Below are 57,671 nucleotides of genomic sequence, written 5' to 3'. Positions count from 1 at the left end.
TAGCTCAAAATAAAGTGGTTATTTGGGATAAGTTGGTCCATTAAGCTGATTGAGGGAAGGATAAATAATGACATTAGAAATCCGTAATTTACATGCAGTTATTAAAGCGACTGATCAAGAAATTTTGAGTGGTATCGATTTAACCATTCCAAATGGTGAAATCCATGCGATCATGGGTCCCAATGGTACTGGGAAATCAACGTTAGCACAGACAATTATGGGATATCCTGCCTATCAGATTACAGCCGGAACAATCCGGTTTGATGGTCAAGATGTATTACAACGCAGCGTCGATCAGCGAGCTAAGTTGGGATTGTTTTTAGGAATGCAATATCCTGCTGAGATTAGTGGAGTGAATAATGCTGACTTTCTACGTGCCGCAATGCACGCAACTACACCAGACAATCCAATTAGTGTGTTGGAGTTTATGCAACAATTAGAAAATAACATGAATTATCTAGAAATGGATGATGAAATTGCAGAGCGGTATTTGAATGTTGGCTTTTCCGGTGGCGAAAAAAAACGAAATGAAATTTTACAAATGATGATGCTTCAACCGAAACTAGCTATTTTAGATGAAATTGATTCGGGTCTAGATATCGATGCTCTAAAGGTGGTGGCAAAAGGAATTAATCACTTACGTTCAGAAAAGTTTAGCTCATTGTTAATTACACATTATGAACGCTTGTTAGAATATGTAGTACCTGACGTGGTGCATATTATGGTAGCTGGTAAAATAGTTAAATCGGGTGGTCCGCAATTAGCGCAACAATTAGAACAGACTGGCTATCATAAATTTGAAGTTACAAGGGAATTTAGCTAATGGATATGGAGCAAATCGCTAAACAAATAATTACTTTTTCGCGAGATAATAATGAGCCAACCTGGTTAACCACGAAAAAAAGCCTGGCTTGGTCCCAGGTAAAAAATAAACTTAATGAAAATGAATTGACTATGCTGACAAAAACTTGGATTGAATCGGTTAAATTAAAAGCAAATGTGGCAAAACAGGTACAACCAAAGTTTGATTTATCAAAGATTGTCAAATTAGATTTAGGTGTGGCGCTCCAAATTTACCCAGAATTGTTGCAGGAAAATTTAATGGAAAAGGCGTTGGCTTGGCAAGCTGATTCGTTGTCAGCACTCCACTTAGCGTTGTTAACTAGTGGTCAGTTTGTCTATGTTCCATCAGGCTTTCGCGCTGTACGCCCATTAATGATTAATGACAAGAACGCAGCAAACAATTATCATATTTTGATTATCGTGGGAGCCGGTGCACAAGTTGATTTAGTTGAACAAATTAATGTAGCGGCCCAAACGGGGGCTTATTTGGGGACTGAAATTTTATTAGGCAGTGGTGCGCAAGTTAATTATTATCAAGTTGATCAATCTAAGAGCATACAACATTATCAAGCTGTGCATGCGTATCAGGCTCAAAATAGCAATTTAAAAATGTACTTAACCTTGTTCAATCGAGGAAACCAGAACTATGACGTTAACATTGATCTAGACGGTGATCATTCGCAAGCGACTGTTAAAATGGTAGCGATTGCTGATCAAGAACAAGCCCAAAAAGTTACCACACGAATCAACAATTACGGACAAAAAACGAATGGTGTGATTGAACAAAATGGAGTTGCCAAGGATAAAAGTAAGATTGATTTTCATGCGGTCGGCAAAATCTTTCATGGGGCGCACGGAGCCCAATCGAATCAACATAGCAGGTTGCTGACTTTGTCAAAACAAAGCCATGGGCAAGTTGATCCCGTTCTCTTGATTGAAGAAAACGATGTTGAAGCAGGGCATGCAGCTAGTATTGGTAAAATTGACGAGGATCAATTGTATTACTTACAAACACGTGGTATTGATCGCAAACAGGCGTATTACTTACTAACGAAGGGCTTTTTATTACCGGTATTAAATGAAATTCCAAACGAAACGTTAAAAAATAAGGCGGTTGCTCAGTTACAACAACGACTTCAATAGGTGGTGATTACATGAATGCATATCGCGAAGATTTTCCGTTTTTTAAAGCACATCCAGATATAGTCTATTTTGATAATGCGGCGACAACACAAAAACCGGCGACGGTGATTCAAGCATTGATTGATTATTACAGTAATGATAATGCTAGTGTGCATCGGAGTACATATACATTAGCACAACAAGCAACCGATCAATATGAACAAGTCCGAACTAAAGTTGCTAATTTTATTGGGGCAAGGGATGCTAACCAGATTTTATTCACTAAAGGAACGACGGAAGGATTAAATTGGATTGCACAAGGAGTTTGCCGGCATTTTTTACAGCCGGGGGATGAAATTGTTTTGTCGGTGATGGAACATCACAGTAATCTGGTAGTATGGCAACAGCTTGCAAATACTCTAGATCTGAAACTAAGATATATTAAATTAACTGACCAACAAACCCTGGATTTAGCAGATGCGCAGCAGAAAATAACAACCAAAACAAAGGTGTTAGCCATTACTGGTGTATCAAATGTTTTGGGAAGTTCAAATCCAATTTGCAAGTTAAGCAAACTGATTCATGCGGTCAATGGGTTATTGATCGTTGATGGCGCTCAAATGGTACCAACAATGCCTGTTGACGTGTCGCAGTTACAAATAGATTGTTTGGCGTTTTCGGGGCATAAATTGTTTGGGCCAACGGGGATTGGTGTCTTATATGCCACACCAGCATTGTTAGATGTATTGCCACCAGCAGAGTTTGGCGGTGAGATGATCGATCAAGTTTCACTCACGACCACAAGTTTCCAACCAGCACCGTACAAATTTGAGGCTGGTACGCAAAATGTTGCTGGAGTTATTGGGTTAGGAGCTGCAATTGATTATATTCAAACGATTGGAATGGACAAAATCCATGCAGAAGAACAAATGCTGGGACAGTATCTCGCTGAACAATTAAGTAATATTACTAATGTTAGCATTTATGGTCCAGCTGATCGGGATAGTGGCATAGTAGCTTTCAATGTGGATCAGCTACATGCTCATGATGTTGCGACATTTTTAGATAGTAATCAAATCTGTGTGCGGGCAGGAACACACTGTGCGCAGCCACTTGTAAATATGCTTGAGGTAAATGCCACCTTACGAGCAAGTTTAGCATTTTATAATTCCTTTGAAGAATGTGATCAACTGGTGACGGCCATCAAAGCGGCAAAGGAGTTTTTTTCTTATGCCTGACTTAAGACACCTTTATCAAACAATAATGTTGGAAAATGCGCAACATCCACAGCATAGTGGTATTTTAACTGGTGCGAAAGTAAAAAAAATTACAGTGCACAACCCGACGTGTGGTGATGAATTAGTTTTAAGTGGTGTAATTGAACATTCTAGACTTATTTCAATTGCTCAACATAGTGAAGGTTGTATCATTTCAAGGGCTTCGGCCAGCATAATGACTGAGTTGGTACTTGAAAACTCACTTGATCAGATTCAAGTGTTAGCAGCCATGTTTGTTAGTTTAATCAATGGACATAATCTTGCTAACCAAGAGTTATTACAGCAGGCCATGATTTTTAGCGGAGTTGGTCAGTTTCCAATGCGGACTAAGTGTGCGTTACTACCATGGCAGGCGTTAGTTGAACTAGTTGAAGGTGACAAACAATGACTAATAAAAACGTTTTAGATGATTTGCAACAAGAAGATTACCAGTATGGCTTTCAGGATCAATTGGACCCCTTATTTACTACTGGCACTGGTCTAAATGAGAATGTGATTCGTGAGATATCCAAGCAAAAAGATGAGCCTGATTGGATGCTTGAAATCAGGCTGACAGCTTATCATCAGTTTTTGGCGATGAAGATGCCAACGTTTGGTCCCAACTTGAGTGAATTAAATTTAGAACAAATTAATTACTTTCAGCGCTCGACCAATGCGGTTGCCCGAAAATGGTCAGATGTACCAGATCAAATTAAGACAACGTTTGAAAAAATTGGAGTGCCACAGGCAGAACGTGAATATTTGGCTGGCGCCTCCGCTCAATATGAATCTGAAGCGGTTTACGCAAATTTGAAGCAAGATTTAAAACAACGCGGCATCATTTTTATGGATACAGACAGTGCTTTGCGTGAGTATCCTGAACTGGTTCATGAATATTTTGCGCAGCTAGTACCGTCAGATAATAATATTTTTGCGGCGCTGAATACAGCGGTTTGGTCTGGTGGCACATTTATTTATGTACCTAAAGGTGTTCACGCAGATGTGCCGATTCAAAGCTTTTTTCGGATCAATGCAGGTAATACAGGGCAGTTTGAAAGAACTCTGATTATTGTAGATGAAGGTGGTAGCGTGAACTATGTAGAAGGATGTACTGCGCCCACCTATTCTGACGATAGTTTGCACGCTGCAGTGGTTGAAGTATTTGTTAAGCGTGACGCTTTTTGTCGTTATACTACTATTCAAAACTGGTCTGATAATGTTTATAGCTTAGAAACTAAGCGCGCCTCTGCGGCGGAAAAAGCTGTGATGGAATGGGTTGACGGAAATTTAGGATCCAAGGTAACGATGAAGTATCCTAGTATTTATTTAACCGGAGCATATGCTAAAGGGACGATGTTATCAATTGCATTTGCTAATGGTCAGGTAGATCAAGATACTGGCGCCCAAATGATTCATCAAGCACCGCATACCAGTTCGACTATTATTTCTAAGTCGATTTGTCGGGCGGGTGGTATTTGTGATTATCGTGGTAAGGTAGCAATGAATGCTGATAGTCATGGCTCTAGTTCACATGTAGAATGTGACACGATTATTATGGATGATCAGTCAACAAGTGATACTATTCCATATAATCAAGTGGAGGTTGGTGACGTCACTTTGGAACATGAAGCTAAAGTATCGAAGGTCTCGGAAGAAGAACTATATTATTTGATGAGCCGAGGTTTATCTGAAAGTGAAGCAACTAAGATGATTGTGATGGGATTCATTGAACCATTTACGCAACAACTACCAATGGAATATGCAGTGGAATTAAATCGGTTGATTGATTTTCAGATGGAGGGATCGATCGGTTAGAGCGTGATCACGGTGGTTGGCCATTATTCTCAGATACTACAGAAGAAGAGTGCAACAAAAAAGTACCAGGATGATTTCAACAAAATCATCCTGGCACTTTTTTGTTGTGTGCTTTTTTTATGAGGAAGTGAATATTTACTTAATTAAAGAGAAATGTATCTTCCAAACTTAATATTGTTGTTTATATTGGTATGTGTGGCTTCAGAGAAAACAACTACGTTTCCTAAATGAAAATTCCACGAGGCAAAACAGAAGATTTATTAGTAAAAAAGTTGTCATTCAAATAACAAAAACCGTAATTAGACCAAAAAATAGTTAAAATACGAACTTTTTGTGATAGACAATAAATATAGTTCGTGATAAACTAACTTCAAGTTTTAATTATATCCTAAGGGGATGAGTAAAATTGTGGCATCTTTAGTTGTTGAAGGATCGTTGATCAAGGTGAACCTGATTTCAATAGTGTTAAAACAACTGCTTTGAAACAAGATCATTTGCTAGTTTTAGCTTCAGACGAATACTTGTTACCAGGTTTTATTGATCTTCATATTCACGCGCCACAATGGCCGCAAGCAGGATTGGCGTTGGACCGGCCACTAAATGAGTGGTTGGATCAGTATACTTTTCCGTTGGAGGCTCGTTATCAAGATACCGAATTTGCACAACAGGTCTATGAACGGTTGGTACCAGAGCTACTTGCTAATGGCACGACGACAGCATTGTATTTTGGAACCATTCATAATACAGCAAATTTAATTTTAGCTAAGGCTGCGATTAAGTTTGGCCAACGTGCGTTGATTGGTAAAGTGGCGATGGACAATCCTAACCAAACACCAGAATATTACCGCGATGATAGTGCAAAAGTGGCATTGCAGCAAACCGAGCAGTTCATTCAACAAGTTGAAGCGCTACATGTTGATATTGGTGGCAATGTCACACCTGTAATTACACCGAGATTTATACCTAGCTGCACAGATGAAACACTACTTGGTTTGGGACAGTTAGCACAGCGTTATGATTTACCCATTCAATCACATTGCAGTGAAAGTAATTGGGAACATCAGTTTGTGATTGACCGCTTTGGGTTGCATGATGCTCAAGTGTTAGATAAATTCGGGTTGTTAACAAACAGATCAGTTATGGCCCATGCCACACAGTTAGATACACAGGATGCAGCCTTATTTCGAAGCCGCGGTACGGCGATTGCGCATTGCCCAATATCAAACGCTTATTTTGGTAATGGAGTTTTGCCTGTCAATAGGTTACTCAATCAGCATAATAAAGTCGGGTTAGGTAGTGATATTTCTGGCGGATATTCACCAAGCTTATACGAAAATTGCCGTCAGGCGGTTCAATCGGCAAGAATACTGGAAGATGGTGTTGACACTAAATTAAGTCCAGAAAAACGTGGTGTTATCAATAGCCGAATTTCGATGAAAACGGCCTTTTACTTGGCTACCACAGGTGGTGCGGATAGTTTAAACATTCCTGCTGGAAAAATTGAAGTGGGTAAGATGGCTGATTTACAAATTGTTCAAGATCAAAACAACTGTTTTTCAGTTGACCCAGCGGATGTTTTAGAACGGTTAATGTATCAAACAAATCGAAATAATATCAAAAAAGTTTTTGTTGGCGGCCAATTAGTACATCAAAATTAAAGGAGATCACACATGCAAGCACAAAATGACGGATTGTTGATTGGACCAGATGATAAGGTTGATAATGCTGAGGCTGGGGTGTTAGGCTTACAACATGTCTTAGCAATGGATGTCTATGTTCCACCCGTGATTTTAGCTGGAATGCTGTCAATGGGCGCAGCAGATACATCCGGCTTATTACAATCAACTTTCTTAGCAGCTGGGATTGGAACGATTTTACAAACGTGGCTTTTTATGAAAATGCCCGTTTCTCAAGGACCATCTTTTGTTCCACTGAGCGCCGCGGCTGGCGTTGTTCTTGCTGGTGGTGGTGTCGCTAGTGGAATGGGAACGTTGTTAGGAGCACTGATTGTAGGAGCCATTTTATTAATATTATTAGGTCTTAGCGGTGTGTTTCAAAAAATTATTTCAACGTTGGTGCCAGCAGTAGTCGGTGGAACGATTATTACCTGTGTGGGATTATCATTAATTCCGTCCGCCCTGAACGATAACATTTTTGAGGCTAGTGGCAACATTAATCAAAATATTGAATTAGCTGCAATTACCGCCGTCACGTTATTAATTGCTGTGGCAATTAGCATTAGATTTCCGAAAGCACAAAGAATCTTCAAGACTGGTTCAATAGTGCTGGCACTATTAGTTGGAACCGGGGTATCAGCAATGATGGGACGGTTTGATTGGCAGACGGTAGCATCTTCACCATGGTTTAGCTTACCAAGTCGGACTATTTTCCATTATGGGGTTCATTTTTCCTTTACTGCCATTATTACTTTTATTATTATTTATGCAATCCTAACAACCGAGACGACTGGAACCTGGTTTGCAATGGGGGCTGTTACTAATCATACAATTACCAAGCGTCAGTGGAATCAAGGCATTATTGGTGAGGGCTTGAGTTGTTTGGTGGCAGCATTAGCAGGGACAACGCCTGTAACGGGATATTCAACTAATGCAGGGATTATTTCTATTACTGGAATTGCAAGTAAGCGAGTCTTCATCGCCGCTGGTGGTTGGTTTATTTTACTAGGATTTTTTAGTAAGCTATCCGCATTTTTATCAGCTATCCCAGCGCCCGTCATTGGTGGTGTTTTTGCTATTATCTGCGTCACAATCATGTTAAACGGACTCAATGTTATTCGTCGCATTGAGACGGGTGAAAGTGATTTATACATTATTGGATTACCCATCATTTTAACAATTGCACTTGTTTTATTACCAAGTAAAGTGCTAAATGAAACACCACAGATGGTGCAATATTTACTTGCGTCACCAATTGCAATTGCCGCAATTACTGCAATTGTTTTGAATTTAATTATGCCAAAACGAAAAAAATTTGAGTCAATTAGTTAACGTATAATCGTAGATCTGCTGTCCGACATTGTGATGGTAGGTCTATTTTTTTTGTAAAAGTATAAATATTTATAATTCTACTGATATTTAAACGTAGGTTTTCACACTCTTATTTGAATTTTATTCACACTTATAGAATTTCCGTATAATCTAAAAAAGGTGCGACCAGATTCTAAAACTGAATCCGATCACACCTTATTCATGTTATATTAAAATTTTTGAGTGTAACTGGTCACACTCTTATTTTTAGTACCAACCAGTAGCATTTGAATGTGCCAATGCAGCTGACCATGAACCGTAACGACTTGCTACGTATGAATCTGCAACCCGTTCTTGGTTAGCAGCTGAGTAGTCACCATTTAGGTAGCTTGAGCTCAATTGATACTTACCAATGTATTGGCCATTAGTTGCTGTATATGAACCACCTGATTCACGAGCAGCGATTGCAGCTTTAGCAGCGGCTTCTGAGCCAGATGCTGAGCTTGTGTAGCTGCTTGATGAAGTAGTAGTTGAACTTTGGCTAGCTGAAGTTGCACTTGCTGTGCTAGTAGAAGTAGCACTTGATGATGCTGTACTTGTTGAGCTAGCAGCAGGAGTTGTTTGAACTTCCTGTTGTGTTGCTTGACGAACTTCACCGTCATCTTTAATGATTAATTTTTGACCAACATAGATCAAGTTTTTATCAGCAATGCTGTTTTTGCTTGCTAATGTATCAACCATGCTGAGGTCATTTGAGTATTTGTAAGAAATTTCTGAAAGAGTGTCGCCTGATTGAACTGTGTAAATTTCATCGGCGCTAGCGTTTGTAGCAACTGCAACAGTACCTAATGCAACGGCACCGGCAACAGCGGCAGAGAACTTAACAACGTTTTTGTTTAACTTCATAAATTAAAAAACCATCCTTTTTGTGTGTGAGTTATTTCGCATCAACGATTACACATACTACAGTATAAAGATTACAAACAGATAACACGGACTTTTCTTTTTACGCGCTTTTTGTGTTGTTTGTAATAAAAAAGGGGTTTTATGAAACAAAGTAGGTTAATAACTCCGGTAAATCAACAATTACAAATAAAAAAAGCTAATAATGAAGTGAAGCGTTCATCATTAGCATGTTGTTGATGCAACTGAACCAGTAAAAAGAACGGGTTCCATAGTTAATCATATCGTACATCAACTAAAAAACAAACTGATATAAGGTAAAATTAAGAATTTTTTTGGGCTGCTACCAGGGGAACCCAATGTTGATATTTTGCATATTAAGTTGGTTCTGCTTGCGTAGTTGTTTTCGTTGACTAACCCGATCATTATAGCCAAAACAAATCGCGCTTTGCTCAGAATTATTGGGAATAACTTCATTGAATTTAATGTTGCTGTTTGGGTCATCAATTACAAATGTCATGAAGCAGGTGGATCCCAAGAAGCGTTCGCCAGTAGTCAAATGTTCACCAGTGACTTTGGCAAACACTTCGATTGAACGCGAACCAAAACCAGTAACGTAAGCTTCCAGACACATGGAATCTTGTGATTTGAATGGGGCTACAAAAGCGACATGATCAATGGTGGCCGTTACTACGGTTTGCCGAGTAACGCGCATGGCTGCAATCGAGGCTTCTCGGTCCACTAGATCCAAAAGTCGACCACCAAACAAAGTTCCATGTTCATTTAAATCAGAGGGAAAAATACGATGGCAAGCAACGGCTAAGGTATCATTGCAATTTATTGTTGGCATTTTGACAGTTTCCTTTCTTTACAGAATTGATAATGGTTGTTTTGTGGTTGGTGCTGGAAATAATAAATTAATCTGCTCCAGTTCATCAGCAGATAAAGTGATTTCTCCGGCTGCAACATTTTCATTTGCATGTTGTGGGTTACTAGTTTTCGGGATAGCAATAATATTTGGTTGCTGAATAGTCCAGCCTAATATTAGTTGCATTACAGACACATGGTGATTATTGGCGATAGCAATCAAATCACGATTATGACTTAACGAGCGTCCCAGTTTATCGCCATGGGCAACTGGTGAATAGGCCATAGTGGGTAGTTGGTGTTGGTTCATCCAATTCAATAAATCAAATTCAATGCCTCGATGATTTAAATTATACATTACTTGGTTAGTTGCGGCATTTTTGCCACCATTAAGTTGCATTAACTCACGCATATCAATTGTGTCAAAATTAGAAACACCCCAGCGTCTAATTTTTCCAGTTTGCTGGAGGCGTTCTAATTCATTGATAGTTTCTGCCAATGGTGTTGTACCACGCCAATGATATAAATATAGATCAATGTAGTCAGTGTCAAGACGGTGCAAGCTTTGGTTGAGACTGTGTTCCATTCTGGTGTTGGTCGCATTTTGTGGCAAAACTTTGTCAACAATCAGTAAGTCAGAACGATTAAATCCTTGAATGGCATCGTGAACTAGCAATTCAGATTTGCCGTTGCCATACATTTCTGCAGTATCAATTAATTTAACCCCAGCTTGTAATGATGTTTGAATGGACTTAACTTCTTGATCATGCAGTGCTGGTGTTTCGCCCATGTTCCAGGTACCAATTCCAATTGCTGGAACAGTTTGGTTAGCGATGAGTACATTTTTCATTTGAGTATTTCCTTTCATACTAAGACTATGGATTGCGATATCTAGGTGTTATTGAATCGTACTTAAATTATGCGCCAGTTTTAGATCATTAGAAGGTTAGCATAGAAATAAATTTGGTTAGAGTCAAATGAATGTCGAAAATAATAGCTTATTAGAAGTATATTTCTAATTAGCTATTATTTTCATTCGATTAGAAGTATAATCCTAATTGAATGAAATGTTTTGAGTTATAGAATTGTGTTTGAAAGAAATGAGGAACTGATTATGTTTACACGGCAATTATATTTAAATCGATTAAAAAAATATCAAGACACCGAGTTTATCAAGGTAATTACTGGAGTACGGAGATCAGGGAAAACCTTTATTTTACAGATGTTTCGTGACTATTTACAATCTAACGGTATTGAAAAAAAACAGATTGTTTTTATCAATTTTGAATCGATGAAATATCAGCATTTGTTAACTAAAAATGCATTATATCAATTTGTCACTGAGCAAGCTTTGGCAGATAAAAAAATGTATCTTTTTTTTGATGAAGTTCAACGAGTTGCTGAATGGCAGGATGCAATCAATAGTTTCAGAGTTGATCTGAACGCCGATATTTATGTATCGGGGTCTAATGCGTCTTTACTATCCGGAGAATTAAGTACATTACTTACTGGACGCATGGTTGAAATTCCTGTTTATCCGTTGTCATTTAAGGAATTTATTCAATTTAAAGAATATCAAGGGAGTCCAGAAAAAATATTTAACGAATACGTTGCCGAGGGTGGGTTTCCTGCGGTAGTTTTAGTTGACGATCCAGAGGTTAAAGCAAGCGTGTTAGATGGAATTTACAGTTCAATTATTTTACGAGACGTTAGTGAGCGAGCAAATATTCGCAATGACAGCATGTTAACGCGGATTACTTCATATTTATTAAGTGAAATTGGGAATCCGATCTCTGCAAATAAAATTGCCGGTGTGCTTAAAAATGAAGAGTTTACAACTGCTAACAATCAATCAGTGGCAAAATATATTACATTATTACATGAGGCATTCATTTTTTATCAGGCTAAGCGCTATGATTTACGTGGAAAAAACTATCTACGATCAACTGCTAAATATTATGCAGTAGATACTGGTTTACGGAATACAACCTTGAATAAAAGCTATCATGATAATTTTGGTCATCAAATTGAGAATATTGTTTTTATTGAACTTTTACGGCGAGGCTATCGAGTGGATATTGGTAAGTATGCTGATCGAGAAATTGACTTTATTGCTAAGAAGGGTAATGAGACTGAATACTATCAGGTAATGATGCAGTTACCCGAAAATAATAATCGCGAAATCGGTAATTTAAAATATATTAATGATAATTACAAAAAAACGGTAATCACGGCTAATCGGATGAATGTGGGGAATATTGATGGAATAGTGGTTGAACATATTGTGGATTGGTTGTTGAATTAAAGAGCGCAAACAGCTATGTTTAAAAGTCGAAGTGTAACATGATAATGTGCGAGAGTTAAAAAATACTAAGACTAAAGGAATAAAAAATTACCCAACGGGTGATCTTATGCCTTTAGTCTTAGTATTTTTTTAACTCTGTCTTTCTGTGATTATTTTATTTTTGCTGTTAGACATGTTCAAACGGGTCAGTCTTATACTACTCACTTCAAACCATAAGCCTTATTTTTTGATTTTTTGTTTTTTCATTTGATAGTAAAAGACGGGAATACCAATAATTACAAAGATAAATGACAGTAACACACCTTGTAGGTCAGACATGATTTCACTAACAATGACAAATAATGATCCTAAGATTGCAATAATTGGTGTTAATGGATATAGCGGAATTGAGAATACTCGCTTGGCATTTGGATTACGTTTTCGGAGAATTGTAGGTCCAAAGAAAGCCATTACGTAAAAGCAATATACTGTAAAAATACATAATTCGGACAGCCGATCAGCGTCAAAAAACACAATCATCACACCGGCAATGACGAGGGTTACAACAGTACACCAAATCGGTGTGCGGGTTGTTGGGCTTAAGTAGGCGAGCACTCGTTGAAAGGGCAGCTCCTTGTCCTTAGCCATCGCGTACATGATTCGGGGGAATGTCATAATTTTACCGTTCATGCACCCCACGATTGAAATGATAATTCCAATACTAAGAATTTTACCCCCGATTGGGCCGAAGTCTTTATTAGCCATGTATGGGATTGCACCAGTTCCTAAGTCATGGATTTTTTGTGCTGAGAGACTACGGAAAACGCCAAATGTAACGAGTAAATAAATTACAAGGACTAATAGAATACCAAAAACAATTGCTTGAGGTAGTCTTTTACTTGGATTTTTGATTTCACCACCTAAATTGGCAACTAAAATCCACCCATCAAATGCAAATAAAGTTGCTAGAATCGCCACACCGAATCCACCGGTGCTTTGATGAACTTGCTCAATTGAGTGGCCGAACGCAGATTGATCACCGAAAAATAACCCAAAAATAACTAGAGCTGCCACTGGTAACAATTTACAGATAGTGGTAATCACGGCAAAACCAGCACCATACCGATTGGAAAATAGGTTTAAAATGCCAACCGCAATGACTGCAATAAGAGCAATCGGAATTGTCCAAGCATGTGGGATATGGAAAAAGTCAACAAGGAGCAATGACAGATAGGCACCTAAGGATGCAATCATAGCTGGACCATAAATGATGATTTGCATCCAACCTGATAAAAATCCCCACAGCTTACCATATAATTTTTCCATGTAGACATATAAACCACCAGTTTCAGGCATTTGCGAAGCAATTTCAGCAATAGTCAAGCCTGCTGTTAAGGTGATAATCCCACCAGCGAGCCACGCAAGGAGTGCGCCTGTAGTAGAACCGGCATCGTCTAAAACGGCTGATTGGCGGACAAAAATTCCGACACCGATAATGGTCCCGACGACCAGTGATAGGGCCGACCATAACCCAAGTGAACGGTTTAACTGGACGTCATTTTGTTCATCTTTCATAATTCAATACTCTTCCCATCTTAGCGAATTTTAATAATGATAATTTTACCGATAATCGCGATAAAATGCAATTTTTTACTTATATAACTGTGATTAGCCACGAACTAAAAATTAAATTTGACAAATTAATCAGAACGTTTTATGATATTACCATTCAATTATTAAAATACGATGAAAAGATGAGTACAAGTAAAAGCCTGTTTAGAGAGTTTCTGGGTGGTGAAAAGAAATCTGGCGGTTACTTGGAAGATGGTCTTGAAGTGAGGGTTACCGAGCAATCGCAAGGTGATCATGGGTGCGCCCATTATCGCGCTAGGGTATGTTTGTACCTAGTGAGGGGATGTGTGTAAGTGCATCCTAAAATAAGGTGGTAACACGATTAACTTCGTCCTTACTTTCGCAGTTTTGCGAAGGTGAGGACTTTTTTTATACCATTATTCATTAATTTATCGAGTGGGAGAGCATAATATGACAACAGAAACAAAAATTGGACCATTTAAATATGACATTGTGGGGAGCTTCTTGCGAACACCAGAATTAAAAGCGGCAATCGCTAAGCATCGTGCCGGTGAACTAAGTGATGATCAGTTTAATGCAGTTCAGCACGCAGAAATTAAAAAATTAGTGGAGCTTGAAGCACAACACGGATTAAAAGCAGTTACTGATGGTGAGTTTAGTCGTAGTTGGTGGCATTTAGACTTTTTATGGGGACTAACAGGAGTCAAAAAATATGACTACCGTGAAAGCTATAAATTCCACGGTGCCAAGACAAGAACCGATAATGCTGAACTAGACGGTAAGGTTGCTTACAATCCGGACCATCCATTTTTTGCAGCATTTGAGTATCTTAATTCAGTCACGCCGGCGGGGGTGGTTCCTAAGCAAACGATTCCATCACCAACGATGTTGTTTCGTGATAATCGTTCTGACAACTGGCCTAATTTCTATGATCAGCGTGAAGATTATTTACATGATTTAGCAACGGCGTACAATAAAACCATTTTAAGGTTCTATGAACTAGGTGCTCGTTACGTTCAAATTGATGATACAACCTGGGCATTTTTAATCAGTAAATTAAATGAGACTAAGGATCAACCAGCAGAACATGCAAAGTATGAGGAGTTGGCTCAAGAAGCGGTTGAAGTAATTAACGAATTATTAGAAGACTTACCGGCTGACTTGACTGTGACGACACATGTTTGTCGAGGAAACTTTAAATCAACTTTCTTATTCTCCGGCGGGTATGAAGCAGTTGCAAAATATTTAGGTCAATTGAATTACGATGGTTTCTTCTTAGAATATGACAATGATCGCGCTGGTGACTTTGAACCATTGCAAACAATTTTCAATGGTCGTAGTGATAAAACAATTGTATTGGGATTGATAACGTCCAAAGATGGTCAATTGGAAGATGAAGATGCTGTGATTAAACGAGTTAATGAAGCAACTCAATATGTGCCATTAGAAAACTTGGCTTTGTCAACTCAATGCGGATTTGCGTCAACTGAAGAAGGCAATGTACTTACACCTGAGCAACAGTGGGCTAAAATTGATTTAGTCCGGACGATTGCACAACGGATTTGGCACTAGAATTAAAAGTGATGGAGTGGTTTTATGCAACGGCAAAAAGTTTATTATTTACATTTGAATAAAATCACTACTGCTTGTTTTTTGGTGGGAGATGGCATTGGTGATATCGTCATGTGGTTTTAGTTTTTGTAATTAGATCGTTGGATGTTAATTGCTGAAACGTGTTAATTCAGTCATCTTTCTAGAGCTAAGCCAATTAAGCACCATTCGCGCAGACTGCGAACAATGCTTAATTATCTTAGCTTACGAAAGCTAACCGACTGAATTAACACTCTAAATAAAGGAGAAATTCATATGACTGAAAGTACACAAACATTTACAAAACGGACTACATCACCATTTCGCTTCGACGTTGTTGGGAGCTTTTTACGACCAGCTGAGTTAAAAGAAGCGCGGGCTAAATTTGAGAAAAATGAAATTACTGCATCTGAATTGAAAGCTGTTGAAGATAAAGCAATTATTGAATTGATTAAACAAGAAGAAAAGGCAGGTATTAAGTCGATTACTGATGGAGAATTTCGTCGTAGTTGGTGGCATTTGGACTTCTTTTGGGGCTTGCAAGGAGTTACCAAGTTAGCTGCAGGACAAGGTTATGTTTTTAACGATGAAGTCACTCGTGCCGAAACTTCAGGGTTAACAGGTAAAATTAGTGGTGAAAATCATCCATTTGTGGAGCACTTCAAGTTCTTACGAGATCATTTAAGTGATGCTACCACCGCTAAACAAACAATTCCGGCTCCTGCTCAATTCTTAGCCGAACTGCAGCGACCAGAAAATATTGAACAGACGCGTAAGTTTTATGCAACGGATGATGAATTAATTACAGCGATTGCTCAAGCGTATAAGACGGTAACACAAGATTTTTATGAGGCCGGCTTGCGAGTATTACAATTGGACGATTGTACCTGGGGGATGCTTGCAGGGTTCAACGCTGGAGCAAAAGATAAAGTTGGCATCAGTGCAGCTGAAATCGAAGCTTCAAAGGAACAGTATGTTCAAGTAAATAATGAGTTCTTAGCCGGTTTACCAGAAGACTTAATTGTGAACACACATGATTGCCGGGGAAACTATCATTCAACTTGGGCATCAGCAGGTGGATATGACGTGGTGGCGGATCCATTGTTTACACGTGAAAATGTACATGCTTACTTCTTGGAATATGATACTGACCGTTCTGGAGGCTTTGAACCACTTGCTAAGGTACGTGATAATCAATTAGTCGTACTGGGGTTAGTTACATCTAAAAATGGTACTTTGGAGGACAAGCAAACGATCATTGATCGAATTCATGAAGCAGCTAAGTACGTGCCTTTAGATCGACTTTGCTTGAGTACACAATGTGGATTTGCGTCAACTGAAGAAGGAAACGTGTTGACCGAAGCGCAACAGTGGGCCAAAATTCAATTAGTTAAAGAAATTGCCCAAGAAGTTTGGGGCGACTAGGTTTTAAGCAAATTAAAAGATTGGTAATTGCAATATTACCAACCTTTTAATTTTGCCTTGATAAATATATTTTTAGGTGCTATTTTTTAAATCTTCATGCAATCTTCACCTTTTTATCATAAAATAATAATGACATTAAAATTTGATTAAGATGGGTTAGGTGAAGAACATGAAACATGGTTGGCAGCATCACTGGAAATTAATTGGAATTTTGCTTGTTAGTCTATTATTGGTTGTAGCTGGCTGCGCTAAACAAACCAAAAGCACAAGTCTACTTTCAATTAAACAGATTAAAACTAATATTGGTAGCAAGTTAGTTACTACTCGAGCTGACAAACAAAAAACGCTAAATCAGTCTTACCAGGATAAGGTTAATTCCACTCAATATTCGCCAAGTACGCCTTATGTAAAAGTAAATCCATATCAGACATCACCTTTGACGGCGTTGGTTATTTTTCAAACTTCAAAGCCAGCAAAAGTTAGTTATACTGTTGAAGGAAAAACGGATAACACCTCTATTACAAACTCTGTTAATGGAGACTATACAACTACTCATCAAGTTCCAGTTGTTGGCCTTTATTCAGGGGATAATACAGTGCAAATCAATGTTAGTTACCAGGATGGAACGAGTGAGACTCAGGAATTAAATATTGCTACCACTACAAGCTTGCCTAAATATTTGAAAGAAACTGATTTAAAAGTTACTAAAAATAATAAAAGTAAAATGGATATTGGCAACAACAAATTAACGCTAGTTGTGCGAACAACGAAACAGTCATTTGCAGTCGATGCAGATGGCAATATTAGATGGTATTCAACACTCTATACACAACATATGATTAAACAAATTCATGCTGGTCGACTGATTATGCTTAGCAAGAATAAGCAAAGTGAGAATGTTTATAACGATCTGCTAGAGACTGATTATTTGGGGCGGGTTTATAAAGAATACAATTTTAGTGCTAAAACAGGTGTTAACAATGATAAATTAGTTAGCAGCAGTTCTAAAACCAAAACTGCCAGCAACAGCGATACAACTATAATTCATCACGATATTATGGAGTTGCCTAATCACGATTTACTAGCGACTGTTAATGATGGTTCTAAGTACGTTGAAGATACGATGGCAGTTATTTCACATAAAACTGGAAAAGTTACGAAAGTAATTGATTTGAAACGACTTTTACCTGCGTCGATGTACCAGGATTATAAATCAAGTGGTGGGAAAGTTGACTGGTTCCATCAAAACTCGGTTGAATACGATGAAAATGACAATAGTATTCTTATTTCCGGTCGAAACCAAGATATGATTATGAAAATCAGTATGAAAAACGATAAAATCAAATGGATCTATTCTGGTAAAAAAGCAGCTTCGTGGCCAAACAAATATCGAAAGTTATTGCTAAATCCAACAAAGGGAACGACAATTACTGGCGGTCAACATCATTTAACATTGTTAGAAGATGTGAATAATGATCCTGACAGTGAAAATGTAACCTTATACGATAACAATATTGATGTCACTAACGGTAATTCAAAAACAAGCGGTAAATACTCTCAGGGGGTTCAATATCACATTAACGCGAAGAAGATGACAATCGATCAAACTTGGGCCTACGGAAAATCATTAGGTAAGGCTAACTATACTGAAATTATTGGTTCCACGCAGAAACTATTTAACAATAATTATTTACTTGATTTTGGGTTTAAGAATGAAGGTAAGGAAAGTAATATTATTGAGGTACAAAATAATAAACAAGTATTTAATCTCACTGTGCCTAATCCCTCCGCCAAAGCTTATGTTTACCGAGCTTACCGCTGGAATTTTTATCCTAGTGATTACGTTTTTGACGTAACTAAATAAAGTTGTTTGTAAAATATGTTACCGGTTAGGGGTTAAAAACTCTAATCGGTATTTTAAATTTAGCTGAGGGTTTAAAAACTAGTTTGCAGTGCAATGTAATACAAGTATAATAACAACAACCAGGGGGGACGTATTAATGGAATTGATTCGAGAAATGGTGCCAAAAGATAACAATACAATGAAATCGATTTTGCAACAATGCTTACGGGATGCACAGTTAGATAAACCTGGTACGGCGTATTTTGATCCACAATTAGATGAGTTGGCTCAGTACTATCAGCAGTTAACACGAGCAAAGTACTGGGTGGCTGTTGATCAGAATGATCAAGTAGTAGGTGGTTGCGGCATTGGCCCAGTTGGAACAACCGATGTTTGTGAATTGCAAAAATTATACATAGCGCCAGATGCACGGGGACAAGGTTTATCCAAACGGTTGATCAAGTTAGCAATAGAGACGGCAACTAAGTTTGGTTATCACCAAATGTATATTGTCACTGATACTAAGTTACCTGTGGCAAATAAACTCTATCAAAAATTGCAATTCAACCAATTAGAGCAGCCACTTGATGGTGACATTCATTCCGGGTGCGATACTTGGTACTTAAAAGCCCTCTAAAATGCTGACCACATTGCTTGCGTTTTTCTAATTCTAACCATAAGCTTAGTTAATGGGAGTACTTGACACTTGTGAAAATGGTCTTGCAGAATAATCTATACCAATTATAAAATAATTTAAAAAAACCATTATTATATATGAATTTTTGAGTTTTAACTTGAATATACCAATTTAGACTGCTATGATATTTACATGCTCAATAATTTATTGAATCACTAAATAAAAATAATGATTAATTGAAAATTTTTTGGAGGGTTAATATATATGTTTGATAAAATGGACCAATTAAGTGTGGATACACTGAGAATGCTCAGTGTTGATGAAGTTCAAGCTGCTAATTCAGGACATCCGGGGTTACCACTTGATGCTGCACCAATGGCATATGTACTATGGCAAAAATTCATGAACACTAATCCTAAGGATAGTAAATGGTTTAATCGTGATCGATTTGTTTTATCGGCTGGTCATGGGTCTGCGTTGTTATACAGTTTATTACATTTATCTGGTTTTGCACTTTCAATCGATGATTTAAAGCAGTTTCGCCAGACGGGGAGTAAAACACCTGGTCATCCTGAATATGGTCATACTGATGGGGTTGAGGCAACAACAGGTCCATTAGGTCAAGGAATTGGCATGGCAGTTGGAATGGCGATGGCTGAAATGCATTTAGCTGCAACATACAACCGCGATAATTTTAAGGTGGTTGATCATTATACGTACGCACTTTGTGGCGATGGTGATTTAATGGAAGGCGTATCACATGAGGCCGCTAGTCTGGCCGGCCATTATGGTCTCGATAAATTGATTATGTTGTATGATTCTAATGATGTATCACTTGATGGCCCGTTGAGTAATGCCTTCAATGAAAACGTTCAGCAACGTTTTGAAGCGTATCACTGGAATTATTTACGGGTTGAAGATGGTAATAATTTAGAGGAAATTAGTGCGGCAATTGAAAAAGCTAAGTCACAACATGACAAACCAACCATTATTGAAGTTAAGACTCAAATTGGTTATGGTGCACCAGATGCAGGAACCCATAAAGTTCATGGGGCACCATTCAAAGAAGATGCGCTGGTTAAATTACATGAGTTTTACAACTGGGATAAACCAGCATTTACAGTTCCTGATGATGTTTATGATCAATTTGAAAATCAAATTCAAACGCGTGGTGCTTATGCTCAAAGTGAGTGGAAACAAATGGTATCAGAATATAAGCATGCTTACCCTGAATTGGCACAACAGTTTGAACTAGCAGTTGCCGGTAAAGTAACTTCTGATTTTAGTTTCTTACCTCAATTTGAAGACGGTGACTCCAAGGCCACTAGAGCGACAGGATCGACAGTATTGCAGTCACTAGCTGATAACATCCCAACTTTGTGGGGCGGATCAGCGGATTTATTTAGCTCGAATAAAACTGAAATTAATGAATCTGATCGATTTAGCAAGGATAATCCAACTAGTCGCAATATTTGGTTTGGAGTCCGTGAATTTGGTGAGGCTGCTGCAATCAATGGAATTGCATTACATGGTGGCACGCGGGTTTATGGTAGTACCTTTATGGTCTTTTCAGATTATATGCGTGGGGCAATTCGATTGTCTGCCATTCAGCATTTACCAGTTACCTATGTCTTTACGCACGATTCAATCGCGGTAGGTGAGGATGGTCCAACACATGAACCGGTAGAACAATTAGTTAGTTTACAGGCAATTCCTAATGTTAATGTTATTCGGCCAGCAGATGCTAATGAAGTTGCTGAAGCCTGGAAGGTTGCTATGAATGCAACAGACCGACCAACAGTAATTATTTTGACGCGTCAAGGGGTTCCCGCATTGGCAGGTGCCCGCACAAATCCGACTGGTTTAAGTCGTGGCGGTTACGTTATTTCAGCCCAAAAAGGAGTTACTCCTGAAGCAATCATTATGGCCAGTGGGTCAGAAGTTAGCTTGGCCATTGAGGCTCAACATCAGTTACATGATGCAGGAAGAGATGTTTCAGTTGTTTCGATGCCAAACATTAAGTTGTTTAATGCACAATCGTCAGAGTATCAAGAACAAGTACTGCCTAACGCAGTTCGTCGCCGTGTTTCAGTAGAGATGGGTAGCCGACAAGCATGGGGCAAGTTTGTTGGCATAGATGGTAAAAGTATCGGTATTGATCGCTTCGGTTTAAGCGGCAATGGTCCAACAATCGTAGAGAAATTTGGATTTACCCCTGAAAATGTGGTGGCAACTGTAGAGTCACTATTCAAATAGAGTGTTCGCAGCTACAGGTTGAACCTGTGGTGTAAGCAAGAAAAATCCCCTAACCAACTTCAAAATTAGAAGTGGTTAGGGGATTTTTCTTGCTTATAACGTGAATTAATTACTATGAACACGTTTCGATAATAAAAAAACAAAATCATATATTGCCTTTTATTCATGTGTATCCATAAAGTATTCTGGGAATGCAGCTAGCAGTGTTTGCTGTTCCTCCAGCATCAAATGTAGATGTTGGCTAGCTAAAAATCCTGCCTCATCGATATCATGATTTTTAACTGCATTTAAAATTTGCTGATGTTGATCAGTCAACATATCCCAGTCTAAATCAGTAATCTTAAGTCGGAGCCAGCGAAAACGATTTAGGTGAATGTTAACAATTTGTAACCAGTTCCACACGAGAACTTTATCGGTAATTTCATAAAACTTTCGGTGAAAAGCCTCATCAGCCTCGAAAAAGGCGGCAACATTTTGACGTTCAATCTGTAATTTTTGCTGGCCTAAAATTTGCTCAAAGCTATCAGAAATTAACGGAGTGATCTGATTACTAGCTTCCATGACAACTTTTTTCTCAATGTTTTCACGCACAAATCTAGCTGCGGTAGCGGCATGCATGTCAATAAGAGAGATATAAGTGCCACTTTGGGGGATGACATCAATTAACCCGTCACGACGAAGATGAATTAGTGCTTCTCGGACTGGTGTGCGACCAATCTTTACATCTGTCTCGATTTCTTTTTCAGATATTTTTTGACCAGGTGGATAAACTGCCCGCAAAATTTTATTTTTGATTAATTCATATGCTTGAGTTTGTAAGTTACTAGCAGAATTTTGCATAATTGTGCCTCCATAAAATTATTGTGCGATAAGAACAGGGTTGTGTCAATAATAGAATCAATTCGAGCAGAAATGATTCTATATTTGCAATTTTAAATCATTCCGTTATAATGAAAGCGTAAACAAATATACTAATATATTAGTTTAAAATTTGTTGTTCGGAAAGGAAAGATTTGCAATGTTAAAGATGGGCTTTCGCTGGTTTGGAAAAGATGATGATCCAATCTCACTTTCTAAAATTCGTCAAATTCCTGGAACCACCCAGGTGGTTGGAGCGCTATTTGATATTCCAGTTGGTGAAGTATGGCCAAAGGAACGAATCGCACAATTAAAACAAGAGGTTGAAGCATCAGGATTGAAGCTTGAAGTGATTGAGAGTGTCAACATTCATGATGATATTAAAATTGGTAAGCCTAGTCGTGATCGTTATATCGCTAATTATCAGCAAACAATTCGTAATTTATCTGAATATGGAATTAAGGTAATTTGCTACAACTTTATGCCGGTATTTGACTGGATCAGAACAAACTTGGCTTATAAATTAGAAGATGGTTCCAATGTAATGTCGTTTGAACACAAAAAAGTTGAAGGTGATCCTGAACAAATTATCAAATCTGTTCAAGATGAATCCAATGGCTATTCATTACCAGGATGGGAACCAGAACGTTTGGCTGAAGTTAAACATCTATTTAGTGAGTATGCTGATGTAGACGCGGACAAGTTGAGAGAGAATCTTAAGTACTTCTTGGACGCGATTATTCCTGTCTGTGAGGAATGTGATATTAAGATGGCGATGCATCCGGATGATCCGCCTCGTCCATTATTTGGGTTACCACGGATTTACAAAAATCGTGAAGACATGCAAGCGATTGTGTCAATGCATGATAGTCCATATAATGCTTTGACGATTTGTACTGGTAGCCTAGGTGAAAATCCCGAAAATGATGTACCAGCTTTGATTCGTGAATTTGTTAAAAAAAATCGTGCCCCCTTTATTCATGCTCGAAATATTAAGTTTGCTGGCGAGCCGGGGGACTTCCACGAGTCCGCTCATCTGTCATCAATGGGATCCATTGATATGTTCGAGGTGATGAAAGCTCTACATGATACTAATTTTGATGGTTATATCAGACCAGATCACGGTCGTAATATTTGGGGCGAAACTGGTCGTCCTGGATATGGTTTGTATGATCGTGCATTAGGAATTGCTTACTTGAACGGTTTGTGGGAAGCATTAGACAAAAAGTAGTTTTAATTTTGAATTATGAATTAGATATAAGATCAGAGTGCAATTCGTGTGCTGGTCTTTTTTTTGTTAGCGGTGTGTGAACTTTTTATGTAGTCTAACTCAATTCACAGTCACAAAAGTTTCCATATAATGTAAAAAAGATGCGAGCAGATTCAAATTCGAATCTGCTCGCATCTTTTTTACATTACATTCCAGCTTCTAAGTGTTAGACCGTTCACACTCTATTTCTTTTCAGCCTTTAACTTAGCTTCCAATTCAGTGACAATCTCACTATGTTTCTTTTCACTTAATTCAACTTTGAATAAGTAAACTAAAGCGGCGATGATGATCAATGCGATTGGGGCGAAGAACATGTAACTTCTGAATGTTAACAATTGACCAGCACTGATGCTACTTGGCTTAGCGTTACCGATCATTCCTGCATGCACAGCAGCTAATCCAACAACACTGTTGGCAATGGCACCAGCCACCTTATCAATCAAAGGACGAACTGACAAAGTCACTGATTCATTTCGTGTCCCATTCTTTAATTGACCATATTCAACACTATCTGTAATCGTCATAAGGGCAGCTAAGAAAATCATTGGATATGGGAAGAAGAAGATACCAACGGCGATTAAAACAGCGAGAACACTGTGACCAGCAAATAAGAAGATTGAGTAACCAACAAGCATCATTACGATCCCGCCAACGTAAATAGCACGACGTTTAATCAAAGCAACAACAGCCGGGAACAATGAAACTGAGATGATGCCCAAGATGGCGGTAATAACACCAACTAGCCAGTAAGCGTCTGAACGGCCAAGGACATATTGGAAGTAGTAAGCAAGCAATGAGTTTGTAACCACATAGCTAAGGGCAAACAAGAAGTATGACAAGGCTAACCACATTAATTGGTCGTTTTTAGCCAACACCTTGAACACATCACGAAAACGAACTTTTTCACTATTATCGCGAATCAAACTCTTCTTTTCTTTTGTTCCAGCAGCGGTTGCTAGGGCCCCTAAGAAAGAAACTAACGCAATCACAACAGCGAAACCAATCCAACCAGCGTGAGTCTTAGCATCACCATGAGTACCAGAAAATGTTTGTGAGAAGAAAACGATTAATGGAAAGATGACAATTGGAACTCCTTGAGCACCTAAAGTAGAACCCAAACGACCAATGGTACCGAACTTAGCTCGGACCTTTGAATCAACACTCAAAGCAGGGAGCATTGACCAAAATGAAATATCTTTGAATGAATAGAAAATATCCAAAATAACAAATGAAATTCCGAATAATACCAAATAAAGAACAGGGTTCTTAGTAGTTAAACCGCCAAAGTCAGTAAAGACAATGACTAACATAATAGAACTAACAGCTGCACCAACCATCAACCAAGGCTTAAATTTACCCCAGCGAGTTTCGGTGTTATCAACCGCACCACCAATCAATGGATCAAACACAATTTCAATTAATCGAATAGCAGTCATTAACAAAGTAACGTAACCAATCATACGGGCGTTAAACGCCTTATCACTTGTATCAAACAACTGACTTGTGACGAACAACATGAGATAGGTACTTAAAGTTTGGTAGAATGCATCATGTCCAAACGCACCTAAGGCATATGAAGTATACTGTTTTACATGTTTCATTATCCTCAGTCTCCTATGAAATAAAATTTAGTACCGTCGCTCAATAATTTTTTGCAAAATCTCATCGCGTTGAGATTGTTTAGCAACGTCAAATTGAGTTTCTTCCAGGTCGTTAAAATCTTGTGCTAATAACAATGATTCCAAATATAATCGTAATTGACGTTTGATGTAGACTAACTCTTCTTCATCATCTTGTTTAAGGCTGCCACCCAGTACCATATGAGCGAAATCTTCAGGGTCAATTTTGATTTTTTCATCTTTTCTAGCCATAGATAAGTCTCCTTTGTTTTATATTTTGTAACCGCTTACCTTAATGTAAAACACGTTCAGTAAAAAAGCAACATTTTTTTACTAATTATTGGTAACCGCATGGGTGTTATTATACTCTAATTGAACGTTTATAAGGCTAATTGATTTTTAATTACTTTTTTTACTAAGATAGATTTAGATGCTACAAAAAAAGTTATCCGATTTCATTACTTTAATAACGGCGTTTTATTCAAAACGGATCCTTGACAAATGATAAACTTGATTCTATATTTAGTTTAGTAAAAATTTTACTCAACTTGATTTGAGTGTAGGTGGAGGTAATTAGATTATGGACAAGAACCAACTATTAGAACAATTCAAACAGGTATTTGGTGTTGCTGGGCAGCGGGTTTATTTTTCACCAGGTCGAATTAACATTATTGGTGAATATACTGACTTTAATGGTGGTAACGTATTTCCGTGTGCAATTAGCTTAGGGACTTATGGTGCGTACGCTCCTCGGACAGACAACCAAATTCGCCTTTATTCAGCTAATATGAAGGGTGACGATATTGAAAGCTTTGAAATTGGTGATTTAGAACCCGAAACTGAGGCCAAAAGTAAATGGATTAACTATTTTAAAGGAATGGTTGTGCAGCTGTTACAACACGGCTATAAGTTTGATCACGGCTTTGATTTACTGGTGCATGGTAACTTACCTTATGGTGCGGGACTGTCATCGTCAGCATCCATTGAATTATTGATGGGGTATATTTTAAAGCATGAATTTAACTTAGATATCGAACAAATTGAACTAGTTAAATTAGGTCAAAAAGTTGAAAATAATTTTGTGGGCCTTAATTCTGGAATTATGGATCAATTCGCGGTTGGTATGGGTAAAAAAGATAATGCTATTTTGCTTGATACTAATACAATGGAGTATCACTACTATCCATTGGCACTTAACGATTACACCGTTGTTATTATGAATACGAACAAAGAACATTCTTTGATTGATTCTAAGTACAACGAGCGCCGTGCTCAAAATGAAGAAGCTGTTCGTCGTTTACAAACTGTTCTAGATATCAAGGCACTGGGTGATTTAGATGAGGATACCTTTGATCAATACACTTATTTAATTCATGATGATATTTTGATTCGTCGTGCTCGTCACGTGGTTATTGAAAATCAACGGACTTTGAAGGCTAAACAAGCATTGTTGGACCAAGATTTGGAAAAACTAGGTCGCTTAATTAATGCTTCTCATGTTTCATTACAATATGATTATGAAGTTACTGGTGAAGAGCTTGATACATTGGCAAGTACAGCTTGGGAGCAGCCAGGTGTCCTTGGAGCCCGTATGATCGGTGGCGGTTTTGGTGGTAGTGCCATTGCCATTGTCAAAAAAGACCAAGTCGCAGCATTCGAGAAAAATGTTGGTGATACTTACAAACAAAAGATTGGTTACGCTGCTGAATTTTACGACGCAGAAATTGTTGATGGTCCACACGAAGTAAACTAATTATTAACAAGAGCATGAGAGGGAGAGCAGTATGTCGATGATTGAACAATTTGTCCAACAAATTATTGAAAATACGAGCTATGAGGAGTTGGATCGCGTTTATCTAGTTAATCGGGTTCGAGCGCTAGTGGGCGATCAGGATAAGGAAGTTGTGGCTGATAGTGAACTATCATTGGCACAACAACTGACTGATTTAGCAATTGAAAACAATAAGATTGATGACAATCTAACTAGTCGAGAAATATTAAATGATCAGTTGATGGATTTAGTTACACCAACTCCGGCACAAGTTAATCGTCAATTCTGGGACACATACCAAACAAGTCCACAGGCGGCCACTGAGTATTTTTATCAACTTTGTCAAAATAATGATTATATTAAAACAAAGGCGATCGCTAAAAATATTGTGTTTGAAAAACAGACACGCGATGGACAATTACAGATTACGATTAATTTATCAAAACCAGAAAAAGATCCTAAGGCCATTGCAGCAGCTGCACATCAAAGCAGTGTGCAATACCCACAGTGTCAGTTATGTATGGAAAATGAGGGTTATCTTGGTCGATTAGGTTACCCAGCGCGCAGTAATCATCGTATTATTCGGATGAACGTGGGGGGCGCAAAATGGGGTTTCCAATATTCACCATATGCATATTTTAATGAGCATTGTATTTTTCTTGATGAAAAGCACGAACCAATGCAGATTAATCGGCAAACTTTGATCAATTTAATTGATATTGAACGCCAATTTCCAGAGTATTTTGTTGGTAGTAATGCTGATTTGCCAATTGTTGGTGGTTCAATGTTGGCCCACGAGCATTATCAAGGTGGTCGCCATATTTTTCCGATGATGAAAGCGGCTATTCGAACTCCATTTTCATTAGCAAAGTATCCTGCAATTGATGCTGGAATTGTTGATTGGCCAATGACCGATCTGCGTTTAAGTAGTAGCAACACAGATCAGTTAATTGCTGCCGGAACAGAAATAATGGCGGCTTGGAAACAATATAGTGTGCCAGAGCTACAAATTAATGCTAAGTCCGCAGACGAAGAACACCACACGGTGACGCCAATCATGCATCGAGATGGCGAAACTTTTATTCTTGATTTAGTGTTGCGTGATAACAACATTTCTGATCAGTACCCTGATGGAATTTTTCACCCACACCAGGATGTTCAACACATCAAAAAGGAAAATATTGGTTTAATTGAGGTAATGGGCCGTGCGATTTTACCTGCACGATTAAAAGATGAAATGGCACAGGTTGAAAAATACTTGTTAGATCAGCCTAATGAGATTGCTGAATATCATGTTAGTTGGGCGAATGAACTAAAAGCTGATAATGACATTACACCAGCTAATGTAACTGAAATTGTTCACCAAGCTATTGCGGATGTATTTGCGCGCGTACTTGAAGATGCTGGCGTGTTTAAAAATGATGAAGCTGGTCAAGCAGCGTTAGGCAAATTTGTTGCGCAATTTAACTAGTTACAAGAGTTTATTTTGAGGGAGAATGTGTGATGGCAGTTACACTGAAAGACATTGCAACAAAAGCAGCTGTTTCGTTAGCAACAGTTTCGCGTGTGTTGAACTATGACAACACGCTGTCTGTTAGTGATGCAACCCGTCATAAGATTTTTGAGATTGCCGAGCAGTTGAACTATACCAAGCATAAACATCCAAGTCCACGACAAGGGAAAAAATTAGCGGTAGTGCAATGGTATACTGAAGCACAAGAGTTAGATGATTTATACTATATGTCGATTCGAATGGGGATTGAGCAACATTGCCAACAGTTGGGTTTTAAGGCACTCCAAGTTTATCAAAATAACCTTGAACAGTTACCAACTGATATTGACGGAATTATTGCAGTGGGTAAATTCAGCTCGCAGCAAATTACGCAGTTTAAACAACGAAGTAGCCATGTTATCTTGGTCGATTATGATGGTTTACCATACGGTTGTGATAGTGTGGTAACTGATTTTGAACATTCTGTTGAAAATGTCGTGGATACATTTATAAAACAACAAATTGAAGACATCGGGGTTATTTATGGTAGTGAAACCACTGCGGATAATGCACAAGATGTGCCAGATCCACGGCATCATTATTTCGTTAAAAAGATGAAGGCGGAACGTCTATATCAACCTGAATTCGTGTTTGAGGGCCGATATACTTCAGAATCAGGGTACCAGATGATGAAGCAAGCAATAGAAAAGTTGGGGAATAAATTACCGCATGCATTTTTCATTGCTAATGATCCAATGGCGGTGGGAGCGTTAAAGGCTTTGCAAGAAGCTAATATTGCAATTCCCGGTAGAGTTAGTTTAATCAGTTTCAATGACACTTCAATTGCCAATTATGTTTATCCGGGCTTATCATCGGTTCATGTCGCGACGGATTTAATGGGTAAAAGTGCAGTAGATTTGATGGTCGAGCAACTTGATGGTGATCGAGAGTACGTTAAAAAGATAACGTTGGGCACTAAGTTGATCGAAAGACAGAGTGTGAAAAACCGCGTCTAGAAGTCGGAGACTAACGTAAAATAAAGATTGTGGATGGTGAACTTTCGCCGTTCACAATCTTTATTTTTATGTTGGTGGAGACTTTTGCGGTTGTAAACACGTTTTAAGCCAGTTGAATTCACGAGCGTAAATATAACCACTAACATTTTTACTCGTAATCTGATTAGTGCATAAACTTCCTATTTACCTTGAATAGCGTTACAATATTTCCTAATTAGAAATAATAGGAGCGATTAACAAATGACAGATGCATCCGCAGAAAATTTATACGGTGGAGTTCTGATCAAAGGTAAAGAAATTATGGACTTTATTTTGAATGCTCAAACACCACCAACCTTAAAAGAAATTAGTGATCATGTTGAGATGACCAAGTCGACAGTATTAAAAATTTTGAAGACCTTGGATTATTGTGGCTTTGTTCGTCGGGATGAAGAGACTAAGCGCTATTATTTAGGAACTGTTTTTTTAGGTTATGCTCAAAAAGTTGATGATACTTTTGACATTCGGCAAATTGCATTGCCATTGTTGAGCGAATTGCGAGATCAAACTGGTGAAACAGTTAACTTGGGAATTATCGATGGAAATACGATTACATTGCTAGAAAAAATGGAGAGTCCACAAAGTGTTTATCTAGTTTCACGTATTGGTGGAGGAATGAATATGTACTCGTCCGCGATGGGTAAAGCAACGCTGTCCCAATACGATGATGAACAATTATCTCGTTATTTTGATGAGGTCACATTAACTAAATTAACTCCTAACACGATTGTTAGTGAAAAAAAGCTCCGTAGCAATCTAGCTGAAATTAAACAACAGGGTTATTCGATTGATAATGAGGAAAATCAACCGGATGTTTATTGTGTTGGTTTTTCACTGAAAACTGAAGATAAAATCTATGGGGCATTTAGTATTAGTATTCCTAAATATCGAATAGAACCAACTAAATTAGCAGCTATTATTGAACAGGCCAAAGTGATTCAGCAACGTATTATTGCAGCAATTTAAGAAATGTATTGGCAAATATTAAGAGATTCATCATTAGTTTGAAGTCAGATTAGCGATGAGTCTTTTTAAGTTGAATGACTTTTCAAGTTATCGTTTGCAAATTTTTTCACAACAATTTAGAATATTATTAAAGAGATAAGTATTTACTAATTTTACTTAACGCTTTGTAGTGTTTAGATTGATTGGATATCACTTGCATTATTAAGGATAACTATTATACTAGTAATTGTTAACACAAATAAGAAATCTTATTTCTTAATAAGAAATAATCAGGAGGTCTGACGAATGGCATTTAATATGGTGACACGGTACGCGCACAGTCCTGAAGATATTAAACATTACAGTACGGATGAGATGCGTGAGCAATTTTTGATGGATAAAATATTTAATCCTGGTGACATTTTGCTTACTTACACGTACAATGATCGCATGATTTTTGGTGGGGTTACGCCGGTAAATGGTGAGCTTGAGATTAAATTGGACAGTGAGTTGGGCGTTAAGTACTTTCTTGAACGTCGTGAATTAGGATTCATCAATATTGGTGGCCCTGGCACTGTGACAATTGATGGAACATCAGATCATGTTGTGACTCATGATGGTTATTACATTGGGATGGGTGCTAAGCACGTCTCGTTTGCGTCAGATGATGCTAGTCAACCAGCAAAGTTTTATGTTGTATCAACACCAGCACATAAAACATATCCAAATAAAAAGTTGCCATTCGCGGATTCATTGTCATTACCTTTAGGTGATCAAGAACATATGAATAAGCGAACAATTCATAAATACATTGACGCTAGTCAAATGGATACGTGTCAACTTCAGATGGGTTATACAGTGTTAGAACCCGGTAATTCTTGGAATACCATGCCAGCGCACACGCACGCTCGTCGAATGGAAACGTACATGTATTGTGAGTTTGGTACATCTGATACGCGAGTATTTCATTATATGGGCGAACCTGATAACACAAAGCACATTGCACTTGAACCAGAACAAGCAGTGGTTAACCCAAGTTGGTCAATTCATTGTGGTGTTGGAACAACTAATTACTCATTTATTTGGGCAATGTGTGGTGAAAATCAGACCTATGATGATATGGATCAGGTAGACATGCACGATTTACGTTAATTAAAATTGGAGGAAATAAAATGGCAGAATCACAACAAGAAATTAAAGAACGCGCAGAGGCGTTGAACACATTCAAAATGAATTTTTTCAATTTAACTGGTAAGGTGGCAATCATTACCGGTGGTAATACAGGGCTTGGACAAGCCTATGCTGTTGCGCTTGCTGAAGCTGGCGCTGACATCTTTGTGGCCACCCATGGTAAAGAAGGCTGGGATGAAACTAGGAGCCTGATTGAAGCAAAAGGAAGCAAAGTTGAATTTATGCAGGTTGATTTAACAGCTAAATCAGCGGCACAAGACGTAATTGATAGTGCCCTAAAGGCATTTAACCACATTGATATTTTGGTTAACAATGCTGGTATGATCAAACGAAACCCAATTTTAGAATCTAAGGATGAGGATTGGGATGCAGTCATTAATATTAATTTAAATGCCGTCTACCATTTATCATTGGCTGCAGCAAAGGTATTCGCAGCTCAAAAGAGTGGTAAGATCATCAACATTGGTTCAATGTTATCATTCCAAGGTGGTAAATTTATTCCATCATATACGGCTTCTAAACATGGTGTCGCTGGTTTGACAAAATCATTTGCAAGCGAATTAGGCGCATACAATGTTCAGGTTAATGCGATTGCACCGGGATACATCAAGACTGCCAATACAGCACCAATCAGAGCAGATAAATCACGTAATGATGAAATCTTAGGTCGCATTCCAGCGGGACACTGGGCAGAAACATATGAATTAATGGGATCAGTAGTATTCCTAGCCAGTGAAGCATCAAACTATGTGACAGGACATGTGTTAGCTGTGGATGGCGGGTACCTAGTAAGGTAGAGTGTGAGCGGGGCCGATAAGATACCGTAGGCCAAGACTATAATGGCCATTGATAAAGTGGTCTATGCTTTATTGATGGTCATTATAGTCTTGGCCCTAGGTATCTGGCCCAGCGAACAGGTTTAATCAATCTAGCTAAAGTACGAGCAATTACAAAAAATAAATCAAAGAGTAGGACTCAATTGGTAAGGTTTACTTTGCGGGAACGAAGTAGACATTGAATTAAAGCTTTTTAAAGCTGCCATTGAATACTACTCTTTTTATTTATCACCATTTGTGAAAACGCTATCAAAATTTAATGATTGGAAATGAGGAAAACTAACATGAAAATCAAACAAAGAATTGAAAAAGTACCAGGTGGAATGATGGTAGTGCCACTATTAATTGGAGCAATTGTCCACACTTTTTTTCCGACTGCTGACAAAACGTTTGTTGGTTTCACAGGTTCATATATGACGGGAACTTCTGCAATTTTATTTGTCTTTTTCTTTTGTGTTGGAACCAACATTAATCTTAAATCATCAGGTAAAATTGCAGCGAAGGGGATGTCGTTGTTATTGGTTAAAGTTTTGTTTGCGGCTTTGTTAGGAGTAATCGTCAATATGTTCTTACCACGAGCAGGGATTACTACTGGGGTGTTTGCTGGTTTTTCCGTTTTGGCGGTGATTGCATCATTCAACGCTGCTAATGGAGGATTGTTTGTGGCTTTGATGTCAACGATTCCAGATCGTGAAGTTGATGTAGCTTCATATCCATTTTTTAGTGCTCAATCTGGTCCATTTTTCACCATGATTACATTGGGTGTTGCCGGGATTGGCCAATTTCCATGGCAGGCACTGGTATCTACTTTAATTCCATTTGGAATTGGGATGTTACTAGGGAACTTAGACCCAGATCTAAAGAAAATGTTTTCACCCTTACAAGGAGCACTAGTTCCTTTCTTTGCTTTCACGATTGGGTTCAGTCTCGATCTACAAATGATCATGAAATCAGGACTTGTTGGGATCTTGATGGGATTAGGTGTGGTATTTATTTCTGGCTATGTACTGTATTTATCAGATCGATACATTGTTCGTTCCGATGGCTTAGCAGGGTGGGCAGCTTCATCAACTGCGGGTGCTGCTGTAGCAGTACCACTAGCAATTGCAGAAGTAAATCCAGCGTTTGCACCGATGGCTAATTCCGCCACAGCGATTGTAGCCACTTGTGTGTTAGTTTCAGCCGTATTAACGCCAATGGTGACAATGTGGTATTACAAACGATTAATGGCCAAGAAAACCGAATCAGTAGTGGTGGAACCACAAACTGAATTAACGCCGCAAGATAATAAGGCTAGACAAACAATTGATTAAGTTGTTTTAAAGCAAATAAAAGACTAGTTCAAAGCAAGGTGGCTTTTGAACTAGTCTTTTTTGATGGCTGGAACGTGTTCCATGAGGCAGATCCTTGCGCTTAGCCAAAATTAGGTAATGCTCCCAAACCCTGGGCTCATCACCTAATTTCCGCTAATGCTCAGAATCTAACCGCCTCGTGTCACACTCCCTATGCCTTCATAATCCTATTCGGATCTCCATCCGGATTGCCATACCATTGATAATCATTATACCAACGTGAATGGTGTTCTTCATTTAATTGATTAATTTGGTTCATTTCATCCGCAGTTAGGCTGAAGTCAAATATGTCTGCATTTTCTGCAATTCGCTCTTCATGGACAGATTTTGGAATTACGATGACATTAGACTGAACTGCCCATCGCAGAATCACTTGCGCAGCCGTTTTTTTATGAACCGCTGCTATTTCATTGAAAAGAGGTAATTTTAGTAATTTTCCATTGCCTAGTGGCGACCAGGCTTCAATTTGGATACCTTGTTCGTGGCAGAGATCAACCACAGCTTGTTGATGAATGAGCGGATTAAATTCAATTTGGTTGATTGCTGGTTTGATAGTTGCGTGCTCCAATAAGTCAGTTAAACGTTCCACATCAAAGTTACAAACACCAATTGCACGTGCTTTGCCAGAACGGTATATTTCCTCCATTCCACGCCAAGTTTCGTTATACAAGTTGTTGACAGGCCAGTGCATTAGGAGTAAATCAACATGGTCGGTTTGCAGTCGTTCTAGCTGACCATCAATTGCATCAATACTGGCTTGATAACCTTGATCGCCACTATAAACTTTAGTGGTAATAAATAAGTCATCACGGTTTTTCCCGGCAATTGTGAGACCACTTTTGATGCCGAAGCCAACACCGGCTTCGTTGCCATACTGTTTGGCAGTATCAATTAAGACGTATCCGTGTGAAATTGCCATTCCAACTGCGGTGGCAGCTTCTTCGTTACTTGCTTTCCAAACCCCGAGGCCTAAAACAGGAATCTTAACGTCATTATTTAGTGTTATTTTTGGTTCTAACGCTTCGTTATGCATTCACAGGAGCTCCTTTTTGTCTTAATAGCCCTTAGTTAAATCGACTTGATTATACTTGAAGGTTCCATCTTGTAAAAACTGGTGGAGATTGGGTAAAAACAATTCGAGTTGTGTTTTCTTGAAATGACGAATGACACCAGTATTATGTGGTGTCATCAGTACGTTGTCGATAGACCAAAACGGACTATTTGATGGCAATGGTTCGGTTTCAAAAACATCCAACGCTGCATGACTTACATGACCGTTTTTTAACGCAGTAATTAGCGCATCTGAATCAACGGAAGGACCACGGCCAACGTTAACAAACAAAAATAAATTTTGGAAGTGATTGAAGAAGTTGGCATCATAAAAGTGATGAGTTTCATCTGTTAATGGCAATACATTAATAATGACATCTGATTGCCAAACGCTAGTGTCTAGTTGATCTAGTGCAATGGTTTCATCAAAGTATTTGACGGGATGACCAGAAGTGTTAACGCCAAGGGTATGACCGCCAAAAGCTTGTAATAATCGGCCAATTTGTTGCCCGATATGACCTGTACCAAAGACAACATAGTGATAATCACTGATAGTTGCTGCTTGAGTCTCAGCGTTGGTTTCCCAATAATGTTTTTCTTGGTTTTTACGAGCAATGTCTAAACCACGGACAAAGTGGAGCACATAGGCTAATACAGACTGACTGATTGAAGTAGCATGAATTCCACTCGCATTGGTCAAATTAATTCTCAATTTAGCAATAGTTGCTAGTGGCAAATAATCAACACCAGCTGAAATAGCATGAATCCATTTTAATTTTGAATTACTTGTATTTAACAACTTATTACCAATATCAGGTTTCCAGCCATACAATATTGTGATATCGGCTGCGGCTATTTTGACATCTAAATCTTCTGGTTTAAAAACATTAACATTTAAATCGGTCAATAAGTGGACTTGATCATCATTAATTGGTGAAACAGCAAGTAAATTTTCAGACAAATCATTCACACTCCTTAAATATTTGTTTCTATTATACCATTTAATATTTTGGAAGAACCAATTGATATGGTGCTAGGAAACTACTAGACCAATTTTTTAAATTTGTCTTACCAAAGTCGTCTAATAGTCCGTGAAATTCTTGAAACTCAGACAAAGTTAAATTTAGTTCTTGTTCAGCGATCGTTTTTAATTCAGCATAGTTAGAAAACTGAGCTGAACCTAAATGATTAAAAATTCGTCGTGTGTAACTGTCTGCAATAAATACTGGTTTATCCAAGCAATATAACAAAATTGAATCAGCAGTTTCTGGACCAATGCCAGGTAATTTTAAAAGTTGTGCTCGTAATTTAGCAGTTGATTGCAATGATAATATTTTCCAGTCGAAGTGGGCTTGAGCTAACCACTCAAATAGAGCAGTAATACAACGAGATTTGTTTTTGAAAAAACCACTTGGTCGAATTAAGGTCTGTATTTCTTCGATAGTAAGAGCGTGAATTTTTTCAGGTTGTAATTGGGTTGTTCGACGTAAATTATCCAGTGAGTATTCGACGTTCTTCCAATTAGTATTTTGAACGAGTACTGCACCAATTGCGATCTCAAATTTAGATTCTCCGGGCCACCAACCTTGGGGTCCCATTTGGTCAAACATGATTTGATAAAGATTTTGAATTGTAATGGTAGTCAAATAAACACTGCTTTCTGTATTATGCAAACATAAATTTTCATTTACTTACTTTGTATTATAACATGCGTTACAAATAACTTTTTAGCAGTCTTTGAGTTAGAGTGCTAAATATTTGAATTTATTACCCAAACTGACTATCATAATAATTGAACAAGGAAATAAGAAAGGAAGTTTTAGATATGGCAAATGAATTACAAAATCGGCGTAACGATCTATTTGGTGACTGGAATGATTGGTTCAATGATGGTATTTTCTCAAACCTAGGTAAGGCTTTCTCTTCAATGACACCACAAAATGGTTCCATGAAGACGGATGTAAAAGAATCCGATAAAGACTATCAAGTTAAGATTGATTTACCAGGGTTCGATAAAAAAGACATTCATCTAAACTATGCTAATGATATGTTAGCTGTGACTGGTCATCGTTCCAGCTTCAGTGACGAAAGTGATGATAAGGGTAATTTAATTCATAGTGAACGTCAATATGGTCAGGTAAGTCGTCAATATCGTTTACCAGATGTTGATAAGGAAAAGATTTCAGCTAAGTATGAAGATGGAGTATTGAGTTTGGTATTACCAAAGTTAGATAAGCCATTGGACAATGATAGTCATATTGAAATTGAATAGAGCGTGAACAACCGCGTTAAGAAACCGGAGCACAACGGTAAAAAAAATAGTAGATTCAGTCCTTCGAACTTTGAAGGACTGAATCTACTATTTTTTTTATTGTTGTGTGCAGGTTTCTGCGGTTGTGAACGCGTTTTATCAATTAAAATCGCGGAAGTCCTTCGAACTTTGAAGGACTGAATCTACTATTTTTTTTATTGTTGTGTGCAGGTTTCTGCGGTTGTGAACACGCTTTATCAATTAAAATCGCGGAAGTCCTTCGAACTTTGAAGGCCTGAAGCTACTATTTTTTTATTGTTATGTGCAGGCTTCTGCGGTTGTGAACGTATTTAATAATAATTAAATAAACTACTTTTCTTCAATAGGGTCTAAGTGTTCTTTAATCCCATTTGGAAAATCAGCATCGATTTCTCGTAAAATTGGGAGTAAATAATTAATGTAGGTATGATAAGCTTCAACAGGCTTAGCATCTTTAGCGTTAGCACTAGTCAATGCTAGTGCGATTTCATGTGCACGTTGTTCATTTGTAATCATGTATTATTCACCTCGGTACTGACAGTGTAACAAACATTTCATCAATCAGAAAGTCACTTTTAATTTTTCAATCAATTGTTTGACTGGCGTCTTGTTGAATAACCAAATAATTATAATTCCGATCCAAACACCAACAGCGTTAGTGATTAAATCGTCAATTTCAACCCAACGGCCGAGTTGGACAAACCAGTTAATGATGAATTGAGTTGTTTCTAAAGTTAAGCCAGTGAATAATCCGAACAGAAAAATTGATTTCATGGTCTGAGGATGCCAAATTAACGCATAGTAAATTCCGGCGGGAATAGTCATTACCACGTTGAGCCAAAAGGCAGTATCCATAGCTTGAAACGGAACTAAATTTAAAATGATTCCATGAATCAAAAAGTAATGAATTTCATGGGTTGGTGAAAAAGAAAATGGGGCAGGCGCAAAACAAATACGACAAATAAAGTATAGATAAATCCACGCCGTCAATAAGGTAACTTTTTGCCAAAGCGTATCTTGCTTGCGCTGAATTATCTTAATTAAAAATATAACCAAGATAATGGAAATAATGATAAACGGAACCCAAACTTTCATATTGGTTTATTACTCCTTAAATTGCTACTAACCATCATACGTGAAACTGGTGAAAATTTCTATTATTTTAAATTTAAGTTGAGAAATGTAAATAAAATGAAAAAAGGGGTAACTGCTGATATAACAACTATTAAGTAACTCGAAAGTGAGAATCTAATGAAATAAAATTGGCACTATTACCCAGTTTTGCGATATAATTTTTACTATGCACTGGTTGATCAATGTTTTGCTTTCGCAAAAATGTTAGAAAAAAATGAGAGAAGTGATCAAATGGCTGAACAAGAGACCACGGAACTAGCGCGAAATTTGAAAAACCGGCACGTACAATTAATTGCGATCGGTGGTACGATCGGGACCGGCCTATTCCTAGGGGCTGGGCAATCAATTCATTTAGCAGGACCATCAATTTTAGTGGCTTATATTGTTACTGGATTAGCATGCTTTTTACTAATGCGTGCCTTGGGAGAAATGCTGCTTTCAAACTTGGAGTATCGATCATTTATTGAAGCAATTAGAGAATATTTAGGCGATACAATTGGATTTGTTACTGGTTGGACGTATTGGATCTGTTGGGTTACGATTGCGATGGCCGAAATGACCGCAATTGGCATTTATGTTCGACTATGGCTTCCATCGGTACCCCAATGGTTACCTGGATTAGTGATTTTAATCATTCTACTAGGTGTTAACTTGATTACGGTTGGAGCGTTTGGTGAAGTTGAATTTTGGTTTGCACTGATTAAGATTGTAGCGATTATTGGATTAATTTTAGTCGGAATTGTTTTGTTGTTTATGAACTATAAGACGCCTAATGGACATGCATCTGTGATGAATTTAGTTAATCATGGTGGCTTTTTTCCAACTGGAATCAAAGGATTTTTATTATCATTTCAAATGGTTGTTTTCAGTTTTATTGGAATTGAGATGGTAGGAATGACTGCTGCCGAAACACAAGACCCTGAAAGAGTTTTACCCAAAGCAATTAATGATATTCCAATTCGAATTATCATTTTTTATGTGGGCGCACTATTTATTATTATGAGTATTTATCCTTGGATTGACTTACAGCCTTCTCAAAGTCCGTTTGTTATGGTTTTTAAGGACATTGGCATTGCAGCAGCAGCTAGTGTAATCAACTTTGTTGTTATTACAGCTGCCGCGTCTGCTTGCAACAGTTCACTATACACAACTGGTCGGATGCTGGCAGAACTAACAATGGGATCCAAAAATCCACGCGTTAAGCGAATTAGTAAGCTGTCAAAACACCATGTACCCGCTAATGCCTTAGTTACTTCAACGATAATTATTGCTGTATCTGTTTTGTTGAATTATTTAATTCCAAACCAAGTTTTTACCCTGGTTTCTAGTGTTGCAACAACTTGTTTCTTGTTTATCTGGGGTATTATAATTTTGGCACATTTGAAATTTAAGAAGACAAAAAAGGGTAAAGAATCTACGTTCAAAACACCATTTTATCCGGTTGCCGATTATTTAATTTTATTCTTCTTAGTTGCTGTTGCCGTTATTTTATGTTTCAAGAGAGAAACATTAATTGCATTGATATTATCGGTTGTTTGGTTTGTAGCTTTGTACATCATGCAGCGAAGAAAATCCAGCATTAAGACAAAATGATATATACAAATAAATTGTTTGTGTATCGCAAATTTAATTAATAGAAATAGAAATCTCCCATTAGTTTGATGAAAAATCGGCTGATGGGATTTTTATTTGCAGCGACGCGTTAATTGTTTTGGGTAAAAATCGAATGTTAACAAAAAATATGGTGGCCTTCAAATTATGAAGATCACCATATTTTTTAATCGTTACACGCAGACTTTCGTGATATTAATACGTGAAAATATTTTCGCTATTTTTTGTAAAGGCCTATTCAAAACTACCATCAGCAATTTGTTCTAGTAACTTTCGAGAAGGAATGAAGAATAACTGACCTGACAAAATACTTGAAAATGTTAATAAAAAATCTGATGTATCAAGCATTTGCTGTAGCATCAATTTAGTAACTTTCCAGTGTCTTGAGTAACCCATAAAGTAGGTACCAGTGTTGCCAGAAGCAGGATCTGAGTAAGGGACATTCATCCGGATGATTTTTTGTTCTTCACCATCGACTTCTATTTTAGAGCTAACATTGTGCGCATTGTGGTACTTGTCATCGTCGTCAAGTTCTAGATCAGTAAATTTTTCACGGCCAACTGCCTTTTCTTGTTCCTCAGTCTTAAGATGTTCCCAAAAATCCATGTTATGGTGCCATTTTTGAGCGAAGGCGTAAGATCCATTAATGAATTGCGGATCTTCGTCTCCAACAATTGCATAATCGGCAGCATCTTCAACTGCAGGAGCTTCAGTACCGTCAATAAATCCGATAATTGCGCGACCTTCAAAGTAACGAAAACCTTTTGTCTCATCGACAACATCAGTAATGTCACTTAAAAATCGGCGAAATTGAGTTTGGGCCTCGTAGACGACAGCTTCATTGTTAGCACGGATATGAAAGAAAATATCACCTGGGGTGGCTGGCATTTCGTACTGACCACCAGTAAGTCCAGTGTAAGTTTCTAATTCCTTTGGTTTGGGAGCATTTGGAAATAGGTAGTCCCAAGCATTATTGCTAAAACCGAATGCAACTTTCAGACCTGAATCGGCTGCTAAATGTGAATCTCTGATGCGAAGTGATCGAATGATGGCCTGAGATCGATCAGCAAATTCTCGAATTGCCGCTCTATCAGCCACTGGATTTTCACGTTTTAATTTCAAAACAGTAAATTGAACATGCTCGCCAACATCTTTCCAAACATCTTGTGCATCACGTACATTAACTGGCATGGTGGGGCCTCCTAATAAATAAAGTTTGAGCCGAGGCGGTTAATATTGCTAGTTTAGCCCTAGGCATTTACCGCGGTGAATACGACTCGTAAAAAATAAGCCGGGGCACAAGCCCAAAACACTTTCCCAGTAAAAACATTCTGAAAAAGTAGAACCAAAATCATTATCCCGAAATAAATATAGCAAAAACAAAACGCTGCCTTAGTTTGAGAAAAAAATGATTAATGGTAGTTTATAATAATTCTAAATCAAATGCAATTTATGCTGACACTCAGGGCAAATACCATGAATCTCTACGTGATTACCAGTCACTAAATAGCCGGACTTATCACGTGTTGTTTGTTCTAATGACTGACTAATTTTTGCGAATTGATCATCAAAAACGTCGGTAATTTTACCGCAATTGTCACAAACAACGTGGTAGTGGGGATGACCAAAATAATCAAAATGAGTACTACCATCGCCATTTTTCAGTTCGATCACCAAACCATGATCTACAAATAGCTTTAACGTGTTGTAGACAGTGGCAACACTAATGTTATCGACATAATCCTTCAGTGCTGAAAAGACGGTCTCCGCACTAGGGTGGTTGTGGTGTGAAATGAGATATTGCAAAATTATCTTGCGTTGAGGGGTTAAACGAACTTTTTGATCCCGAAGTTCAGCCATTGCATGCTGGTAATCGTCATTTGCCATAGTAGTTATCATCTCCTAATTTAAAACTTTGCTTCATTAAACCACTAATTTAGAAATATTCCAAGCTTTGTGACCACAATTGTGAGTTGCCTTGCATTCTGCAGTGAATCGATTACAATGTAATTAATAATGATTCTAAATAGAAGGCGAATAATATGGCAAAGAGTATTGATCAGCAGGGGAAACAATATAGCCGATTTTGGTTTATTTTTACGTTGTTAGCGGGTACGTTTACGATGTCTATTAGTCAATCATCGTTGTCGACAGCATATCCAACATTGATGCGTTATTTCAATTTACCAGCGTCAACGATTCAATGGCTGACGACTGGTTTTATGCTGATTATGTGTGTCACAATGCCAATCAGCCCTTGGTTATTGAGTAATTTGCGTTTCAAGCCGCTGTTTTTAAGCGTACTAGCAATTTTTGATATTGGTACGTTAATTATTGTGTTATCACCAACGTTTTGGTTAATGATGGTTGGTCGAATTATGGAGGCCATTGCTGTAGGGGTACTGTTTCCGTCATTTCAAACGGTCCTGCTTACCATTACAAAAAAAGACCAGCGCGCAACGACGATGGGAGCCGCTGGACTGGTGATGGGTTCTGCGCTAGCTTGTGGACCAATCGTTTCAGGGATTGTGCTGAACTATTTTACATGGCGGGGACTATTTGTGGTCTTTATGGTAATAATTACTGCAGTCTTTTTGTTGGCAGGTAGTGGGTTCATTAGAAACGTAATGCCATTGCATCCGGCAACGTTAGATTTCTTGTCGGTCATTTTATCATTTGGATTGATTGGTATTTTGTATGTCGTTAATCAAATTGGTAGTAAAAATGTAAATTGGACGACAAACAGCCTAATTTTAATTGTCAGTTTACTGGCGCTGGTAACGAACTATATGAAACAGTTGCGCGTTGTTATCGTACTGTATTTAATGTCCAACGTCGAAAAAAGTCTAGCTTCGAAGTTGAATCGCTTTGTGTCATGTTGATTGGGATGAGTGTTTTTAATAGTACAACAAATGTGGTTACTCGTTTTTCAGCCATTTATCGGGCTAATAAAACGACATTAGCAAAAGTTGTGCGTGAATTTGAACGCACTATTTTTCATGTTTTAGGAATCCAACCAGATCAATGGTCATTTGAGTTAACTAAGTCAGTCTTTGATTTATGTGCGCAGTTATTTTGTTTTCAAGGGCACCTGGATGAACTGGATAACAACTATGCTAGTTATTATCAGCAGCATTTTTTTTCGCGTGAATCACAGTTTGTCGTTCAACAAATTATTCAACAAATGCAAAAAACTTCGCGGCCTAAGCTTAATGAATTGGTTCGTGCAAATGCTGAATTTTTAGTGTTACGGTTGCATCTGATTATTCGTGAATTTCGGTATCAAGAAGAACACGAGTTGTCAGTGGGCCTAGACACAACGTTTGATATTGAAGTTGACCATCTCATCAGCGAGTTAATTAGGACGCCCTTTAAAAGTGAACTTCAGGTCAATATTTCTAGTTATCAACCTGGTAACTCCTATGATTTGATTGTGACTAATTATCGCAGTAAGCCGTATGATGATGCCAAGATGAGTTATCAGATTACCAGTTTTGGGACTGAGAGTGATTTTCAAAATATTCATCATTTAATTAAGGATCGCTTTTACCGACAAACTCGAATTAGTTCGGTACTACCACCGTTAGACAATAAAAACATTTAAAATACGTGTTGTGCTATCAGTTCGATGCCGGCCTGGCATGATTGGTCCATAATTTCAGTGGGAGTTCCAGTAAAGTTGAAATTAGCGGACCAAATTTGATTTGCATAGGTGATGCCAATCCAAACCCGACCAACGGGTTCGCCATCCAGACCAGTGGGACCGGCAGCGCCAGTAAACCCTAAGGCAACATCTACATCTAATAATTTTTGCGTGCTGATGGCCATAGCCTCAGCCGTTTGGGCACTAACAACGCCATATTGTTTGATTAGACCGGGATCAATTGTTAGCAATTTTGTTTTTGAAATGGTTGAGTAGGTAATAAAACCACCGGGATAGACCTGACTAGCATGCTTTGTAGCGGCGATATTAGTTTGAAAATTACCGGCAGTTAAGCTTTCAGCAGCTGAGATAGTTAGCCGTTTCTCTGCAAGATTGGTTGTTAATTGGTCAAAATCCATATAATCCTCCTTTTGCTATTTAGGGCAGTTACAATTTAAACGTAACAATGAAAAAGAAGCTTTTCAACTGATACGAATCAGACCTTTAAGATAATCATAATTTAGTTAACACTCCAGATTTAACACCTAATCTGGAGTGTTTTACTTTACTCATCTATTTTAAAATTGTTATGCTAATTATAAGAATAAGCAAAGGTAGGTGGTTGATGGTTGATATTGTGTCTTAACTAAAGTTACTTGAATAACCAAGAAAGTGAGGTGAACATATGTCGCGATTTAAAAAGTTCATCTGGGGTTTGATGGGATTACTATTAATTGTACTAGCTGGGATTCAACTGGTGTTGATGTATAATTTTGGGAGTCTAACCACCAGTCTGCAAGTACTGATGGACAATGAAATTAGCTACTATATTCTCACTGGATTGTTGGTACTAGTATTTCTGGTCGGTTTCATAATGTTGATTAGCGCGATTGTTGTTCCCAGCTGGGGCCGACTATTATGGTTGCAGCAAGATAAAGGACGACTAAAGATTTCAAAAACGGCCGTAATTAGCCTAGTTCAGCAAAGCCTGGCGCAACATTTTAATTTGACGGAAGTTGTTGTTAGCCCGAAGCTGATTGACCGGCAAAAACAAATTGAGCTAAAGGTACAGGCGGTTACGTTCAACACCAGTAACCTAAGCGAACAAGGTAATCAGATTCGTACACAAATCGTTAACGATATAGAAAATTACCTTGGTGTTCCAGTCAAACGGGTTAATTTACAGTTGAAGCAAGCAGCTAAAGGACAGAAAGTACCAGTGATTTAAGGTGGTGGAATAAAATGAAACCAACAGTTTATCTAAGCTTACTGGGATTGATAATTAGTACAACCTGGGTCGCATTTGGTTTCTTCCAAATGATTTTCATTGTTTTGTTAACCCTCGTTGGCTTAGCAATTGGAGCTTGGCTAGAAAATCGTCAGTTTAGTTTTAAACAATTTTTACGCCAAATAGTAACTAAAGTCACTCAATGAGGAGGAATTACTCATGGATCAACCACAAACACAGACACAAGAACCAAATAAGAAGTTAACATTTGAGGATGACGTGATTAAAAAGATTGCGGGCATCACTGCTGATGAAGTCGAGGGTATTGTATCGTTAGACGGTAATGTGTTCACTGAACTAACTGAAAAAATTACCTCTGGTGAAGATAAAACTAAGGGAATTGAAGTTGATGTTGGTGAACAGCAAGTAGCAATTAATATGGATGCAACAATCGAGTATGGCCGTAGTGCACAAAAAGTATTCGACCAGGTCTTTACAAGGGTAAAGTCATCGATTAAAGAAATGACTGGTCTCACACTGGTTGATTTTGAATTACACATTAATGATATTAAAACCAAAAAAGAATTAGCAGATAAACAAAAAGAGCAACAAAATAGTTAGACGACAAGTTGGTCAATAATAGAAAGGATGAGTGCAATGTTACATTGGTTATGGGTTGCGATCGTTGGAGCGATTATTGGTTTGGTTGCAGGTGCGATTACTAGTCGCGATGTACCGTTTGGTTGGGTTGGAAATATTTTAGCCGGGCTGATTGGGGCTTGGCTGGGCCAGGCACTTTTTGGAACATGGGGACCACAACTGGCTGGAATGGCCATCATTCCAGCGTTGATTGGCGCCATAATTTTAGTCTTATTAGTTTCTTGGATATTAGGCCGACGCAAAAGCTGATTGAAAGGATGTGATTATTGGTGACAGACCGGAAACCAAAAGAGAATTATTTAATTAACGACAATAGTTCTAATGTTGATCCGATGCCAGAAATTGATCATCCTACGTATCAGGCCAGTAACAAATTATTAGATAAAGTGGCAATTGTCACGGGTGGAGATAGTGGCATTGGAGCAGCTGTAGCGTTGTTATACGCTCGCGAAGGTGCTGATGTTGCAATCGTGCACTATGAATCAAGCGAAGATGCTGAATATGTTGCCGAACGGATTGAAGCAATTGGCAGGCAGTCGATGATCTTGCAGGGTGACATTGGTGATTCAGCTTTTTGTCAGCAGGTAGTTGATTCTGTTATTGATACATTTGGGCACATTGATATTTTAGTCAATAATGCTGGTGAGCAACATTTACAAAAGCGCGTTAATGATATCAGTGATGATCAATTAGAACGAACCTTTGAAACCAACTTCTTTGGTAATGTTTATCTAACTCGTGCAGCCATGGGAGAGTTACGCGGTTGTGGCACTATTATTAACACTACTTCAGTGACAGCTTTTAAAGGTAATCCTGAGTTGATGGACTATGCAGCTACTAAAGGTGCCATTGTTGCTTGGACTCGTTCGTTATCTAAGAATGAAGAGATCTTAGAACATAAGGTCCGAGTTAATGCAGTGGCTCCGGGTCCAGTTTGGACACCATTGATTCCAGCAAGTTTCCCAAAGGAACGGTTAAAAAATTGGGGCCAAACACCACTGGGTCGCGCTGGAAAAGCTTACGAGCTAGCACCGACATATGTATTCTTAGCATCCGCAGATTCCAGTTTTATTACTGGGCAGGTTATCCATGTTAATGGTGGAACCTACAACGGATAGAGAGTGTGATCAACCACGACTAGAAGTCGGAGTGTAACGAAAAAATAATGGTTATGCATGGTGAACCTCAACCATGCATAACCATTATTTTTATGTTACACGTAGACTTCTGTGGTTGAGAACACGTTTAGTCCACAAAAAATCACGAAGAGTAGCTACAAAAAGAAAGTGCATATTAGATATAAATAGTCCGTACGCGCCATCAAATCAAATTCAACAAAAAAAATCAAAAGAAAGTTGCAATAAAGACGTCGCAACTTCTTTATTTACAATCGTATTGATATGGTGATAAGCAGCCCTAAAACGTCGATATAACAACAATAATTTATGATGCTTGGATACTAAAAACCATTGATTCTAAGTGAATTTTAATCAACTAAATAATGAAATAATTATGGTCCAAATTTGAAGAAATAATGAACTATTAGCCAACAAACGTTGATGGTATGCGCTTTCATTATAAAATCACTGTCACAGATGCTATAAATATGGGAACTGGTTGACAACCACAATAGTCAATCGCCTGATAATATAATGGTGCGGAAAGGATGATTATCCAAAAACTTATGGAGGTGATGATATGCGTAAGATTCGTTACTTGATCGGATTATTCGGAGCAATAATTCTACTGGTTGGTGGTTTCTCACCATTAATAAGCCGTGCGGCAGAAACAGTTAATCCGACACTGATCTTATCAAGTAACACACAGACATTAACAGTTGATGAAACGCACAATGTTACTTTACAAGGACACAATTTGCCCGCTGCTTCAGTAGTAACGATTGATCTTCCAAACGGCTTAACGGTTGATCAGGATAAACTACTTCAAGGTTTGGATGCCAGCAAAGTTCAAGCGACTGTCACAAGTACAAAACTTGAATTAAAACTGGTTGATCAAACTGAATTTTCAATTAATGTACCGGTTAAGGCGACACAGGCAGGCGAATATCAGTTACAAGCAAGCTTAAATGCAACTGCATTAACCAGCAATGAGTTAAGTTTTACAAGTAGTGAAAATGAGTCATCAACGAGTAATCAAACAGATGATTCCACCAAGGAAACTACTGGTCAAGAAACTACTCTCGACCAAACATTAGCTAGGTCGGCTCGTTCTGGTGGTTTCAGAGTAACCAGTGATCAGACTGTCGCCGGCGGAGCACTAACTTATGTTTACTACTACAATAATAATGTTGGACTTACAATGACCGGAACAGTAATTGATCCAGCTGCACAAACATTATATGTTGGGTATTCAATTTCAGAGGGTGCTGCTAACGTTAAAGCATTAGGAACATTTAACACTTCTGGTGGTAGTAAGGCGGATAAGTACTCGTATACGATCCCAGCGTCAGCCTTTCCCGCATTTAACGACACAAACTACGGTAAAGTTTATAACTTTAGATTAGTATTTCAAGATAAACCAATTGGTCAAGTAGGAACTTCTATTCCAGTAAACCTACGACTTGTCTATGCTAAAGGAACTTTATCAATGACGGCACCTAGTGAAATTAATTTTGGTGATCAGATCGACCCTGACTTTACTGCAAAACCAACTTTAATGGGAACCGTTGCTAGTGGGGATGCATTAAGTGTCATTGATACCCGCGAATTTGGAACAGCGTTACCTTATAAAAACGGTTGGGCAGTGACAGCGACACTGGGGCAACAAATGACTGGAAAAACAAACAAGCAAACACTAACGGATAGTTTACATTATTTGAATAATGGAACGGATTATACGTTAGGAAGTGCAGCGGTTCCAGTCTATAACTTAAAAAACTCTGCGAAAGGAACGACCAACATTTCCAATACTTGGAATGGCACCAACGGCTTAGCATTTGAACCGGCAGTTGGTCAACCGCAAGCGGGCGAAAGTTACCAAGGTGTGGTGCAATGGAACCTACAAGAAACGCCGGCGAATTCTTAGAAAGGTGGTGTAACGTGTTAGTAAACAGAATCTTCGCGCTCGGATTAGTAGCTGCGAGTAGTGTGCTAATGGTTACGACCCCGATTCGAGGTGACACAATTGATTCACACGCACAGGTGGGATTTACAAAAGCCACTGAAGTGAATCCACCAAATATTCCTGGTGAGGTCGGTCAAGGATCGGAGAGCAGTAATCAAGGTAACCAAAGTAGTCAGAGTAAACCCATCACGATTGGATCAAATCAATCCAATGTAACGCAAACTACAACAGCAACCACTAACCATTATTTACCTCAAACTGATGAACAAAGTGATCGTAAGTTAACATTAATTGGCTATGGTTTAATTGCCATGTTTGTTGCCACATACACATTGAAACGAAAAATAAAATCAAATTAAAATTAGGAGTGATTACCATGAAAAAAGCAACTTTATTAAGCATCTTAGCATCAGGAAGTCTACTATTTTCCACGGCATTACCTACTATTTCAGTAATGGCTGATTCGACAGCAACTTCAAATGCCACAGCAGCATTTAAGGAAAACAATACTAATCCGGTTAACCCAGTTGATCCAGAAGACCCAGATACTCCAGGTGAAAACCCAGGAACTGGTAATAACGGTCCGTTAAGTATTGACTATGCATCGAGCTTCGATTTTGGTACGCATGATGTGCCAACCAAGGACGAAACTTATACTGCAGCCGATGATAAAAATGGTAATGCCAACTATGTCCAAGTTACTGATCAACGTTCCGGTGATCCAAAAGGTTGGACACTTTCAGTAGCGGAAGAAAGTCAGTTGTCTACTACCGGTGGTGACGAATTAACCGGTGCACAACTTAGTTTAGGTACTGGAACAGTCAAGACGACTACTGGTAATGATACAAATGGAAACAACACTGTGTCATCAAAGACTGGTGCAACTCCACTAGCAACTGATGGTAGCAGTTCCACTGTTATGAGTGCTACAGCAGGTGGTGGGTTTGGAACTTGGTTAGATGTCTTTGGTGAAGCCGGCGCATCATCAGTTAAATTAAACGTACCAGTATCTGCTCACCCAGAAGCAGACTCTTATTCAAGTAAGCTTACTTGGACATTGAGTGAGACACCTGGGAATGATTAGAGTTTAAGATTGATTAATGACGTTCGAAGGGATTGACTGTTCCGCTTAGCTACGATAATTACACGATTCAAAGTTCAAATCATATAATTGTCTAGGCTGTGCTCATAGTCAGACATCTTCTCTCACGTACTCAAAATAGAAAAGGGGTGCATCAGCATGCGACGCAAGTTTTGGTTAGTGACAATGTTGGTAGCGATGTTAGGATTGTTTTTATCCATTCCTGTATCTGCCAATCAATTAACATTTGGGGTGCAGACGCACTTGCCAGATAGTCAGGTTGATAAATCAGTTAACTACTTTGATCTGAAATTAAAACCTGGTGCAACAGAAACTGCAACTGTGACCGTTACTAACGGTACTAAGAAAGAAGTTAAAATTAAACCGAAAGTAACGACCGCGACAACTAATTTAAATGGGGTGGTGGAATATAGTAAGGCTGGTAAAACAGACAAAACACTTAAATATAAAATTAGTGACTATGTGAAACCGACTCAAAAAGAAGTTGTTTTGAAGGCCAATGAGTCTAAAGAAATTACATTAGAATTCAAGATGCCTAACAAGCAGTTTAAAGGTGTAATGGCAGGTGGTTTACAGCTCCAAGACCAAAATGCGCTCGCAAAAAAGAATAAGGCTAAATCAGGTACTTCAGTTCAGAATCAATATGCTTATATGATTGGTGTTGTGATGCAACAATCGACCCAAAAAGTTACCCCCCAACTTAAAATGGGATCGGTCAAAGCAACCCAAGAAAACTATCGTAATACGATTAATACAACGTTACGTAATGTTTCCCCGACTTACGTTAACAAGTTATCAGTGAATGCTAAAGTGAAAAAACAAGGCGGTAATAAGGTTGTTTATTCGCAGAAATCAACTAATATGCAAATGGCACCCAATTCTGTTTTCCAGTTTCCACTCCGTTTGAACGGCGAGAAATTGAAAGCCGGAGATTACACAATGGATATTGTGGCTAAATCGAAGGGGCACACTTGGCACTTTACAAAGAACTTCACCATTTCAGCAGACAAGGCCAAAACTTTGAATAAAAAAGATGTCTCTATTCAAAAAGATTACACTTGGCTCTACATCACGATAGGCTTCCTCGTCCTAGCAGTGATTGGACTGATTGTATGGTGGATCATGCATAAGAAGATGAAAAAGCAAGCAGAAGAAAATGCGGCACTGAGAGCAAAAATAAATAGTGAGCATAGCAACGAATCAAAATAGAATGTTCATATAAGCTAAAGGCCCTGATAACAATTGATAGATGCGAATTGTGCGTTTATTAATTGTTATCAGGGCCTTAGCTCTAGACATCTGGTCTTATGAACACGTTTCGACAATAATGATAGTAAGGATGTTTATGCTCATATTTAGTTTGCGATTTTTACTGATTAAATGTGTTCGCAACCACAGAAGTCTTCGCACAGCATAAAAATAACGGTTATGTATGGCTGAGATTCACCATACATAACCGTTATTTTCACGTTGTGCTCTGACTTCTAACCGTGGTTGCTCATACTCTGTTTTTGGCGTACCGTAGTATTGCAGCTGCGCTTGATTGAGTTGGCATCTGGTCAGCTGGTAGCGTAATTACTCTGCCACCCCGCAGGATGGTGAAGATTGCTAAGTCATTTAGTAAGTTATTTTGATCAGCTTCGGGGGTGTTAGTGATTAGGTTACCATCATCTAACAATAATCCTCTAGCACTGGAGTCTGCTCTGATGATTAACTGTTCTACTTGATGATTCATAACTGGGTCGACGATATCATACGGATCATCTAACATCAGTTGTTTTGAGGTAGCCTGGTTGCAGTCTTGTTTTAAGTTAGCAACGATGTCTTCAAACCATTTGGGCATTAAAGCAAGAACTTGTTTTTCAACTTCATAAAAATCTGTTTTTGCTGGAGACAGATCGAGGTGCAACTTGTCATCGATTAAACCGGATTTAGCGACTTGTTTGAAAATAGTTTGGTTTTCTGGTAAACCAAATAAGATAACTTTTCGCTGGTCGTATTGTGCAAAGTTAGTTAAGACATAATCAGCTACTTGCTGGTAGTAATTAACTTTATCTTTTTGCACCTCAGCACTTTTTTCATTATGACCGTGGAATGCGCCAAATGATGGTTCATGACCACGAGCGGTCACATTGACTGATTTACCATCGATTTCTTCACCAAGAGCTTTAGTTAGTGTGTCTGGTGCATCGGCCGGAAGATTGATAGGCATTAGATGATGTTGATCACCACGATAAAGGATGAATGAATCATGATTTAACGCGAGAACCAAGTAATTAAATTCGAGTTCATCGTTAATAATTGGTAGAATATTGGGGCGGTGTGAAATGGAAACATGATCATCAAATTCACGATTAGAATGATAGGTAAAGACCTGATGTTCATTTCCAATTAAAGCAATGGTTTTACCAGTACCACTCAGCCAAAAATCATTGTTGTCCTGATATTCAGCGAATCGTGATTGATAGTTTTCCCAATTGGCGTTTGGAAATGATTTACTCATCATTGTGGCCGCCATTTTAAGCAAGTTTTTAAAGGTTAATTTTGCCTGATTAACACTGGCAGGTTCACTAGGCCGCTTAATTAGCAGAGTTAAGAATGGACCGTTATTGGCATGAAGTAAATTTAATAATTCAGTATTAGTTTGCATACGATAACCTCCGTTTGTTTTAAAACTGAGCAGCTAGTCTATAACCTTAATTTAACATATAACTTATTATTTTTTAAACAATATGGTTATGAATGTGCATATTTAATGAAAAACATGAAAAGAATTCGTATTTAATATTTAGGAGTGAGCGAAATGAAAAAAATTTTAATTTTACATACTGGTGGCACTATCTCAATGCAAACAGATCAACATGGCTCAATTGAAACTAGTGCAGTTAATCCATTGGTACGGCAGACTCCACAGTTAACTGATCAAGTTTCGATTATGCAAGAGGAAGTTTTTAACCTCCCATCACCGCATATGACACCTGAGACGATGTTAACACTGGCCCAACGAATTCAAGCAGTTGCGGCCAACTATGATGGCATAGTTGTAACTCATGGAACGGATACACTAGAAGAAACGGCTTATTTTTTAGATTTAACGTTGCAGGTTAACTGCCCAGTAGTTGTTACAGGAGCAATGCGTTCATCTGATCAAACTAGTGCTGACGGGCCAGCTAACATTAAGGCGGCGACAATGGTGGCTGCTAGTGATAAGTCAGTTAATCAGGGCGTGTTGGTCGTGCTCAACGATCAAATTTTTGCGGCCCGGTTTGTAACCAAAACTCACACGACTAATTTGGCAACGTTTCAGGCACCCCTTACTGGACCACTAGGAGCCATCGCCGATGAGCAGGTGACATTTTTTGCGCAAGTACCGCAGCAAACATCCGTTCAAATTGATCATGTAACGGATAAATTGTACTTATTCAAGGCTTTTGCGGGGATGAATGCTGATTTACTAAACCTAGTTGAACAAGCAGGAAGTAACGGGATAGTTATCGAAGGCTTTGGGGCAGGTAATTTACCACCAACACTAATACCAGCAATAAAGCGATTGATTGCTAAAAATGTACCTGTAGTGCTAGTGTCACGCACTTTCAATGGTTCTGTTGCGCCAATTTATGCCTATGAAGGTGGTGCCAAACAACTGCAGGAATTGGGAGTTATTTTGAGCCATAATTTAACTGGTCAAAAGGCAATGATCAGATTGCAGGTTGGTTTAAGCGCTGGATTAAATGGCTCTAGATTAACCGAATATTTAAAAAATGAGGATAATTAAAATGACAGAAATTAAACGTCCAGATTGGGCCACTAGCAATCCATTAATGCAAGAATATTATGATAATGAGTGGGGTATCGAACTACATGATGAACGAGCATTATTTGAAATGCTGTGCTTGGAAACCTATCAAGCAGGTTTGAGTTGGCAAACCGTCTTGAATAAAAGGGCGGCATTTGGGGATGCATTTCATCATTATGATATTGAACAAGTTGCTCAAATGACGGATGAGGAGATTGAAACGCAGCTGAACAACGAGAAAATTATTCGGAATCGGTTAAAATTAAATGCAACGGTAAATAATGCGCGCGCGATTATCAAACTACATGTGGCGGGCCAAATGTTTGATGACTATATCTGGCAATTTGTTGATCAACGCCAGCAGCGTTTAGTTGTTAAAAATGATGCGGATTTACCAGCTCAAACTAGATTATCTGTCCAAGTCTCAAAACAGATGAAAAAAGATGGATTTAAATTTGTGGGTCCAGTGACGATTTATTCATATCTGTTAGCAGTGGGAGTGGTCAATGCGAGAATAGATTAAATTTATGTGAATCTGAATATCTTAAAATAAGTTTTGGATATCAAAAGGCCATTCTAAGATATTTAAAAATATCTTAGAATAGCCTTTGCATTTAACAACTTTGTTATGTTGAATAAAGACAAATTAGTATTTATCCAAATCAATTTACGAATCAAAAGAAACATGTTTTGGTATTTTGGGTAGAGACGAGTCATTGAGAACTTCGTCGTGGGCATTCAAACCTGCATAAACATCATCTTTAAGCGGATTACGACGTAGTTTGATGATTCGATATAGATGGTAAATCAAGACAGCCACGTTGGCCGCTAATGCAATTGCACTGACAGTCATCAATGCAGCATTACTATGAGAACTCTGGACTGCAAACGATGAGTTAGTAACGAATGTTGGATAACTCATTGTGAACATCATCCAGAAAGCTAGTGTTTGAGCACGATGTTGTAGCCAGGCGCCACGTTTAATGAAGAATGCGGGGATGGTACAAGAGATTAGTAAAGCTGCACCAGCATAAAATGAATGATCACCAACACAGTTGTAGACGTAAGCAAAATTCCATAAATCGTAGGCGATAATCCATGGCCAGATCTGATCCGGCCATAGCATGTCTTTTTTATGATCTTTGCCGATCACAATGCCCAACCAACCAGAAATAGTAATAATATTGATGATACCGGCAATTCCGTTCATGACATTCCACGGGCCACCATTCATAAAGACCCCATCAACCATGCCATGCAAACTGGTAACTTGAAAGTCACGGGTAACTGCTTCTAAAATATTGATTGCTAAAATTAGCGGTGGAAAAGCAAGAGCCCATTTATTGTGTTGTAATTTAGGGACAAAGCGAATTGCCATGAAGCCCAAACAACCGGCTAACGCAGAGTAAACCTTGACCCAGTGAAACCATGTGCCAGTACTACTACCAGCTCCAGCGGTAGTCGGCCAGAGAAACAGGGTCAATGAAATTGGCAGGAGAATGAATAAAATAAGGGCAATCCATTTGTTGGCACGAGCCAACTCGTTTAATCCAATTAGTGCACCGATAACTAATAACCAAACTAACCAATCAATTGCTGAAATATCTTGAAATAAAAACATGGTCACAACCTCCTTATAGTTTTCTACAAGTTAATTGTAATCGCTTACACAAGGAACTAATATGGACAATTGATCCCTTTTGCCCAAAGAATCATTCCATTTTAAGTCCATTTTTGATTGTATGAGCGATCGTACCAGTCATCATAATCTCAATGCGTTTTACCATCGTATCTTTTGTGTCATCCAATGAATGCACCAGCCATTGAATGACTTGGATGACCAATGCCCAACCGTAAAAATTTACAATTGAAGCTTGTAACTGCGTTGAAATATGTGGATTGATATCAATTACCACGCCACGCACCATGTCACTAGCAACTTGGTATAAAAAATTATCAAGCAAATCACGTCCCACTGAATGGAAAGTATGTAGACAAAATTGTTGGTTAGTGGCGATGTAGTCCAATAATAAGCGGTAACCATCTTGCCAGTTTGAAACTTGTTTGTAGGCGGCCAACTGCGTCACAATTTCTTGATGATAAATCCAGGCCAACAGTGCATAAACATCATCAAAATGATAGTAAAAAGTATTGCGCGTTAAGTTTGCAGTTTGGGTTAACTTATCAATTGTAATTCGCTCTAACGGCATTGTTTGCATCAGGTCCTTTAGGGCTGTTGCTAACTGTAACTTTGTCGATTGCTTAGTCATTGCATTTCTCCTGTGTTGGCAACTATAAATAAATTAAAATGATCACGACCAGTTGCCAAAAATTATATCGTAAATACTGATCTTCTAGGTGAGGCCAGTTTTGCATTACTAACCAAGCTGCCACAACTAAAATAATGGCAATAATATGGGCCATGCTGAGTGATTTGAATAGGATTGAAGTAATTAATAACACGCCGCTAACTAGTGAAAATAAGCGGTACCTCCAGTCACGTTTGAGCATAAATGTTGGTGCCAGAAAGAACAAGAAGCTTAGCCACAACGGTATGAGAGCCCAAATGAAATTCCATGATAAAAAATGCGCAATAAAAAAGAAAATCGTGGTGGGGATTATTAGGGTCGCCAATAGGCTATAGATTAGCCAACCAAATTCATTTTGCATTTGAAATGGCTGAATTTGTAATACAAATAGAAATGCTGGTAACAATAGCAACATCAGTAAAATCACAAATTTACCATTAATAACCCCGGAAAAAGCGAGTACAAAACTGGCAATAATTGTTAATAATGAAAACCGATACTTAAATTCTGTACTAAATAGTAATTGAGCACTCGCGGCAACAGTTAGAGAAAATAAAAATAAAAACACGAGGTTGTAACCGTAACTGGCCGTGGAGATTTTTCCCGCGTACGAAACGGGGACATACCACCAGATAATTGATTGAATAATTAATGCGATGATGAGTTGGCGGAAATTAATAGCGCGCCATTGTAATGCAATTGATTTCAGCACAGTAAAACTCCTTTGATTTAAATGATGTCTTTTGAAGTAATTATACCCGAACTAGGAATTAATGAACAATTGAATTGACAAACCGGTCTAGATCATTATAATTGATATTGTGAAAAAAATAACTTGTGAGGATGAAAATACATGTCAGAAAAGAAAGTTGCGTTAATTACTGGTGCTGGTCAAGGAATTGGTGAAGCAATTGCTAAGCGTTTGAACCATGATGGGTTCAAGGTTGCTTTAGTTGGTCGAACAAAGGAAAAAGTTGAACGTGTTGCTAACGAAATCAATGCTGATGGTGGGGATGCATATGCTATTGGTGCAGATGTAGCTAACCGTGATGAAGTTTTTGCAGCTGTTGAAGAAGCAACTAAACATTTTGGCGACTTCAATGTGATTGTGAATAATGCTGGTGTAGCGCCAACAACCCCAATTGAAACAGTGACACCAGATATCTTAAACGACACTTTAGCGATCAACCTTGGTGGAGTTATCTGGGGTATTCAAGCTGCTAGTGCCAAATTCAAAGAATTAGGTCATGGTGGTAAGATCATTAACGCATCTTCACAAGCAGGTCAAGTTGGTAATCCAAACTTAACAGTCTACGGAGCTACTAAATTTGCCATTCGTGGTGTGACTCAAACGACCGCAAAAGAATTGGCTAAATTCAATATTACAGTCAATGCATATTGTCCAGGAATCGTTAAGACGCCAATGATGAATGACATTGCGCAACAGGTGGCTGATAATGCTGGCAAACCATTCGAATGGGGAATGGATCAATTTGCTAAAGACATCGCCTTGGGTCGATTGTCAGAACCTGAAGATGTAGCTGCATGTGTAGCTTACTTAGCAGGACCAGATTCAAATTACATGACTGGTCAATCATTGCTGATAGATGGCGGAATGGTTTTCTCATAAATAAAAGAGCGCAATCAAACGCGTATAGAAACCGGAGCACAACGGTAAAATAAGAGGTACGACTCGAACTATGAGTCGTACCTCTTATTTTAATGTTGTGTGCAGGCTTCTGCGTTTGATTGCGCGTTTAGACAATAAAGATTAGAACTGTGACTCGAACTATGAGTCGTACCTCTTATTTTAATGTTGTGTGCAGGTTTCTGCGTTTGATTGCACGTTTAGACAATAAAGAAGAGAGTATCTTCAGGGAACTGCAACTATTTTTTGAGACAATTAAATAAAAGCAGATTCTAAAAAGTCATTTTGCTTCCGATTAGGCAATCG

56 protein-coding genes, 1 pseudogene and 1 other annotated feature (1 of these 58 running past the window's edge) are annotated in these 57,671 nt (G+C 38.3%); of the genes and pseudogenes, 38 read left to right on the top strand and 19 right to left on the bottom strand.

Annotated elements, in window-relative coordinates; genetic code table 11:
* From nrdG to FFM51_RS05630, 8 genes are all read left to right on the top strand, one after another.
* Window positions 1-44, top strand: the 3' portion of a protein-coding gene (nrdG, locus tag FFM51_RS05665; protein WP_137597674.1) for an anaerobic ribonucleoside-triphosphate reductase activating protein. Its footprint begins 538 nt before the window's first position; the window shows 44 of its 582 coding nt (coding positions 539-582); the start codon falls outside the window, past its left edge; it ends in the stop codon at window positions 42-44.
* Between the two features lie 20 nt (window positions 45-64).
* Window positions 65-823: a Fe-S cluster assembly ATPase SufC gene (gene sufC, locus FFM51_RS05660; protein ID WP_170999579.1), complete on the top strand. Its 759-nt coding sequence runs from the start codon at window positions 65-67 to the stop codon at window positions 821-823.
* Window positions 823-1,986, top strand: coding sequence for a SufD family Fe-S cluster assembly protein (locus FFM51_RS05655; protein ID WP_137597672.1), 1,164 nt, complete (start codon window positions 823-825; stop codon window positions 1,984-1,986). The genes sufC and FFM51_RS05655 overlap by 1 nt, the downstream gene beginning before the upstream one ends.
* Before the next feature lie 11 nt (window positions 1,987-1,997).
* Window positions 1,998-3,203 (top strand): aminotransferase class V-fold PLP-dependent enzyme, encoded by a 1,206-nt coding sequence (locus FFM51_RS05650; RefSeq protein WP_137597671.1) that lies wholly within the window; start codon window positions 1,998-2,000, stop codon window positions 3,201-3,203.
* Entirely contained in the window at window positions 3,196-3,630 is a 435-nt protein-coding gene (gene sufU / locus FFM51_RS05645; RefSeq protein ID WP_137597670.1) for a Fe-S cluster assembly sulfur transfer protein SufU, read from the top strand. The genes FFM51_RS05650 and sufU overlap by 8 nt, the downstream gene beginning before the upstream one ends.
* A complete protein-coding gene (gene sufB, locus FFM51_RS05640; protein ID WP_137597669.1) occupies window positions 3,627-5,036 on the top strand; it encodes a Fe-S cluster assembly protein SufB in 1,410 nt (469 codons plus the stop codon). Before sufU ends, sufB begins: the two co-directional genes overlap by 4 nt.
* Before the next feature lie 479 nt (window positions 5,037-5,515).
* Window positions 5,516-6,694 (top strand): guanine deaminase, encoded by a 1,179-nt coding sequence (gene guaD / locus FFM51_RS05635; protein WP_414691953.1) that lies wholly within the window; start codon window positions 5,516-5,518, stop codon window positions 6,692-6,694.
* A gap of 12 nt (window positions 6,695-6,706) precedes the next feature.
* On the top strand, window positions 6,707-8,044 hold the full coding sequence (locus tag FFM51_RS05630) for a uracil-xanthine permease family protein (protein ID WP_137597667.1): 1,338 nt from the start codon (window positions 6,707-6,709) through the stop codon (window positions 8,042-8,044).
* A 246-nt stretch (window positions 8,045-8,290) separates the two neighbouring features.
* Here the strand turns inward: FFM51_RS05630 and apf are convergent, their stop codons facing one another.
* From apf to FFM51_RS05615, 3 genes are all read right to left on the bottom strand, one after another.
* Window positions 8,291-8,929: an aggregation-promoting factor gene (apf, locus tag FFM51_RS05625; protein WP_137597666.1), complete on the bottom strand. Its 639-nt coding sequence runs from the start codon at window positions 8,927-8,929 to the stop codon at window positions 8,291-8,293.
* Between the two features lie 340 nt (window positions 8,930-9,269).
* A complete protein-coding gene (locus FFM51_RS05620; RefSeq protein WP_137597665.1) occupies window positions 9,270-9,776 on the bottom strand; it encodes an acyl-CoA thioesterase in 507 nt (168 codons plus the stop codon).
* Between the two features lie 18 nt (window positions 9,777-9,794).
* The gene (locus tag FFM51_RS05615) at window positions 9,795-10,643 is read right to left on the bottom strand and encodes an aldo/keto reductase (RefSeq protein WP_137597664.1); all 849 of its coding nucleotides are present in this window, start codon (window positions 10,641-10,643) and stop codon (window positions 9,795-9,797) included.
* Window positions 10,644-10,907: 264 nt separating this feature from the next.
* Here FFM51_RS05615 and FFM51_RS05610 point away from each other — a divergent pair, with 264 nt between their 5' ends.
* Window positions 10,908-12,098 (top strand): ATP-binding protein, encoded by a 1,191-nt coding sequence (locus FFM51_RS05610; RefSeq protein ID WP_137597663.1) that lies wholly within the window; start codon window positions 10,908-10,910, stop codon window positions 12,096-12,098.
* Between the two features lie 219 nt (window positions 12,099-12,317).
* Here FFM51_RS05610 and FFM51_RS05605 read toward each other — a convergent pair whose 3' ends face one another.
* Window positions 12,318-13,652 carry an APC family permease gene (locus tag FFM51_RS05605; RefSeq protein WP_137597662.1) on the bottom strand — a complete coding sequence of 445 codons (1,335 nt, stop codon included), beginning with the start codon at window positions 13,650-13,652 and terminating at the stop codon, window positions 12,318-12,320.
* Window positions 13,653-13,814: 162 nt separating this feature from the next.
* Window positions 13,815-14,048, top strand: a binding site (T-box leader).
* A 72-nt stretch (window positions 14,049-14,120) separates the two neighbouring features.
* On the opposite strand from FFM51_RS05605, the gene FFM51_RS05600 reads away from it, so the two are divergent.
* The 5 genes from FFM51_RS05600 to tkt all read left to right on the top strand — a co-directional run bounded on the left by FFM51_RS05600 (window position 14,121) and on the right by tkt (window position 21,421).
* The gene (locus tag FFM51_RS05600) at window positions 14,121-15,242 is read left to right on the top strand and encodes a vitamin B12 independent methionine synthase (RefSeq protein WP_137597661.1); all 1,122 of its coding nucleotides are present in this window, start codon (window positions 14,121-14,123) and stop codon (window positions 15,240-15,242) included.
* 294 nt (window positions 15,243-15,536) lie between these two features.
* Window positions 15,537-16,685, top strand: coding sequence for a 5-methyltetrahydropteroyltriglutamate--homocysteine S-methyltransferase (locus FFM51_RS05595; protein ID WP_137597660.1), 1,149 nt, complete (start codon window positions 15,537-15,539; stop codon window positions 16,683-16,685).
* Window positions 16,686-16,854: 169 nt separating this feature from the next.
* Window positions 16,855-18,549 (top strand): aryl-sulfate sulfotransferase, encoded by a 1,695-nt coding sequence (locus tag FFM51_RS05590; protein WP_137597659.1) that lies wholly within the window; start codon window positions 16,855-16,857, stop codon window positions 18,547-18,549.
* Window positions 18,550-18,685: 136 nt separating this feature from the next.
* Window positions 18,686-19,165: a GNAT family N-acetyltransferase gene (locus FFM51_RS05585; RefSeq protein ID WP_137597658.1), complete on the top strand. Its 480-nt coding sequence runs from the start codon at window positions 18,686-18,688 to the stop codon at window positions 19,163-19,165.
* A gap of 264 nt (window positions 19,166-19,429) precedes the next feature.
* Window positions 19,430-21,421, top strand: coding sequence for a transketolase (gene tkt / locus FFM51_RS05580; protein ID WP_137597657.1), 1,992 nt, complete (start codon window positions 19,430-19,432; stop codon window positions 21,419-21,421).
* 159 nt (window positions 21,422-21,580) lie between these two features.
* Here tkt and FFM51_RS05575 read toward each other — a convergent pair whose 3' ends face one another.
* Window positions 21,581-22,261, bottom strand: a complete 681-nt coding sequence (locus FFM51_RS05575) for a GntR family transcriptional regulator (protein WP_137597656.1) — start codon at window positions 22,259-22,261, stop codon at window positions 21,581-21,583.
* Window positions 22,262-22,439: 178 nt separating this feature from the next.
* Between FFM51_RS05575 and uxuA the strand changes: the two genes are divergently transcribed.
* Window positions 22,440-23,510 (top strand): mannonate dehydratase, encoded by a 1,071-nt coding sequence (gene uxuA, locus FFM51_RS05570; RefSeq protein WP_137597655.1) that lies wholly within the window; start codon window positions 22,440-22,442, stop codon window positions 23,508-23,510.
* Window positions 23,511-23,731: 221 nt separating this feature from the next.
* Here the strand turns inward: uxuA and FFM51_RS05565 are convergent, their stop codons facing one another.
* Window positions 23,732-25,150 carry a glycoside-pentoside-hexuronide (GPH):cation symporter gene (locus FFM51_RS05565; RefSeq protein WP_137597654.1) on the bottom strand — a complete coding sequence of 473 codons (1,419 nt, stop codon included), beginning with the start codon at window positions 25,148-25,150 and terminating at the stop codon, window positions 23,732-23,734.
* Window positions 25,151-25,177: 27 nt separating this feature from the next.
* Complete coding sequence (locus tag FFM51_RS05560; RefSeq protein WP_137597653.1) at window positions 25,178-25,420, bottom strand: hypothetical protein; 243 nt, start codon at window positions 25,418-25,420, stop codon at window positions 25,178-25,180.
* Between the two features lie 328 nt (window positions 25,421-25,748).
* On the opposite strand from FFM51_RS05560, the gene FFM51_RS05555 reads away from it, so the two are divergent.
* The 7 genes from FFM51_RS05555 (at window position 25,749) to FFM51_RS05525 (ending at window position 33,771) form a co-directional block, all read left to right on the top strand.
* Window positions 25,749-26,921 carry a galactokinase gene (locus tag FFM51_RS05555; RefSeq protein ID WP_137597652.1) on the top strand — a complete coding sequence of 391 codons (1,173 nt, stop codon included), beginning with the start codon at window positions 25,749-25,751 and terminating at the stop codon, window positions 26,919-26,921.
* A 31-nt stretch (window positions 26,922-26,952) separates the two neighbouring features.
* A complete protein-coding gene (locus FFM51_RS05550; RefSeq protein WP_137597651.1) occupies window positions 26,953-28,410 on the top strand; it encodes a UDP-glucose--hexose-1-phosphate uridylyltransferase in 1,458 nt (485 codons plus the stop codon).
* A 32-nt stretch (window positions 28,411-28,442) separates the two neighbouring features.
* Window positions 28,443-29,447, top strand: coding sequence for a LacI family DNA-binding transcriptional regulator (locus tag FFM51_RS05545; protein ID WP_137597650.1), 1,005 nt, complete (start codon window positions 28,443-28,445; stop codon window positions 29,445-29,447).
* 240 nt (window positions 29,448-29,687) lie between these two features.
* Window positions 29,688-30,452, top strand: coding sequence for an IclR family transcriptional regulator (locus tag FFM51_RS05540; protein WP_137597649.1), 765 nt, complete (start codon window positions 29,688-29,690; stop codon window positions 30,450-30,452).
* Between the two features lie 285 nt (window positions 30,453-30,737).
* Complete coding sequence (gene kduI / locus FFM51_RS05535) at window positions 30,738-31,583, top strand: 5-dehydro-4-deoxy-D-glucuronate isomerase (RefSeq protein ID WP_137597648.1); 846 nt, start codon at window positions 30,738-30,740, stop codon at window positions 31,581-31,583.
* 20 nt (window positions 31,584-31,603) lie between these two features.
* Window positions 31,604-32,419 carry a 2-dehydro-3-deoxy-D-gluconate 5-dehydrogenase KduD gene (kduD, locus tag FFM51_RS05530; RefSeq protein ID WP_137597647.1) on the top strand — a complete coding sequence of 272 codons (816 nt, stop codon included), beginning with the start codon at window positions 31,604-31,606 and terminating at the stop codon, window positions 32,417-32,419.
* A gap of 323 nt (window positions 32,420-32,742) precedes the next feature.
* Window positions 32,743-33,771, top strand: a complete 1,029-nt coding sequence (locus tag FFM51_RS05525; protein ID WP_137597646.1) for a 2-keto-3-deoxygluconate permease — start codon at window positions 32,743-32,745, stop codon at window positions 33,769-33,771.
* Window positions 33,772-33,961: 190 nt separating this feature from the next.
* Here FFM51_RS05525 and FFM51_RS05520 read toward each other — a convergent pair whose 3' ends face one another.
* The 3 genes from FFM51_RS05520 to FFM51_RS05510 are packed head-to-tail and all read right to left on the bottom strand — an operon-like array spanning window position 33,962 to window position 36,533.
* Complete coding sequence (locus FFM51_RS05520; RefSeq protein ID WP_137597645.1) at window positions 33,962-34,843, bottom strand: aldo/keto reductase; 882 nt, start codon at window positions 34,841-34,843, stop codon at window positions 33,962-33,964.
* A 21-nt stretch (window positions 34,844-34,864) separates the two neighbouring features.
* Entirely contained in the window at window positions 34,865-35,821 is a 957-nt protein-coding gene (locus FFM51_RS05515) for a phosphoglycerate dehydrogenase (protein WP_170999577.1), read from the bottom strand.
* A 40-nt stretch (window positions 35,822-35,861) separates the two neighbouring features.
* Window positions 35,862-36,533, bottom strand: coding sequence for an endonuclease III domain-containing protein (locus FFM51_RS05510; protein WP_223875900.1), 672 nt, complete (start codon window positions 36,531-36,533; stop codon window positions 35,862-35,864).
* A gap of 152 nt (window positions 36,534-36,685) precedes the next feature.
* Between FFM51_RS05510 and FFM51_RS05505 the strand changes: the two genes are divergently transcribed.
* Window positions 36,686-37,132 carry an Hsp20/alpha crystallin family protein gene (locus FFM51_RS05505; protein WP_137597643.1) on the top strand — a complete coding sequence of 149 codons (447 nt, stop codon included), beginning with the start codon at window positions 36,686-36,688 and terminating at the stop codon, window positions 37,130-37,132.
* Window positions 37,133-37,480: 348 nt separating this feature from the next.
* Here the strand turns inward: FFM51_RS05505 and FFM51_RS05500 are convergent, their stop codons facing one another.
* Both FFM51_RS05500 and FFM51_RS05495 read right to left on the bottom strand, forming a co-directional pair.
* Window positions 37,481-37,666 (bottom strand): hypothetical protein, encoded by a 186-nt coding sequence (locus FFM51_RS05500; RefSeq protein WP_137597642.1) that lies wholly within the window; start codon window positions 37,664-37,666, stop codon window positions 37,481-37,483.
* A 45-nt stretch (window positions 37,667-37,711) separates the two neighbouring features.
* Window positions 37,712-38,245, bottom strand: a complete 534-nt coding sequence (locus FFM51_RS05495) for a VanZ family protein (RefSeq protein WP_137597641.1) — start codon at window positions 38,243-38,245, stop codon at window positions 37,712-37,714.
* A 270-nt stretch (window positions 38,246-38,515) separates the two neighbouring features.
* Here FFM51_RS05495 and FFM51_RS05490 point away from each other — a divergent pair, with 270 nt between their 5' ends.
* Entirely contained in the window at window positions 38,516-39,877 is a 1,362-nt protein-coding gene (locus FFM51_RS05490) for an amino acid permease (protein ID WP_137597640.1), read from the top strand.
* 252 nt (window positions 39,878-40,129) lie between these two features.
* Here the strand turns inward: FFM51_RS05490 and FFM51_RS05485 are convergent, their stop codons facing one another.
* A complete protein-coding gene (locus FFM51_RS05485) occupies window positions 40,130-41,086 on the bottom strand; it encodes a Dyp-type peroxidase (protein WP_137597639.1) in 957 nt (318 codons plus the stop codon).
* A gap of 243 nt (window positions 41,087-41,329) precedes the next feature.
* Window positions 41,330-41,782, bottom strand: a complete 453-nt coding sequence (locus tag FFM51_RS05480) for a Fur family transcriptional regulator (protein WP_137597638.1) — start codon at window positions 41,780-41,782, stop codon at window positions 41,330-41,332.
* A 155-nt stretch (window positions 41,783-41,937) separates the two neighbouring features.
* On the opposite strand from FFM51_RS05480, the pseudogene FFM51_RS05475 reads away from it, so the two are divergent.
* Window positions 41,938-42,702, top strand: a pseudogene (locus tag FFM51_RS05475) (MFS transporter); the annotation flags it as partial.
* An 80-nt stretch (window positions 42,703-42,782) separates the two neighbouring features.
* Window positions 42,783-43,499: a hypothetical protein gene (locus tag FFM51_RS05470; protein WP_137597636.1), complete on the top strand. Its 717-nt coding sequence runs from the start codon at window positions 42,783-42,785 to the stop codon at window positions 43,497-43,499.
* On the opposite strand, the gene FFM51_RS05465 is transcribed toward FFM51_RS05470, so the two are convergent.
* Window positions 43,496-43,957, bottom strand: a complete 462-nt coding sequence (locus FFM51_RS05465) for a CinA family protein (protein WP_137597635.1) — start codon at window positions 43,955-43,957, stop codon at window positions 43,496-43,498. The genes FFM51_RS05470 and FFM51_RS05465 overlap by 4 nt on opposite strands.
* A gap of 266 nt (window positions 43,958-44,223) precedes the next feature.
* Between FFM51_RS05465 and amaP the strand changes: the two genes are divergently transcribed.
* From amaP to FFM51_RS05420, 9 genes are all read left to right on the top strand, one after another.
* Window positions 44,224-44,766, top strand: coding sequence for an alkaline shock response membrane anchor protein AmaP (gene amaP, locus FFM51_RS05460; RefSeq protein WP_137597634.1), 543 nt, complete (start codon window positions 44,224-44,226; stop codon window positions 44,764-44,766).
* A 14-nt stretch (window positions 44,767-44,780) separates the two neighbouring features.
* Window positions 44,781-44,972 (top strand): DUF2273 domain-containing protein, encoded by a 192-nt coding sequence (locus FFM51_RS05455; RefSeq protein WP_137597633.1) that lies wholly within the window; start codon window positions 44,781-44,783, stop codon window positions 44,970-44,972.
* 13 nt (window positions 44,973-44,985) lie between these two features.
* Window positions 44,986-45,387 carry an Asp23/Gls24 family envelope stress response protein gene (locus FFM51_RS05450; protein WP_137597632.1) on the top strand — a complete coding sequence of 134 codons (402 nt, stop codon included), beginning with the start codon at window positions 44,986-44,988 and terminating at the stop codon, window positions 45,385-45,387.
* Window positions 45,388-45,423: 36 nt separating this feature from the next.
* Window positions 45,424-45,675, top strand: coding sequence for a GlsB/YeaQ/YmgE family stress response membrane protein (locus FFM51_RS05445; RefSeq protein WP_137597631.1), 252 nt, complete (start codon window positions 45,424-45,426; stop codon window positions 45,673-45,675).
* A gap of 20 nt (window positions 45,676-45,695) precedes the next feature.
* Window positions 45,696-46,544 (top strand): SDR family oxidoreductase, encoded by an 849-nt coding sequence (locus FFM51_RS05440; protein WP_223875899.1) that lies wholly within the window; start codon window positions 45,696-45,698, stop codon window positions 46,542-46,544.
* A 580-nt stretch (window positions 46,545-47,124) separates the two neighbouring features.
* Window positions 47,125-48,471, top strand: a complete 1,347-nt coding sequence (locus FFM51_RS05435; RefSeq protein ID WP_137597630.1) for a hypothetical protein — start codon at window positions 47,125-47,127, stop codon at window positions 48,469-48,471.
* Window positions 48,472-48,485: 14 nt separating this feature from the next.
* Complete coding sequence (locus FFM51_RS05430) at window positions 48,486-48,869, top strand: LPXTG cell wall anchor domain-containing protein (protein WP_170999576.1); 384 nt, start codon at window positions 48,486-48,488, stop codon at window positions 48,867-48,869.
* A gap of 17 nt (window positions 48,870-48,886) precedes the next feature.
* Window positions 48,887-49,594 carry a WxL domain-containing protein gene (locus tag FFM51_RS05425; protein WP_137597628.1) on the top strand — a complete coding sequence of 236 codons (708 nt, stop codon included), beginning with the start codon at window positions 48,887-48,889 and terminating at the stop codon, window positions 49,592-49,594.
* A gap of 156 nt (window positions 49,595-49,750) precedes the next feature.
* Window positions 49,751-50,821 (top strand): WxLIP family cell surface protein, encoded by a 1,071-nt coding sequence (locus FFM51_RS05420; RefSeq protein ID WP_137597627.1) that lies wholly within the window; start codon window positions 49,751-49,753, stop codon window positions 50,819-50,821.
* A gap of 289 nt (window positions 50,822-51,110) precedes the next feature.
* Here the strand turns inward: FFM51_RS05420 and FFM51_RS05415 are convergent, their stop codons facing one another.
* On the bottom strand, window positions 51,111-52,262 hold the full coding sequence (locus FFM51_RS05415) for a baeRF6 domain-containing protein (RefSeq protein ID WP_137597626.1): 1,152 nt from the start codon (window positions 52,260-52,262) through the stop codon (window positions 51,111-51,113).
* A gap of 153 nt (window positions 52,263-52,415) precedes the next feature.
* Between FFM51_RS05415 and FFM51_RS05410 the strand changes: the two genes are divergently transcribed.
* Complete coding sequence (locus tag FFM51_RS05410; protein ID WP_137597625.1) at window positions 52,416-53,387, top strand: asparaginase; 972 nt, start codon at window positions 52,416-52,418, stop codon at window positions 53,385-53,387.
* 10 nt (window positions 53,388-53,397) lie between these two features.
* Window positions 53,398-53,931 carry a DNA-3-methyladenine glycosylase I gene (locus FFM51_RS05405; RefSeq protein WP_414691954.1) on the top strand — a complete coding sequence of 178 codons (534 nt, stop codon included), beginning with the start codon at window positions 53,398-53,400 and terminating at the stop codon, window positions 53,929-53,931.
* Between the two features lie 144 nt (window positions 53,932-54,075).
* Here FFM51_RS05405 and FFM51_RS05400 read toward each other — a convergent pair whose 3' ends face one another.
* From FFM51_RS05400 to FFM51_RS05390, 3 genes are all read right to left on the bottom strand, one after another.
* The gene (locus FFM51_RS05400; protein ID WP_137597623.1) at window positions 54,076-55,029 is read right to left on the bottom strand and encodes a DUF5692 family protein; all 954 of its coding nucleotides are present in this window, start codon (window positions 55,027-55,029) and stop codon (window positions 54,076-54,078) included.
* 91 nt (window positions 55,030-55,120) lie between these two features.
* Complete coding sequence (locus FFM51_RS05395) at window positions 55,121-55,678, bottom strand: TetR/AcrR family transcriptional regulator (RefSeq protein ID WP_137597622.1); 558 nt, start codon at window positions 55,676-55,678, stop codon at window positions 55,121-55,123.
* Window positions 55,679-55,700: 22 nt separating this feature from the next.
* Window positions 55,701-56,429 carry a hypothetical protein gene (locus FFM51_RS05390; protein WP_137597621.1) on the bottom strand — a complete coding sequence of 243 codons (729 nt, stop codon included), beginning with the start codon at window positions 56,427-56,429 and terminating at the stop codon, window positions 55,701-55,703.
* Between the two features lie 141 nt (window positions 56,430-56,570).
* On the opposite strand from FFM51_RS05390, the gene FFM51_RS05385 reads away from it, so the two are divergent.
* Window positions 56,571-57,347: a (S)-acetoin forming diacetyl reductase gene (locus FFM51_RS05385; RefSeq protein ID WP_137597620.1), complete on the top strand. Its 777-nt coding sequence runs from the start codon at window positions 56,571-56,573 to the stop codon at window positions 57,345-57,347.
* The last annotated feature ends 324 nt before the right edge of the window (window positions 57,348-57,671 follow it).

The sequence above is a fragment of the Paucilactobacillus kaifaensis genome (genome assembly GCF_005405145.1).
GTDB lineage: Bacteria > Bacillota > Bacilli > Lactobacillales > Lactobacillaceae > Paucilactobacillus > Paucilactobacillus kaifaensis.
This window is presented reverse-complemented; position numbering and strand designations above follow the sequence as displayed.

Excerpts from the sequence above, each read along its gene's own strand:
- FFM51_RS05655 (WP_137597672.1), top strand. The coding sequence starts at position 823 with ATGGATATGGAGCAAATCGCTAAACAAATAATTACTTTTTCGCGAGAT.
- FFM51_RS05650 (WP_137597671.1), top strand. The coding sequence starts at position 1,998 with ATGAATGCATATCGCGAAGATTTTCCGTTTTTTAAAGCACATCCAGAT.
- sufU (WP_137597670.1), top strand. The coding sequence starts at position 3,196 with ATGCCTGACTTAAGACACCTTTATCAAACAATAATGTTGGAAAATGCG.
- sufB (WP_137597669.1), top strand. The coding sequence starts at position 3,627 with ATGACTAATAAAAACGTTTTAGATGATTTGCAACAAGAAGATTACCAG.
- FFM51_RS05630 (WP_137597667.1), top strand. The coding sequence starts at position 6,707 with ATGCAAGCACAAAATGACGGATTGTTGATTGGACCAGATGATAAGGTT.
- apf (WP_137597666.1), bottom strand. The coding sequence starts at position 8,929 with ATGAAGTTAAACAAAAACGTTGTTAAGTTCTCTGCCGCTGTTGCCGGT.
- FFM51_RS05620 (WP_137597665.1), bottom strand. The coding sequence starts at position 9,776 with ATGCCAACAATAAATTGCAATGATACCTTAGCCGTTGCTTGCCATCGT.
- FFM51_RS05615 (WP_137597664.1), bottom strand. The coding sequence starts at position 10,643 with ATGAAAAATGTACTCATCGCTAACCAAACTGTTCCAGCAATTGGAATT.
- FFM51_RS05610 (WP_137597663.1), top strand. The coding sequence starts at position 10,908 with ATGTTTACACGGCAATTATATTTAAATCGATTAAAAAAATATCAAGAC.
- FFM51_RS05605 (WP_137597662.1), bottom strand. The coding sequence starts at position 13,652 with ATGAAAGATGAACAAAATGACGTCCAGTTAAACCGTTCACTTGGGTTA.
- FFM51_RS05600 (WP_137597661.1), top strand. The coding sequence starts at position 14,121 with ATGACAACAGAAACAAAAATTGGACCATTTAAATATGACATTGTGGGG.
- FFM51_RS05595 (WP_137597660.1), top strand. The coding sequence starts at position 15,537 with ATGACTGAAAGTACACAAACATTTACAAAACGGACTACATCACCATTT.
- FFM51_RS05590 (WP_137597659.1), top strand. The coding sequence starts at position 16,855 with ATGAAACATGGTTGGCAGCATCACTGGAAATTAATTGGAATTTTGCTT.
- FFM51_RS05585 (WP_137597658.1), top strand. The coding sequence starts at position 18,686 with ATGGAATTGATTCGAGAAATGGTGCCAAAAGATAACAATACAATGAAA.
- tkt (WP_137597657.1), top strand. The coding sequence starts at position 19,430 with ATGTTTGATAAAATGGACCAATTAAGTGTGGATACACTGAGAATGCTC.
- FFM51_RS05575 (WP_137597656.1), bottom strand. The coding sequence starts at position 22,261 with ATGCAAAATTCTGCTAGTAACTTACAAACTCAAGCATATGAATTAATC.
- uxuA (WP_137597655.1), top strand. The coding sequence starts at position 22,440 with ATGTTAAAGATGGGCTTTCGCTGGTTTGGAAAAGATGATGATCCAATC.
- FFM51_RS05565 (WP_137597654.1), bottom strand. The coding sequence starts at position 25,150 with ATGAAACATGTAAAACAGTATACTTCATATGCCTTAGGTGCGTTTGGA.
- FFM51_RS05560 (WP_137597653.1), bottom strand. The coding sequence starts at position 25,420 with ATGGCTAGAAAAGATGAAAAAATCAAAATTGACCCTGAAGATTTCGCT.
- FFM51_RS05555 (WP_137597652.1), top strand. The coding sequence starts at position 25,749 with ATGGACAAGAACCAACTATTAGAACAATTCAAACAGGTATTTGGTGTT.
- FFM51_RS05550 (WP_137597651.1), top strand. The coding sequence starts at position 26,953 with ATGTCGATGATTGAACAATTTGTCCAACAAATTATTGAAAATACGAGC.
- FFM51_RS05545 (WP_137597650.1), top strand. The coding sequence starts at position 28,443 with ATGGCAGTTACACTGAAAGACATTGCAACAAAAGCAGCTGTTTCGTTA.
- FFM51_RS05540 (WP_137597649.1), top strand. The coding sequence starts at position 29,688 with ATGACAGATGCATCCGCAGAAAATTTATACGGTGGAGTTCTGATCAAA.
- kduI (WP_137597648.1), top strand. The coding sequence starts at position 30,738 with ATGGCATTTAATATGGTGACACGGTACGCGCACAGTCCTGAAGATATT.
- kduD (WP_137597647.1), top strand. The coding sequence starts at position 31,604 with ATGGCAGAATCACAACAAGAAATTAAAGAACGCGCAGAGGCGTTGAAC.
- FFM51_RS05525 (WP_137597646.1), top strand. The coding sequence starts at position 32,743 with ATGAAAATCAAACAAAGAATTGAAAAAGTACCAGGTGGAATGATGGTA.
- FFM51_RS05520 (WP_137597645.1), bottom strand. The coding sequence starts at position 34,843 with ATGCATAACGAAGCGTTAGAACCAAAAATAACACTAAATAATGACGTT.
- FFM51_RS05505 (WP_137597643.1), top strand. The coding sequence starts at position 36,686 with ATGGCAAATGAATTACAAAATCGGCGTAACGATCTATTTGGTGACTGG.
- FFM51_RS05500 (WP_137597642.1), bottom strand. The coding sequence starts at position 37,666 with ATGATTACAAATGAACAACGTGCACATGAAATCGCACTAGCATTGACT.
- FFM51_RS05495 (WP_137597641.1), bottom strand. The coding sequence starts at position 38,245 with ATGAAAGTTTGGGTTCCGTTTATCATTATTTCCATTATCTTGGTTATA.
- FFM51_RS05490 (WP_137597640.1), top strand. The coding sequence starts at position 38,516 with ATGGCTGAACAAGAGACCACGGAACTAGCGCGAAATTTGAAAAACCGG.
- FFM51_RS05485 (WP_137597639.1), bottom strand. The coding sequence starts at position 41,086 with ATGCCAGTTAATGTACGTGATGCACAAGATGTTTGGAAAGATGTTGGC.
- FFM51_RS05480 (WP_137597638.1), bottom strand. The coding sequence starts at position 41,782 with ATGGCAAATGACGATTACCAGCATGCAATGGCTGAACTTCGGGATCAA.
- FFM51_RS05470 (WP_137597636.1), top strand. The coding sequence starts at position 42,783 with ATGAGTGTTTTTAATAGTACAACAAATGTGGTTACTCGTTTTTCAGCC.
- FFM51_RS05465 (WP_137597635.1), bottom strand. The coding sequence starts at position 43,957 with ATGGATTTTGACCAATTAACAACCAATCTTGCAGAGAAACGGCTAACT.
- amaP (WP_137597634.1), top strand. The coding sequence starts at position 44,224 with ATGTCGCGATTTAAAAAGTTCATCTGGGGTTTGATGGGATTACTATTA.
- FFM51_RS05455 (WP_137597633.1), top strand. The coding sequence starts at position 44,781 with ATGAAACCAACAGTTTATCTAAGCTTACTGGGATTGATAATTAGTACA.
- FFM51_RS05450 (WP_137597632.1), top strand. The coding sequence starts at position 44,986 with ATGGATCAACCACAAACACAGACACAAGAACCAAATAAGAAGTTAACA.
- FFM51_RS05445 (WP_137597631.1), top strand. The coding sequence starts at position 45,424 with ATGTTACATTGGTTATGGGTTGCGATCGTTGGAGCGATTATTGGTTTG.
- FFM51_RS05435 (WP_137597630.1), top strand. The coding sequence starts at position 47,125 with ATGCGTAAGATTCGTTACTTGATCGGATTATTCGGAGCAATAATTCTA.
- FFM51_RS05425 (WP_137597628.1), top strand. The coding sequence starts at position 48,887 with ATGAAAAAAGCAACTTTATTAAGCATCTTAGCATCAGGAAGTCTACTA.
- FFM51_RS05420 (WP_137597627.1), top strand. The coding sequence starts at position 49,751 with ATGCGACGCAAGTTTTGGTTAGTGACAATGTTGGTAGCGATGTTAGGA.
- FFM51_RS05415 (WP_137597626.1), bottom strand. The coding sequence starts at position 52,262 with ATGCAAACTAATACTGAATTATTAAATTTACTTCATGCCAATAACGGT.
- FFM51_RS05410 (WP_137597625.1), top strand. The coding sequence starts at position 52,416 with ATGAAAAAAATTTTAATTTTACATACTGGTGGCACTATCTCAATGCAA.
- FFM51_RS05400 (WP_137597623.1), bottom strand. The coding sequence starts at position 55,029 with ATGTTTTTATTTCAAGATATTTCAGCAATTGATTGGTTAGTTTGGTTA.
- FFM51_RS05395 (WP_137597622.1), bottom strand. The coding sequence starts at position 55,678 with ATGACTAAGCAATCGACAAAGTTACAGTTAGCAACAGCCCTAAAGGAC.
- FFM51_RS05385 (WP_137597620.1), top strand. The coding sequence starts at position 56,571 with ATGTCAGAAAAGAAAGTTGCGTTAATTACTGGTGCTGGTCAAGGAATT.